The following is a 42,141-nucleotide window of genomic DNA, read 5'->3' as shown; positions in this document are numbered from 1 at the left end:
GCGCCTTCAGGATCTTCGCGACGGCCAGCGGCTCGACGCCGTCGGTCGACTCGACCAGGATCGCGCGGTCCGCGCCGATCGCCAGCGCCGTGCGCAGCGTTTCCTGCGCCTGCGTCACGCCCACCGAAACCGCGACCACTTCGGTCGCCACGCCCGCTTCCTTCAGGCGCACCGCCTCTTCAACGGCGATTTCGTCGAACGGGTTCATCGACATCTTCACGTTCGCGATGTCGACGCCCGTGTTGTCCGACTTCACGCGGACCTTCACGTTGTAATCGACCACTCTTTTCACTGGCACCAGGATTTTCATGCACACGCTCCAAAGTTACGAATACGACCAGAGGCCATTCTATAGCGAGGCCCCGTGATTGCGCGGCCAAGCGGGCCCATCATGGCCGCCGAGGATAGCGCTCCTCGACGGCGCGCCGGTAATAGCGAACGATCGTTCTATTTTAAAAGAGAAAAAACCCGGGCGCAAAGCCCGGGATTTGGATCATCGACTCTAATCGGCACCGGGCGCGCCCTGCATCTCGCGCTGACTGCTTACCAGGCGGCGATCACCGCGCCGCCGAACTTCTGTTCGATGAATTGCTTCACTTCCGGGCTCCGATAGGCCGCGACGAGCTTCGCCACCCACGGTCGCGCGCGGTCGGCTTCGCGAATCGCGAGGACGTTCGCGTACGGACCGTTCGGGCCCTCGATCGCGATCGCGTCCTGCTTCGGCTTCAACCCGGCTTCCATCGCGTAGTTGGTGTTGATCGCGGCCGCGTCGACGTCGCCGAGCGAGCGCGGGATCTGCGCCGCATCGAGCTCGACGATCTTCAGCTTGCGCGGATTGTCGACGATGTCGAGCGGCGTCGCCTTCAGCCCCGCATCCGCGCGCAGCTTCAGCAGCCCCTGCTTCTGCAGCAGCAGCAGCGCGCGGCCGCCGTTGGTCGGATCGTTCGGTACCGCGACGCGCGCACCGGGCGCCAGCTCGGCCAGCGACTTCACGCGCTTCGAGTAGATGCCCATCGGGAACGTGACGGTATCCGCGACCTTGATCAGCTTGTAGCCACGGTCCTTCACCTGCGCCTGCAGATACGGGTCGTGCTGATAGCTGTTCGCGTCGAGGTCGCCCGCGGCGAGCGCCGCGTTCGGCTGCACGTAGTCGGAGAATTCGACGATGCGGATGTCGAGGCCGCTTCGCGCCGCGACCTTCTTCACGTATTCCATGATCTGCGCGTGCGGGCCGCCCGTCACGCCGACCTTGATCGTTTCGGCCTGCGCATGCGCGCTCGCGAACAGTGCAGCCGCGCTAATGGCGGCCGCGAACTTGAGCATGAAGCGTCGTTGCATCGTCTCCCCCGAAGGATGAAGGTCTTTTTACTTGTGGCTCAGCCGGCGTACGAGCCAGTCGCCGAACGATTGCACGATCTGCACGAACACGATGAGGATCGCGACCACCGTCCACATCACTTCCGGCAGGTAGCGCTGGTAGCCGTAGCGGATCCCGAGATCGCCGAGCCCGCCGCCGCCGATCGCGCCGGCCATCGCCGAATAGCCGACCAGCGACACGAACGTGATCGTCAGACCCGCGACGATGCCCGGCAGCGACTCGGGCAGCAGCACCTTGAAGACGATCTGCGACGTCGTCGCGCCCATCGACTGCGCGGCCTCGATCAGCCCGCGATCGACTTCGCGCAACGCCGTCTCGACGAGCCGCGCAATGAACGGCGCCGCCGCGAGCGTCAGCGGGACGACGGCCGCGGCCGTGCCGATCGACGAGCCGGTGACGAGCCGCGTAAATGGAATGACCGCGACCAGCAGAATGATGAACGGCGTCGAGCGCACCGCGTTGACGAGGCCGCCGAGCACGCGATTCACGCCGAGGTTCTGCAGCACGCCCTGGCGGTCGGTCAGATAGAGCAGCACGCCGAGCGGCAGCCCGACGAGCGCACCGACCGCCCCGGAGATGCCGACCATGATCAGCGTCTCCCAGAACGACTGCACGAACATATCGAACATCTCACTCAACATACGAAAGCTCCTCTACCACGACACCTTGCTCGCGCAGGAACGCGAGCGCCTGCCCGACCTTGCCCGGCTCGCCGCCGGCGAGCACCGCGAGCGACCCGAACGCCTGACCCTGGATCTCGTCGATCTGGCCGTGCAGGATGTTGAAATCGAGCTCGTAGCGGCGGATCGTTTCCGACAGGATCGGCTGGTCGACGCCCGTGCCGGTGAACGCGAGCCGCAACAGATGCCCGCTGCCGGTCTTCATCCGCTCGGCCACGCGCGCCTTCAGCGCCGGCGGCAGCTCCTGCGCGATCACGTCGCCGATCAGCGCGCGCGTCACTTCGTGATGCGGTTGCAGGAACACGTCGATCACGCGCCCCTGCTCGACCACGCGGCCCGCGTCGAGCACCGCGACGCGATCGCATACCTGCTTGATCACTTCCATCTGGTGCGTGATCAGCACGATCGTGAGGCCCAGCTCGCGGTTGATGCGCTTGAGCAGATCGAGGATCGAACGCGTGGTTTCGGGATCGAGCGCCGACGTCGCTTCGTCCGACAGCAGCACCTTCGGCTTGCTCGCGAGCGCGCGCGCGATGCCGACACGCTGCTTCTGGCCGCCGCTGATCTGGGCCGGATAGCGGTCTTTCTGCGCGGACAGCCCGACGAGTTCGAGCAGCGGCAGCACGGCGGCTTCGATCTCGGCACGGCTCGCGCCGGCCAGTTCGAGCGGCAGCGCGACGTTGTCGAACACCGTGCGCGACGACAGCAGGTTGAAGTGCTGGAAGATCATGCCTATTTCGCGGCGCGCCTCGCGCAGTGCGCCGGCCGGCAGCACCGTGAGATCGCGCCCGCCGACGACGACGTTGCCTTCGGTGGGCCGCGTGAGCAGGTTGATGGTGCGCACGAGCGTGCTCTTGCCGGCGCCGCTGCGGCCGATGATGCCGAACACCTCGCCCTGCGGAATCGACAGGTTGACGTTGTGCAATGCGTCCACCCAGCCGGACGGCCCGGGAAAACGCTGCGACAGATTGCGTAATTCGATCATGTAAACAAAACGGCGGCCGGCAGGCGAGGGTCGCCGGTCAGCCGCCAGATGCATCTGGAATAGCCGGCGATTTTACCGCAAACACCTCATTCCCCTTAATAATCAATTTCGCTCTTTTCATAACCCAGTGAAATTAGAGGCGCGCCGCGGCTCCCGCGCGCGAAGGCCGCGACTATGATCCGGAACACCAATATCAATCGACAAGGAGACCGCCAGATGAGCGCCATCACGCCGCCCGACGCTGCAGCCGCCGCAGCCGCCATCGCAGCCGGGGATCCGGCCGCGTGTCCCCCGGCGCGAATGGGCCGGCTGCGCACCGCGGACGGGCTCGAACTGGCGTCGTACCGCTGGCCGGCCGCGGACGGCAGCGCGCCGCCGCGCGCGACGGTCGCGCTCGTACACGGCCTCGCCGAACATGCGGGGCGCTACGAGCGGCTGGCAGCACGGCTGAACGCGGCGGGCATCTCGGTGCTGGCGATCGACCTGCGCGGGCACGGCCGGTCGCCGGGCAAGCGCGCGTGGGTCGAGCGCTTCGACGATTACCTGAACGACGCGGATGCGCTGGTTGCCGAAGCCGCGCGCGGCAATACGCCGCTCTTCCTGATGGGGCACAGCATGGGCGGCGCCATTGCGGCGCTGTATGCGATCGAACGCCTGCCGGCCAGTGGCCACACGCTCGCTGGCCTCGTGCTGTCGAGCCCGGCGCTCGCGCCAGGGCGCGACGTGCCGCGCTGGATGCTGGCGATGAGCCGCTTCATCAGCCGCGTGTGGCCGAGCTTCCCCGCGATCAGGATCGATGCGGCGCTGCTGTCGCGCGATCCGGCGATCGTCGCGGCCAATCGGGCCGACCCGCTCGTGCACCACGACGCGGTGCCCGCGCGCACCGGCGCCGAACTCCTCGACGCGATGGCGCGCATCGAACGCGGCCGCGGCTCGCTGCGCGTGCCGGTGCTCGTCTATCACGGCACCAGTGACAAGCTGACGGAACCCGACGGCAGCCGCGCGTTCGGCGCGCACGTCGGCTCGCCCGATCGCACGCTGACGCTCTACGAAGGCGGATTCCACGAAACGATGAATGATCTCGAGCGCGAGCGCGTGATCGATGCGCTGATCGCGTGGATTCACGCGCACGCGCCGGCCGGCTGAGGTCGCGCGGGCTGCGTGGACGCGCTGCGCCCGCCGGTAGCCGAGCAGGTCGCGCGGCGCGGTCGCGGCCGGCAAGCTGCGCAGCCGCGACCGCTTGCCGATGCGCGGCAGCTCGCCGCGCGCGTCAGACGCCGGCGAGCGCGCGCAGATGCGCGACGACGCTGCGCGCGAGCGCCGACAGGTTGTAGCCGCCCTCGAGGCAGCTGACGATGCGGCCCTGCGCGTGCCGGCGCGCGACCTCGACGATCTGCGCGGTCAGCCATTCGAAATCGGCCTCGACGAGCCCGAGATTGCCGATGTCGTCCTCGCGATGCGCGTCGAAGCCGGCCGACACGAACACCATCTGCGGCTTGAACGCATCGAGCCGCGGCAACCAGAACATGTCGACCGCTTCGCGCACCGCCATCCCGTTGCTGCGCGCGGGCATCGGCAGGTTGACCATGTTCGGCGCCTGATGGTCGGCGCCCGAGAACGGGTACAACGGATGCTGGAAGAAGCTGCACATCAGCACGCGCTCGTCGTTCGCGAACGCCGCTTCGGTGCCGTTGCCATGATGCACGTCGAAATCGATGATCGCGACGCGTTCGAGGCCGTGGACGTCGAGCGCGTGCCGCGCGGCGATCGCCACGTTGTTGAAGAAGCAAAAGCCCATCGCGCGCGCAGGCTCCGCGTGATGACCGGGCGGCCGCACGCTGCAGAACGCATTCGCGTAGCGGCCCTCGATCACCGCATCGGTCGCCGCGATCGCGGCGCCGGCCGCACGCAACGCGGCGCGCCAGGTGTCGCGATTCATCAGCGTGTCGGGATCGATTTCGACGTAGCCGTCGACCGGCGTCATGCTGCGGATGTAGTCGATATGAGCCTGCGTATGCACGCGACCCAACGCGACCTCGCTCGCGAACGGCGCGGATTCGTGCACGATCAGGTCGTCGATGCGGCTCGCGATCAGCTGATCCTGGATCGCCGACAATCGGGCCGGGCATTCCGGATGCCACTCTCCCATCTCGTGCAGCATGCAGTCGGGGTGCGTATAGAAGGCGGTTGCCATAAGCTGTCATCCGCGGCGTCGGGTGCGCCGCAGGTCTCCATCAATGATGTCCATCGTCTTGCCGCGAATTCGCCGCTAACTTACCACAACGCTGCGCCGCCACGTCCCGGCGCGCGGGATGCGTCGGGTATACTGCACCGTACCCCACCGCCCTGTCCGCCCGCTTCGACATGAATTCCAGCAAGCCCGCCGCCCTTCTCTCCACGCTGTTGCACGTTCGCGCTCCACTCGTCGCCGCTGCGCTCGCCGCCACGGCCGCGGTCTCGCCCGCGCACGCGCAGACGCAGCCGACGAAGCCCGCCGGCATGCTCGTCGCGCAGGCCCAACCGCAGCAGCCGGCGCCGCAAGGCCAGACCTTCGAAGAAGAAATCGTTCCGCAGCGCTACGCGAACAACGCGAAGGTCGATGCATTCATCGACGAGATGGTGAGCCGCAACGGCTTCGACGCCGCGAGCCTGCATGCGCTGTTCTCGCGCGTCAGCTATTCGGCGACCGCCGTGAAGCTCGTGAAGCCCGCGCCCACGCCGTCGGTGAAGAATTGGCGCGTTTATCGTTCGCGCTTCATCGAGCCGATCCGCATCAATGCCGGCGTGAAATTCTGGAAGGCGAACCGTGCGACGCTGCAGCGCGCGTCGCAAGAGTTCGGCGTGCCGCCCGAAGTGATCGTCGGCATCATCGGCGTCGAAACGATCTACGGGCGCTACATGGGCAACTTCCGCGTGCTCGATGCGCTGACGACGCTCACGTTCGATTATCCCGACACGCCGAATCGCGACAGCCGCCAGGCGACGTTCCGCAAGAACCTCGAGGACTTCCTCGTCTGGACGCGCGACAGCCAGCTCGACCCGACCACCGTGCTCGGCTCGTACACGGGCGCGATCGGCATTCCGCAGTTCCTGCCGAGCAGCATCCGCGAATACGCGGTCGACTACGACGGCGGCGGCCACGTCGATCTGCGCAGTAGTCCTGCCGACGCGATCGGCAGCGTCGCGAACTACCTGAAGCAGCACGGCTGGGAAACCGATCGCCCGGTGGTCTGGCGGATCACGCCGGACACCGGCAGCCTCGGCATCGCGCAAGCCGCCGCCGACGGTCAGCCCGAACCGCACTGGGCGCTGTCGCAGTTGCTGCGGGCCGGCATGACGCTCAACGAGCCGACCGTCAACATCACGACCGAAGCCGGTACGCCGGTCACCGTGGTCGACCTGCCGTCGCCGGGACACGCGACCGAGTACATGCTCGGGCTGAAGAACTTCTATGTGCTGACGCGCTACAACCGCAGCTTCTTCTACGCGCTCAGCGTGTATCAGCTCGGCGAAGCGGTGAAGGCGCAAATGGAAGCGAGCGGCGCACTGCCGCTGCCGCCCGCCGACACGGACCCGTCTGCGCAATAAGCAGCGTTCGCACAAACGAAAAGCGCCGCTCGATGCGGCGCTTTTTTCATTGGCTCGACGGCGTGCGGCCGCGGGCCGCGATCACGCAGGAAACACGCCGGTCGACAGGTAACGGTCGCCGCGGTCGCAGACGATGAACACGATCGTCGCGTTCTCGACCTGCCGCGCGATGCGCATCGCGACTTCGCAGGCGCCGCCCGACGAGATCCCGGCAAAAATGCCTTCGACGGCCGCGAGCCGGCGCGCCATCGTTTCGGACGCGGCCTGGCTCACGTTCTCGACGCGATCGACGCGGCTGCGATCGAAGATCGTCGGCATGTAGGCTTCCGGCCACTTGCGAATGCCCGGAATGCGCGAGCCGTCTTCCGGTTGCGCGCCGATGATCTCGATCGCCGGATTCTGCTCCTTCAGATAGCGCGACGTGCCCATGATCGTGCCCGTCGTGCCCATCGCGGACACGAAGTGCGTGACGCGTCCTTCGGTGTCGCGCCAGATCTCCGGACCGGTCGACTCGTAATGCGCGACGGGGTTGTCCGGGTTGCCGAACTGGTCGAGGATCACGCCCTTGCCTTCACGCTGCATCTGCTCGGCGAGGTCGCGCGCCAGTTCCATGCCGCCCTTCACCGGCGTCAGGATGATTTCCGCGCCGTACGCGGCCATGCTCTGGCGGCGCTCGACCGACAGATCCTCCGGCATGACCAGCACCATCTTGTAGCCGCGGATCGCAGCGGCCATCGCGAGCGCGATGCCCGTGTTGCCGCTCGTCGCCTCGATCAGCGTGTCGCCCGGCTTGATACGGCCGCGCGCTTCCGCCTTGCTGATCATCGACAGCGCCGGACGATCCTTCACGGAGCCGGCCGGGTTGTTGCCTTCGAGCTTCGCGAGCACGACGTTGTTGCGCGCGCGAATCTCGTCGTCCGGCAGGCGGACCAGTTGCACGAGCGGGGTGTTGCCGATCGTGTCTTCAATCGTTTTGTAAGCCATGGGATACCGTGAGTGCGAGGCCGATCAATCGATCGATTGTAAACCAGCACCGACGCTCGCGCGGGCAACCCCTTCGCGGCGATGGAATACCGGTGCGATGCGATGCGCGATCGCGCACGCGCGACGGGCCACGCAAAAAACCCGCGGCATGCCGCGGGAAGCCGTCCAACGACGGCGCCTGAAGAATCTTGTGGTGGCGCGTGCGCTACTTCTGTGGGGTGCGGGCGGCCGCGGCGGCCGGCTTCGGTGCTGCCGGCTTGCCGGCAGCAGCCGTGCCCGCACCGGCCGCGCCTGCCGCGCCGATGGTCAAGCCCTCCTGTTGAAGACGCTCGACCGTATGGCCGCCCATTCCCTTCACGCGCGATGCGAGGTCGTCCGCGCTCTTGAACGGGCCACGTGCGCTGCGTTCGTCCAGAATCGCCTTGGCCCGCGCCGGGCCGATTCCCCTGATGCCGACGAGCGCGTTTTCGTTCGCGGTGTTGACGTCGACGGCCGCCCAGGCCGACGCGATCACGCCGGACAGCGCCGCGGCGGCCAACCATTTCCTGATCATGTGCTGGATCTCCGATGAAAGCGGCCGGCGGCTGCCGACCGTGAGACCCAGTCTAGCGATGCGACGCGCGCGCTTAAACCTGGCCGGACAGCCAACGCACGTAGCGATCGACACCTTCCTGCACCGTCAGGAACGGCGCGTCGTAGCCGGCCGCGCGCAGCTTCGTCTGGTCGGCCTGCGTGAAGCACTGGTACTTGCCGCGCAGCGCATCGGGGAACGCCACGTATTCGATCAAGCCCTGCTCGACCTGCTGCGCGAGCGTGAGCGGCGGCAGGTTGTCGAGCGCACGCAGCGTATTGACGACCGTCGACGCGATGTCGTTGAACGGCTGCGCGCGGCCCGTGCCGAGATTGAAGATGCCCGACTTCTCCGGATGATCGAAGAAGAACAGGTTGACCTTCGCGACGTCTTCCACCGACACGAAGTCGCGCGTCTGCTCGCCCGGCGCGTAACCGTTGTACTCGCCGAACAGCTTGACCTTGCCTTCCGCGCGGAACTGGTTGAAGTTGTGGAACGCCACCGACGCCATGCGCCCCTTGTGCGTCTCGCGCGGGCCGTACACGTTGAAGTAGCGGAACCCGGCGATCTGGCTCCTGGCGCTCGGCAGCACGCGGCGGATCACCTGGTCGAACAGGAACTTCGAGTAGCCGTACACGTTCAGCGGCGCCTCGACCTCGCGCTCCTCGACGAAGCGCGTCGAGCCGCCGTAGATCGCCGCCGACGACGCGTACAGGAACTGCGCGCCCTGCGCGAGGCACGCATCGAGCACCGCGTGGCTGTAGCGGAAGTTGTTGTCCATCATGTAGCGGCCGTCGGTTTCCATCGTGTCCGAACAGGCGCCTTCGTGGAACACCGCGCGCACCTTGCCGAAATCGCCGCGCGCGAAGCGTTCGACGAATTCGGTCTTGTCGAGATAGTCGTCGATCTCGCAATCGACGAGGTTACGGAACTTGTCCGCGCGCGTCAGATTGTCGACCGCGATGATGCGCGACTCGCCGCGCTCGTTGAGCGCCTTGACGATGTTCGCGCCGATGAAACCGGCTGCACCGGTGACGATGAGGGTCATGGTCATCCTGCCTGAAAAATGACGAGACGATCGCGCGGCGCTCGGTCGGGCCGCGGCGATCGCTCAATGAAACAGTTCGTCGTAGTCGACGGTGGCCGTGCCGAGCTTGCCGACCACGATCCCCGCCGCGCGGTTCGCGAGCACCACGGCGTCGACGAGCGGCACGCCGGCGCCGAGCATCGTCGCGACCGTCGCGATCACGGTGTCGCCCGCACCCGATACGTCGTACACCTCGCGCGCGAGCGCCGGCGCATGCAGCTCGCCCGCCGCCGAGAAGAGCGTCATCCCCTCCTCGGAACGCGTGAGCAGCAGCGCGTCGATGTCGAGCTCCGCGCGCAGCTTCGCGACCCGCTCGCGCAGATCGTCCTCCGACTTCCAATGCCCGATCACTTCGCGCAGCTCCGCGCGATTCGGCGTGATCAGCGATGCGCCGCGATAGCGCGCCCAGTCGTCGCCCTTCGGATCGACGAGCACCGGTTTGCCGCCCGCGCGCGCGCGCTCGATCATCGTCGTCACGTGAGTCAGACCGCCCTTCGCGTAGTCCGACATCAGCACGACGTTGTGCTGCGGCAGCAACGTGTCGAAATGGGCGAGGCCCGCGAGCAGCACTTCGTGCGTCGGCGTCGCCTCGAAGTCGACGCGCAGCAGCTGCTGCTGGCGTGCCAGCACGCGCAGCTTGATGGTCGTCGGCAGCGCCGCGTCGCGTTCGAGATGCGGCGTGACGCCGCTGCTGGCCAGCAGTTCGACGATCCGCTCGCCCGGTTCGTCGCAGCCGACCACGCACAGCAGCCCCGCCTGCGCGCCGAGCGTCACGACGTTGCGCGCGACGTTGGCCGCGCCGCCGAGCCGCTCTTCCTGACGCTGCACGTGCACGACGGGCACCGGCGCTTCCGGCGAAATGCGGTCGACGTTGCCGAACCAGTAGCGGTCGAGCATCACGTCGCCGACGACGAGCACGCGCGACTTCGCCAGCTGCGCGCGCGGGACCGGCACCACTTCGCGAAGAGAACTCATCGTGCGCTCACCCACGGGAAACGGTTTGGGGGTCGACATACGGGCGTCCGATCGCGTAGTAGTCGATGCCGATCTCGGCCATCGCATCCGGCTCGTACAGATTGCGCCCGTCGAAGATCACCGGCGCCTTCAGCTCCGCTTTCAGGCGCGTGAAATCCGGACTGCGGAATTCCTTCCACTCGGTGATGATCACGAGCGCATCCGCGCCGGCGACCGCCGCATCCTGCGTATCGACGAAGTGCAGACGCGCGAGCGCGTCGGCGCCTGCTTCGAAATCGAGCGCGAACACGCGGCGCGCCTCGTCGATCGCGACCGGGTCATACGCGCGCACGGTCGCGCCGCGCGCGAGCAGCGCGGCGATGAGCCGGCGGCTCGGCGCCTCGCGCATGTCGTCGGTATTCGGCTTGAACGCGAGGCCCCACACCGCGAACGTGCGGCCGCTCAGATCCGCGCCGAAGCGCTGTTCGATCTTGCCGATCAGCACGTCCTTCTGCGCCGAGTTGGCCGCCTCGACGGCCTCCAGGATGCGCAGCGGCTGGCCGTTCTCGCCGGCCGTGCGGATCAGCGCCTGCACGTCCTTCGGGAAGCACGAGCCGCCATAGCCGACGCCTGCATACAGGAAGTGATAGCCGATCCGCGGATCGGAGCCGATCCCGCGCCGCACCGCTTCGATGTCGGCGCCGACCTTGTCGGCCAGATTCGACATCTCGTTCATGAACGAGATGCGCGTCGCGAGCATCGCGTTCGCCGCGTACTTCGCGAATTCGGCCGAGCGCACGTCCATGTAGATCGTGCGCTCGTGATTGCGGTTGAACGGCGCGTAGAGCTTCTTCATCTTCTCGCGCGCCACGCTGCCCGTCTCGTCGTGGTCGACGCCGATGATGATCCGGTCCGGCCGCATGAAATCTTCGACGGCCGCGCCTTCCTTCAGGAATTCCGGATTGGAGACGACCGAGAAGCGATGCGCGACGCTGCCGCCGAGCCCGCGAGCCGCGAGCGCGTCGTCGACCACCGCGCGCACGCGCTGCGCGGTGCCGACCGGCACCGTCGACTTGTCGACGATCACCTTGAAGCCCGTCATGTGGCGGCCGATGTTGCGCGCGGCCTCGAGCACGTATTGCAGGTCGGCCGAGCCGTCCTCGTCGGGCGGCGTGCCGACCGCGATGAACTGGATCTCGCCGTGGGCGACACTCGCCTCGATGTCGGTCGAGAAACGCAGCCGCCCTGCCGCGCGATTGCGCGCGATGATGTCGAGCAGGCCCGGTTCGTGAATCGGCATCCCGCCGTTGTTCAGGATCTCGATCTTGCGCGGATCGACATCGAGACAGAAGACGTCGTGGCCGATCTCCGCGAGACAGGAACCCGTGACAAGACCGACATAGCCGGTGCCGATGATGGTGATTTTCATAGATGTTCCGGTACGTCCCGGTAATTGACTAACTTGGCCGCCCGGCCGAAGCCGGCGGCAACCGCCACGCGTCGCGCCGCTCGCCGGGATCAGCCCGGCATCGCAGGTTCGACGCGCCGCGGCGCATAGGTTTCCCAGCCGCTGCAACCGGGGCACTGCCAGTAGAAGAGCCGTGCCCGGAAGCCGCAATTCTGGCACGTATAGCGCGGCAGATTCTTGGTGCGCTGCCGGATCAGCGCGCGCATCATTTCAAGCTCCTTACGGCGCGGCTCGTCGGCCGCGGCGATCTGCGCATCCAGCAGGTGCAGCATGCCCGACAGGTTCGGCGACTTCTCCATCTGCGCGCGCGCGAGTGCGTGCGCAGCGTCCTGGCCGCGCATGCCCGCGATGTGCTGATACGCGATGTCGAGCAGATCGTTCGACGGATAGCGATCGACATAGCCCATCAGCAGCTCCGCGCCGTCGACCGGCTTGCCGAGCGCGATGTACGCCTTCATCAGCTTGTCGGCGACGAGCGGCAGGTAGGCGGGGTTCTGCGTATCGACGCGCTTCCAGTGACCGATCGCGGCGGCGGGATCGCCGGCCGCTTCGGCCGCGTCGCCCGACAGGATCGTCGCGCGCACGTTTTGCGGGTTCGCCGCCAGCGCGAGCTTCAACTGCTCGGCGGCCGCCGCGGTGTTCTTGCGCTGCAGCGCATCCTGCGCGAGTTCGCAGTGGAACTGCGCGATTTCGGTGCCGAGCGGCTTGTCGCTCATCGACTCGATGCGTCGCGCGGTGTCGATCGACTTGTTCCAGTCCTTTTCGATCTCGTAGATCGTCAGCAACGCCCGCTGCGCACCGAGCGCGTAGTCGCCGTCGGCGAGGCGGTGGAACGCCTCCTCCGCCCGGTCGAGCAGGCCGGCCTTCAGGAAGTCCTGGCCGAGCTCGTACAGCGCGTGGTCGCGCTCGTTCACCGGCAGGTCCGTGCGGCTCAGCAGGTTCTGGTGGACGCGGATCGCGCGGTCCGTCTCGCCGCGGCGGCGAAACAGGTTGCCGAGCGCGAAGTGCAGCTCGACCGTCTCGGGGTCGAGCTTGGCGACCTCGATGAACGCGTCGATCGCCTTGTCCGGTTGTTCGTTCAACAGAAAATTCAGGCCGCGAAAATACGAGCGCGGCAGGTTGGCGCTCTCCGACAGGAGATTCTTCAGGTCATAGCGTGACGCCGCCCATCCAAGCGCGAACGCGACGGGAATCGCGAGCAACCACCAGAAATCCAGATCCATGCGAGATATCGAAGCAGAGACGAAAACCGCGCGAAATTCGCGCGGCGTCGGTGTTAAATGACGGGCGGCATCGGCGGCTGGTCGACGACCGCCGGGGTTTCACGCGCGGCGCGCAGATCCCGCTTGAGACGTCCGTTCTCCAGACGCAGCCGGAAGATCGACGGCAGCGCAGACAGCAGACCGGCCAGCAGACCGACGACGAAGAACGCGAGACCGATCAGGATCAGCGGCGCCTGCCACGCGTAGCCGGCAACGAAATTCAGCGTCGCGGTTTGCGTATTGGCCAGCGCGAGCACCAGCAGCAGCACGAACACCAATACCCGGATCAGCCAGACGATAAACTTCATGTAGCCCTCTCTTTGTTGAGGTTTGCCGCGGCGCGCGACTCCCCTTCGCGTCGCCGAATCGACCCGTATTGTAAAGGATGAGTTTCGGCGTCAGCGCAGATCGTTCGGAGTGCGTCGTCCTGCCGCCGCCGGAAATGAAAAAAGCGCCCGCTAGGGGCGCTTTCTTTTCAGCCTTCGCCGGACAGGTTCCGGGCAAACCGCACGACGCTCAACGCTCGTCGTCCGGGTCGTCAGCCTTCAGCGGCTCACCGGCGCGACCGTCGACGCGTTCACGCAATTCCTTGCCGGGCTTGAAGTGCGGCACGAACTTCTCGGGCACCTGCACTTTCTCCCCCGACTTCGGGTTGCGTCCGACGCGCGCCGGGCGACGGTTGAGGCCGAAGCTGCCGAAACCGCGAATTTCGATGCGATGCCCTTTCGACAGAGCGTCGGACATCGCATCGAGCATCGTTTTCACCGCGAAATCCGCATCCTTGAGGACAAGTTGCGGAAATCGCAGTGCCAGCTGTGCGACCAACTCGGATTTGGTCATACTTCAGCAGACCTCGCGAGGCTTACTGGTTCTGGCCGTCGAGCTTCGCCTTCAGCAGCGCGCCGAGGTTGGTCGTACCGGTCGCAGCAGCGCTCGAGTCCGACTGCAGGCCGCGGATCGCTTCCTGTTGTTCAGCCGAGTCCTTCGCCTTGATCGACAGGTTGATGCCGCGCGACTTGCGATCGATGTTGATCACCATCGCGTTGACCTTGTCGCCTTCCTTCAGCACGTTGCGTGCGTCTTCGACGCGATCCTGCGAGATTTCCGAAGCGCGCAGGTAGCCTTCGATGTCGCCCGTCAGCGTGATCACGGCGCCCTTCGCATCGACCGACTTCACCACGCCGTCGACGATCGAACCCTTGTCGTTCATTGCAACGTAGTTGCTGAACGGGTCGCCTTCGAGCTGCTTGATGCCGAGCGAAATACGCTCCTTCTCGACGTCGATACCGAGCACGATCGCTTCGACTTCGTCGCCCTTCTTGTACTTGCGAACGGCTTCTTCGCCGGCTTCGCTCCACGACAGGTCCGACAGGTGGACCAGGCCGTCGATGCCGCCCGGCAGACCGATGAACACGCCGAAGTCGGTGATCGACTTGATTGCGCCCGTGATCTTGTCGCCCTTCTTGAAGTTGCGGCTGAAGTCATCCCACGGATTCGGCTTGCACTGCTTCATGCCGAGGCTGATACGACGACGGTCTTCGTCGATCTCGAGGACCATGACTTCGACTTCGTCACCCAGCTGGACAACCTTCGACGGTGCGACGTTCTTGTTGGTCCAGTCCATTTCCGACACGTGGACCAGGCCTTCGATGCCCGATTCCACTTCGACGAATGCGCCGTAGTCGGTGATGTTCGTGACCTTGCCGAACAGGCGCGTGCCCGACGGGTAACGGCGCGAGATGCCTTCCCACGGATCGTCGCCCAGTTGCTTGATGCCCAGCGAGACGCGGTTCTTCTCTTGGTCGAACTTGAGGATCTTCGCGGTGACTTCCTGGCCAACCGACAGGACTTCGCTCGGGTGACGCACGCGACGCCATGCGATGTCGGTGATGTGCAGCAGGCCGTCGATGCCGCCGAGGTCGACGAACGCGCCGTAGTCGGTGATGTTCTTGACCACGCCGTTGACGATCGCGCCTTCCTTCAGCGTCTCGAGCAGCTTCGCGCGCTCTTCGCCTTGCGTTGCCTCGATCACGGCACGACGCGACAGCACGACGTTGTTACGCTTGCGATCGAGCTTGATCACGCGGAACTCGAGCGTCTTGCCTTCGTACGGGGTCGTGTCCTTGACCGGACGCGTGTCGACCAGCGAACCCGGCAGGAACGCGCGGATGCCGTTGACCATCACGGTCATGCCGCCCTTCACCTTGCCGGTGATGGTGCCGGTGACGAGTTCGTTGTTGTCGAGGGCCTTTTCCAGCGACAGCCACGATGCAAGGCGCTTCGCCTTGTCGCGCGACAGGATCGTGTCGCCGTAGCCGTTTTCGAGTGCGTCGATCGCGACGGACACGAAATCGCCCGACTGCACCTCAACCTCGCCCTGATCGTTCAGGAATTCCTCGATCGGAATGTAAGCCTCGGACTTCAGGCCTGCATTGACGACCACGAAGTTGTGGTCGACGCGCACGACTTCGGCGGAAATCACTTCGCCGGCGCGCATGTCTTGGCGGGTCAGCGACTCTTCGAACAGAGCCGCAAAGGATTCGGTATTCGGGGTGGAGGTTTGCAGGTCGGACATAAAAATCGGATTGTGCATGGATCGCTGTGCCACGCCGGCCGGAATGGCAGGCTGAAAGAGCCAGATCGAAACCATACGGGGTTAAGGGTTTGAAACACGCTGAGCGCTCGCGCGCCCAGCACCTACTGCTGCCCGCCTTTTCAGGCCGGCTGGCCGAGCGCCCGGTACCACTGCAGCACCTGATCGACCGCTTGATCGACCGAAAGCGCCGACGTATCGAGCAGCTTGGCATCTGCCGCGGGCTTCAGCGGCGCGGCCGCGCGATTGCTGTCACGCGCGTCACGCTCACGCAAATCCCGGAGCAAGTCCTCTATATTAGCAGAAAATCCTTTTTGCATCAATTGCTTATGCCGCCTCGCCGCGCGAGCCTCGGCGCTGGCCGTCAGAAACACCTTGAGCACGGCGTCCGGGAAGATCACGGTGCCCATGTCGCGGCCGTCCGCGACGAGGCCCGGCGTCTTGCGGAAGGCCCGCTGGCGCGCCACCAGCGCCACGCGCACCGGGCCGTGCACGGCGATCGCCGACGCGCGGTTGCCGACCGCCTCCGCGCGGATGTCGTTCGACACGTCGACGCCGTCGAGCTGCGCGCAGCCCTCGCGAAACGTGATGTGGAGGTCGTCGATCAGCTTCACGAGCGCGTCGATGTCCTGCGCGTCGATCCCGTAGCGCACGCTCGCGAGCGCAGCGAGCCGGTACAGCGCGCCGCTGTCGAGCAGGTGAAAGCCGAGGTGCGCGGCGACGAGCGCCGCGACGGTGCCCTTGCCGGAAGCGGTCGGGCCGTCGATCGTGATGACGGGGGTCGGGTGAAAGGGTCGGGTCGATTTCATCGGGTACGGTCGGTCAGGCCTTGGCGAGCGCGGCGAAGCGGTCGAAATAGTCGGGGAACGTCTTGCCGACGCACTTCGGGTCGTTGATCCGCACGGGCACGCCGCCCAGGCTGACGAGCGAGAAGCACATCGCCATCCGGTGATCGTCGTAGGTGTCGATCGTCGCGTTCGGCGTGAGCCGCTGCGGCGGCGTGACGACCAGATAGTCGGGCCCCTCCTCGACCACCGCGCCGAGCTTGCGCAATTCGGTCGCCATCGCCGCGATGCGGTCGGTTTCCTTCACGCGCCAGCTCGCGATGTTGCGCAGCGTGCTCGTGCCGCTCGCAAAGAGCGCCGCGACCGCGATCGTCATCGCGGCGTCCGGAATCAGGTTGAAATCCATGTCGATCGGATCGAGCTTGCCGTGATCGTGGCCGATGCCGCGCACCTCGATCCAGTCGTCGCCCATCGACACGTTCGCGCCCATCTGCATCAGCGCGTTCGCGAAGCCGACGTCGCCCTGGATGCTCGCCCGGCCGACGCCCTCGACGCGCAGCGGGCCGCCGCCGAGCGCGCCGGCCGCGAGGAAATACGACGCCGACGACGCGTCGCCCTCGACCATGATGCGCCCCGGCGAGCGGTAACGGACCCCGGCCGGCACGACGAAGCGCTGCCAGCCGTCGCGCTCGACGGTCACGCCGAAGCGTTCCATCAGTCGAATGGTGATGTCGATGTACGGCTTCGAGATCAGTTCGCCGTCGACTTCGACGACGATCTTGCCGTCCTTCGCCTTCACGAGCGGCAAGGTCATCAGTAGCGCGGTCAGGAACTGGCTCGACACGTCGCCGCGCACGCGGATCGGCGCGTCGACCGTGATCGCCGCCGGCTTGATCCGCAGCGGCGGAAAGCCTTCGTTCTGTTCGTAATCGATCTGCGCGCCGATTTGCCGCAGGCCGTCGACGAGATCGCCGATCGGCCGCTCGTGCATGCGCGGCACGCCGTGCACGCGGTAGTCGCCGCCGTTGACCGCAAGCGCCGCCGTCAGCGGGCGCACCGCGGTGCCGGCGTTGCCGAGGAACAGATCGGCCGTCCTCGCGGTGAACGCGCCGCGCGTGCCGGCGACGACGCAGGTGTCGGCATCGCGCGTGAGACGCACGCCCAGCTTGCCGAGCGCGTCGAGCATCACGCGCGTGTCGTCGGAATCGAGCAGGTTCGTGATCGTCGTTTCGCCTTCGGCGAGCGCCGCGAGCAACAGCACGCGGTTCGAAATGCTCTTGGAGCCGGGAAGTCGCACGGTGCCGGAGGCACTGGAGTACGGGCCGAGATCGAGATAGTCCATGTGAATCGTCCTGTTATTTCTTGACCGGTTCTGCAGCGGGCTGCGCGCCGCGCTCCTGCCACGCCTTGCGCGCGGCGCGCGAGCGCGTGAATACGGCCTCGAGCGCGGCGCCGTCGCCGGCGTCGATCGCCGCGCGCAGCCGTGCGAGCACGCGCGTGTAGCCGTCGAGTTCGTCGAGCAGCGCCGCGCGGTTGGCGACGCACACGTCGCGCCACATTTCGGGGCTCGACGCCGCGATCCGCGTGAAGTCGCGGAAGCCGCCGGCCGCATATGAGAATTTCAGCTCCGCATCGGCCTCGCCGAGGATCTGCTCGACGAGCGCGAACGACAGCACGTGCGGCAAATGGCTGATCGAGGCGAATACGCGATCGTGCTGGGCCGCGCTCATCGTGCGCACGTCGGCGCCGGTCGCCTGCCACATCGCGTCGATCCGCGCGACGGTCTCGGGCGCGTTCTCCGCGAGCGGGCACAGCACGACGTTGCGGCCGACGTACAGGTCCGGCAACGCGGCTTCGACACCACTCGACTCGCGGCCGGCAATCGGATGGCCCGGCACGAACCGGGCGATCCGCTCACCGAGCGCCGCGCGCGCGGCCGCGACGACGTCGGACTTGGTGCTGCCCGCATCGGTGACGATCGTCGCGGCGTCCAGCCACGGCGCGATGCGCGCGAGCAACGGCTCCGTCTGCGCGACCGGCGCGGCGAGCAGCACCAGATCGGCGCCGGCCAGCGCGTCGCGCAGTTGCGCGTCATCGTCGAGCGCCGCCGCGCGGTCGATCACGCCGAGCGCCAGCGCGCGCTCGACCGACGCACGCGACCGGCCCACGCCGACGATCTCGCCCGCCCCGCCCGAGGCGCGCTCGCGCAACGCGCGCGCCAGCGATCCGCCGATCAGGCCGACGCCGAAAATGACCAGTTTGTTGAATGCAAAGCCTGACACGACATGAGCCAAGTGACGCGCGCGGAACGATGCCCGCGCACGGAAGTCCAGATCCCGGGCACCGGGCGCACACCCGGCGCGACCTGCGCCGGATACCGCCCGAACCCGCCGTCGGCAGCGCGGCCCGGCCGGCGCTGCCCCTTCGCCGCCTCGCCGCGTCGCCCGCGCGAGGCAGGCGACGGGCCGCCGCGCATCAGCGCGCGCGCGGATACGAACCGAGTATCTTCAGGAACGCGGCTTTCTGGCCGAGCTCCGCGAGCGCGGCGGCCACCGCCGCGTCGTCCCGGTGCCCTTCGATGTCGATGTAGAAGTAGTACTCCCACGTGCCGACCCGCGCCGGCCGCGATTCGAAGCGCGTCATCGACACGCCGTGCCGCGCGAGCGGCTCGAGCAGCTTGAACACCGCGCCCGGCTCGTTCTTCACCGAGACGATCAGCGATGTCTGGTCGTGACCGCTCTGGCCGGCCGGCTGCTTGCCGACGATCACGAAGCGCGTGCGGTTGTGCGGATCGTCCTGGATCAACGAGAACGCGACCTGCAGCCCGTAGTGCGCGGCCGCACGATCGCCGGCGATCGCCGCGACGCTCGGGTCGGCCGCCGCGAGACGGGCTGCCTCGGCATTGCTCGACACCGCTTGCCGCTCGAGCTGCGGCGCGTTCGCCGCGAGCCACTGCTGGCATTGGGCGAGCGCCTGAGCGTGCGCGCAGACGCGCGTCACGCCGGCGAGCGTGCCGCTTTGCGTGAGCAGGTTGTGATGGATCGGCAGCGCGAGTTCGCCGCTGATCAGCAACTGTGTCTGCAGCAGCAGGTCGAGCGTGCGCGACACCGCGCCCTCGGTCGAATTCTCGACCGGCGCGATCCCGAAGGCAGCCGCGCCCGCCTCGACCGAGCGGAATACTTCGTCGATCGACGGGCACGGCAGTCCTTCGATCGACTGGCCGAAATACTCGAACATCGCCTGTTCGCTGTACGTGCCCACCGGCCCGAGGAATGCGACGTGGATCGTCTGCTCGAGCGCGCGGCTCGCGGCCATGATCTCGCGCCAGATCGCGCTGATGTGCTCGCCCGCGAGCGGCCCGGCGCTCATGTCCTGCAGGCGCGCGATGACCTGCAGCTCGCGCTCCGGCCGGAACACCGGTGCGTTGAAGTGCTTCTTGACCTCGCCCACCTCGAGCGCCACCGCGGCGCGCTGGTTGAGGAGCGCGATCAGCTGCGCGTCGATCGCATCGATGCGGTCGCGCAGCGGTTTCAGGCGGGAATTCAGTTCGTCGTCCATGCGTTTTGCCGTGCTGTTTGAACAGCGCGCCGTCAGGCGTCGCGCCGTTCGAAGTCCTTCATGTACTCGACGAGCGCCTTCACGCCCTCGAGCGGCACCGCGTTGTAGATCGACGCCCGCATGCCGCCGACGGACTTGTGGCCCTTCAGCTGCAGCAGCCCGCGCGCCTTTGCGCCGGCGAGGAAGTCTTCATTGCGCGTTTCGTCGGCCAGGAAAAACGGCACGTTCATCCGCGAACGCACCGCCGGCTCGACCTTGTTCAGATAGAAGCCGCTCGCGTCGATCGTGTCGTAGAGCAGCTTCGCCTTCTCGATGTTGCGGGCCTCGATCGCCGCGAGACCGCCCTGCCGCTTCAGCCACTGGAACACGAGGCCCGCGATGTAGATCGCGTAGGTGGGCGGCGTGTTGTACAGCGAGTTGTTCTCGGCGACGGTCTTCCATTCGAATGCCGACGGGCAGATCGACAGCGCGCGATCGAGCAGGTCCTCGCGAACGATCACGACGGTCACGCCGGCCATCCCGATGTTCTTCTGCGCGCCGCCGAACAGCACGCCGTACTTCGCGACGTCCATCGGGCGCGACAGGATGTGCGACGACACGTCGGCCACGAGCGGCACGTCGCCGAGGTCGGGAATCTCGAACGTCTCGACGCCGTCGATCGTCTCGTTGGTGCACAGATGCACGTAGGCCGGATCGTCCGACAGCTGCCATTCGGCGCGCGCGGGCGCGCGCGTGAAACCGTCGGCCGTCTTGCCCGAGGCCGCCAGATGCGGCGTGCAGTACTTCTTCGCTTCGTTGAACGACTTCTGCGACCACGAACCGGTGACGACGAAGTCGGCGCTCTTGCGCGAACCGAGCAGGTTCATCGGCACGATCGCGTTCTCGGCGATGCCGCCGCCCTGCAGGAACAGGATCCGGTGGCTGGCCGGCACGTCGAGCAGCTCGCGCAGGTCGGCCAGCGCGGTTTCGTGGATCGACATGAATTCCTTGCCGCGATGGCTCATCTCCATCACGCTCATGCCGCTGCCGTGCCAGTCGAGCATTTCGTCGGCGGCTTGCCGCAGCACTTCCTCGGGGAGCGCCGCTGGGCCGGCGGAGAAATTAAAGACGCGCATCGTGAATAACCTCGGGACGGACGCGGACCGGCTTGCGGCCGGCTCGCTGCCGGCAGAAAGACCGCGCCACAAAAAGGAATGGCCGCTTGCGCTCGCGCGCAAACGGCCATTATCGCACTGTCATCAGGCTCCCGCCAAACCCGACCGGACGGCCGGGCGGCGCGCCCGGACCGCTTACTTGCCCGGCTTGACCGCGGCGACTTCCTTGTCAGCCTGCGTGCGCGTTGCCTGGATCGCTTGCGGCATGTACTTCTGCATCAGGCCGTTGACGACGTCGCGGCCAACCTGATCCTGAACCTGGATGAACTTGCGGCCCGTCGGGCTCTTGTAGAACGTCGTCAGATCCTTGATCTCCGACGTGCTGTAGTACTTCGCGTACGCGTCGTACTGAGCCGACATCGCATCGTTCTGGAACTGCTGCGTGCCGAACACCTTGCCCGCGCCGTCGACCAGCTTCGGCACCGCGTTCTTTTGCAGCGTCGGCACGGCGGCCTGCTTCTGCTTGTCGTTCAGCGTCTTGTTTTCCGACAGCGCGTCCGACAGGATCGCCGGAACGAGTTGCTTCGCTTGCATCTCGGCGCTGTTGCCGATTGCCGACACGAGCTTCGGCGCGTCGATCGCGTCGAGCAGATCCTTGATCGCCGCCTTCTTGTCGGCGTCGATCGGCGCAGCTGCCGCGGTCGCAGCCGGTGCGGAATTCGACAGCGCTTGCGCCATCGCGAACGTCGGCACCAGTGCAGCCAGCAGAACCAGTTGCTTGAATTGCTTTTGCATCATCACTCCCTTGTGGAAATATGAATGGTTGCTCGCCAACCGCGGCGCTTCACGCCCGCGGCGGCTCGAGTCTCATCCCGTTGTTCAGGCTTCGCCGTCCGACGCCTCGTCGGCTTCGCCCTCACCCTCTTCGGCTTCAGCGATCTGCTGCAGGCCGGAGAGCTTCGTGCCCTCATCAAGACTGATGAGTGTAACACCTTGCGTAGCCCGTCCCATCTCGCGGATCTCGGACACACGGGTGCGGATCAATACGCCGGCAGTCGTGATCAGCATGATCTGATCTTCGGCGTCGACGAGCGTCGCGGCGACCACCTTGCCGTTGCGCTCGGACGTCTGGATCGCGATCATCCCCTTCGTGCCGCGGCCGTGACGCGTGTACTCGGTGATCGGGGTGCGCTTGCCGTAGCCGTTCTCGGTCGCGGTGAGCACCGTCTGCTCCTCGCTGCCCGCGACCAGCATCGCGATGACCTGCTGGCCGTCCTCGAGCTGCATGCCGCGCACGCCGCGCGCTTCGCGGCCCATCGGACGCACGTCGTTCTCGTCGAAGCGCACGGCCTTGCCGGCATCGGAGAACAGCATCACGTCGTGGGCGCCGTCGGTGATCGACGCGCCGATCAGGAAATCGCCGTCATCGAGACCGACCGCGATGATGCCCTTCTTCATCGGGCGGCTGAATGCTTCCAGCGGCGTCTTCTTCACGGTGCCGAGCGACGTCGCCATGAACACGAACTTGTCGGCCGAGAATTCCTTGACCGGCAGCACCACGTTGATCTTCTCGCCTTCCTGCAGCGGGAACATGTTGACGATCGGGCGGCCGCGCGAGTTGCGCGAGCCCTGCGGCACTTCATACACCTTGACCCAGTACACGCGGCCGCGGTTCGAGAAGCACAGGATGTAATCGTGCGTGTTCGCGATGAACAGCGTCTCGATCCAGTCGTCTTCCTTCATCTGCGTCGCCTGCTTGCCGCGGCCGCCGCGCTTCTGCGCGCGGTACTCGGACAGCGGCTGCGACTTCACGTAGCCCGCATGCGACATCGTGACGACCATGTCCTGCGGCGTGATCAGGTCTTCGGTGTTCAGCTCGGTGGCGTTCAGCTCGATCTTCGAGCGGCGCGCGTCGCCGAACTCGGCCTTCACCGACGTCAGCTCCTCGCCGATCATCGTCGTGATCCGCTCCGGGCGCGCGAGGATGTCCAGCAGGTCGGCGATCTGCGCCATCACTTCGCGGTACTCGCCGATGATCTTGTCCTGCTCGAGACCGGTCAGGCGTTGCAGGCGCATCTGCAGGATTTCCTGCGCCTGCGTGTCGGACAGGCGGTACAGCCCGTCGCCCTGCATCCCGAACGCCGGGTTCAGCCCTTCCGGACGATACGCGGCGCGACCGCCGGCCGCGGCGTTCTCCGTCTCGGCGCGCGCGAGCATCTCGCGCACGAGCGACGAATCCCACGACCGCTCCATCAGCCCCTGCTTCGCGATCGGCGGCGTCGGCGCGGCCTTGATGATCTCGATGAATTCGTCGATGTTGGCGAGCGCGACTGCGAGACCTTCGAGCACGTGGCCGCGTTCGCGAGCCTTGCGCAGTTCGTAGATCGTGCGGCGCGTCAGCACTTCGCGTCGGTGCGACAGGAAGCACTGCAGGATTTCCTTCAGGTTCAGCAGCTTCGGCTGGCCGTCGACGAGCGCGACCATGTTCATGCCGAACGTGTCCTGCAGCTGCGTCGCCTTGTACAGGTTGTTCAGCACGACCTCGGGCACTTCGCCGCGCTTCAGTTCGATCACGACACGCATGCCGCTCTTGTCGGACTCGTCGCGGATGTCCGAGATGCCTTCGAGCTTCTTCTCGTTGACGAGCTCGGCGATACGCTCGAGCAGCGAGCGCTTGTTCACCTGGTACGGGAGCTCGTCGACGATGATCGCCATCCGCTGGCCACGGTCGATCTCCTCGAAGTGCGTGGCCGCGCGCATCACGACGCGGCCGCGCCCGGTGCGATAGCCGTCGCGTACGCCGGCCACGCCGTAGATGATGCCGGCCGTCGGGAAGTCCGGCGCCGGGATGATCTCGATCAGCTCGTCGATCGTCGCCCCCGGGTTGTTCAGCAGATGCTGGCACGCGTCAACGACTTCGTTCAGGTTGTGCGGCGGAATGTTGGTCGCCATGCCGACCGCGATGCCCGACGAGCCGTTGATCAGCAGGTTCGGAATGCGCGACGGCAGGACCGACGGCTGCGTTTCGTTGCCGTCGTAGTTCGGCTCGAAGTCGACCGTTTCCTTGTCGATGTCGGCCAGCAGCTCATGCCCGATCTTCGCCATGCGAATTTCGGTGTAACGCATCGCCGCGGCGTTGTCGCCGTCGATCGAGCCGAAGTTGCCCTGCCCGTCGATCAGCATGTAGCGCAGCGAGAAGTCCTGCGCCATCCGCACGATCGTGTCGTACACCGCCGTATCGCCGTGCGGGTGGTACTTACCGATCACGTCACCGACGATACGCGCCGACTTCTTGTATGCGCGGTTCCAGTCGTTGTTCAGTTCGTGCATCGCGAACAGTACGCGCCGGTGCACGGGCTTCAGGCCATCGCGGACATCCGGGAGGGCACGTCCGACGATCACGCTCATCGCGTAATCGAGATACGAACGGCGCATTTCCTCCTCTAGGGAGGTGGGCAGGGTCTCTTTGGCGAATTGATCCATGTATCCGTATCGTTTCGGAGCGAAGACGGCGAACGCCTTTCGCGTGGGCGCTGCATGCGCAACGCAACGCGAGATTCTAACATGCGCCCATCCGCAGCCAATTCGCGACCCCCAACTATATGTAAACAGCAAAAATCGGAGCTGCGGTGCGATGCCCGCCCCGGCCGCAATCGCGCCCTCCTTTGGTGCGCGGGCGAGTCCTGCGACGTGGCGTCGCGGCAGCGGGTAAACATAGGCGTCGTTTCCCGCAATTTCCCCGCTCCACTCTTGACAATTTCTTAAAGTTGCGGCAGGCGAGTGTTGCGCATGCACCACAAAGTGGGGGTGATCTTGGGGTGGGGAGGATTTTTTTTCGTAGGAAGGGAACGATATGGCAAAATGCCAACGCACTGAAAGTTAGACGCTGCTCGAAGTCTACACAGAGCGGTGCCGCGTTTTTTGTGCCGCACCAATGTTATACTTCGAGCAATGTATGACTTGTCACCGTCAACAGGCTCGCAGTAAACCTGCGGTAATCTCAATTTCGAGAGGAGAAATATGAATAAACTTTCAAAGCTCGCGTTCATTGCAGCTACCGCAGTTATGGCTGCATCCGCTTCGGCACAGTCGGTGCCGGCGTCGCGTCAAGCCGTCAACGACAACTGGGTGAACGGTACGGGCGAATGGGTGTGGATGAACGGCACGAACGAGCTCTGCTGGCGTGACGCGTTCTGGACGCCGGCCACCGCCAACGCAAAGTGCGATGGCGCACTGGTCGCCCAGGCACCGCAACCGCCGGTCGCTCCGGCTGCTGCACCGGCAATTTCGAGCCAGAAGATCACGTACCAAGCCGACGCGCTGTTCGACTTCGACAAGGCAACGCTCAAGCCGCTGGGCAAGCAGAAGCTGGACGAACTGGCATCGAAGATCGAGGGCATGAACACGGAAGTGGTCGTCGCCACCGGCTACACGGACCGCATCGGTTCGGACAAGTACAACGACCGTCTGTCGCTGCGCCGTGCGCAAGCAGTCAAGTCGTACCTGGTCAGCAAGGGCATCCCGGCCAACAAGATCTACACGGAAGGCAAGGGCAAGCGCAATCCGGTTACGACGGGCTGCAACCAGAAGAACCGCAAGCAACTGATCGCCTGCCTCGCACCGGACCGCCGCGTGGAAGTCGAAGTGGTCGGTACGCAGCAAGTGCAGAAGACGACCGTTCCGGCGCAGTAAGCCACGGTTTCGACTGCTCCAAAGCCCCGCTCCGGCGGGGCTTTTTCATTGATGCCCGTCCAGGCGCTTGCTGGCCTCGTTGTCCGCCCGCTTATATACTTGCGGCTGACGTACCGACGCACCGCCCTCCTTCCGTACCCGTTTGCCGACATGACCAACGCCGATCCGCACGAACTCCAGAAATTCAGCGACCTCGCCCATCGGTGGTGGGATCCGAACGCCGAATTCAAGCCCTTGCACGACCTGAACCCGGTCCGGCTCGGCTGGATCGACTCGCATGCGCATCTGGCCGGCAAGCGCGCGCTCGATATCGGTTGCGGCGGCGGCATCCTGTCCGAATCGATGGCCGGGCTCGGCGCGCAGGTCAAAGGCATCGACCTGTCGAACGAAGCGCTCGGCGTCGCCGATCTGCACAGCCTCGAAAGCGGCATCACCGTCGATTACGAGGCGATCGCCGCCGAAGCGATCGCCGAGCGCGAGCCCGGCAGCTACGACGTCGTCACCTGCATGGAAATGCTCGAGCACGTGCCGTCGCCGGCCGGCGTCGTCTCTGCCTGCGCGAAGCTCGTGAAGCCCGGCGGCTGGGTGTTCTTCTCGACGCTGAACCGCAACCTCAAGTCGTACCTGTTCGCGGTGATCGGCGCCGAGTACATCGCGCAGATGCTGCCGAAGGGCACGCACGACTACGCGCGCTTCATCCGCCCGTCGGAACTGGCCGGTTTCGTGCGCGCGACCGATCTGCACATCGTCGAGCTCAAGGGCATCACCTATCACCCGATCGGCAAGCGCTTTGCGCTGTCGAACGACACCGACATCAACTATCTCGTCGCGTGCCGCCGCGGCGCGTAATCCTCGACCCGGCATGACGACCTCCCTTTCGACCGAGCGCACGACGCTCGACGCACCGCGGCTGACGCAGTGCGACGCCGTGCTGTTCGATCTCGACGGCACGCTCGCCGATACGGCGCCCGATCTCGCCGCCGCCGTCCACAAGATGCAGCGCGTGCGCGGCCTGCCCGAGACGCCGCTCGACGTGCTGCGGCCGCTCGCGTCGGCCGGCGCCCGCGGCCTGCTCGGCGGCGCGTTCGGCATCGATCCGCAGACACCCGGCTACGACGCGATGCGCGACGAGTTCCTCGCCAACTATGCGACGGACATCTGCGTGCACACCGCGCTGTTTCCGGGGATCGGCGACGTGCTGGACGAACTGGACGCGCGCCGCGTGCGCTGGGGCATCGTCACCAACAAGGTGATGCGCCTCACCGCACCGCTCGCCGACCTGCTCGGCCTCGCGGCACGCGCGGCCTGCATCGTCGGAGGCGACACGACGCCGCACTCGAAGCCCCATCCGGCCCCGCTGCTGCACGCAGCCGCACAACTGACGCTCGCGCCCGAGCGGATCGTCTATGTCGGCGACGACCTGCGCGACATCCAGGCCGGCACCGCGGCCGGCATGGCGACGGTCGCAGCCGCGTATGGCTACTGCGGCGACGGCGCTGCGCCGGCCGACTGGCAGGCGCAGCATCTCGTCGACACGACGCTGCAACTGCGCGAACTGCTGCGCGATGTTGGGCTATAATGGTCGATCTTATCCGCGGGGGCGACCTGGTTTCGACAGGGGTTGTGAAGCGGCTAGGGCATGTCGAGGACCCGTCACCTCGTTAATCAATGGGAAAAACGTAACTGCAAACGACGATACGTTCGCACTGGCAGCCTAACGGCCGCCGTCCTCTGCCTAGTTCACTGACGGGCTAGTGTCGCAAGACCGGTAGCAATACCGACAGAGGTCATATACGTCAGTTAAGCCTTGGCGGCGTCGCGACGTCCGGGTCGAAAACTTAGCGAATCGCCGTAGTGCAGCGTGTTCGTCCGCGTCGCTGCGGTTAAATCAAATGACTGAACTAAACATGTAGAACTAGTCGTGGAGCGCTTCTGGACGCGGGTTCGATTCCCGCCGCCTCCACCAAATACACGGCAACGCAGTTCGGCGCGTTGCCAGGAAAAACCCGCGACAGCGTCACGCTTCGCGGGTTTTTTATTGCCGTTCGGCTGGTCCGAGCGCCCACAATCACACGTGCGGAGCGAAATTTCGCCGCGCGGCGATTTCCGTGTCGTGCCCCTGTCCTGCCGGATGTGTCTCGAACTCTTCCAATGCGGGAAGGCGCTCTGCCCGATCGCGGCCCGCGTTGAAACACAGCTGCCCTAGTACAGCCAGCCCGCAGCGCCCCGCAAACTTCCCGTCCAGACGAACAAAACCCCGCACGACACGCGTCTGCGGGGTTGCTTGTTGCCAACGAACGATACGTCACGCGCCATTTGAAAAAGCGCCCAGCCCCGGACGGGCTGGGCAGAATACCGCCGGTACGCCGGCGGCAGGAGGTGACGGACGTCCGCAGCCGCTCGCGCGGCGATCGACCGCGCCGAACGGCGTCTGCCCGACGGCGCGGGCCGGGAGCACGACACCTCGTCGCTCCCGGCCCGCGCTTTCGTCGGGCAGTGCGCAGCTTAGCTGCCGCGATACAGCGACTTCATTTCTTCAACGCTGGCCGGACGCACGCCGATCGCGCGCGAACCCGATGCCGACGCACCCTGCACTTGCGCACCGTAGCCGCTCGCATCGGCGCCTTGCGCCTGCGCGACTGCGCGCTGCTGCTCGGCGACGCGGGCGGTCGCAGCCTGGATCGCTTCCGGATAATGCGGATCTTCGCCGCGGGCGGTGTTGTAACCGGCCTGCTGCAGTTGCACCAGTTCCGCACGAACCTGGGCGCGGGTGAGTGCCGAGCCGGACTGAGCGAACGACACGACCGGGGCGACGAGAGCGGCAGCAACGACAACAGCTTGAACGAGCGACTTCATGATGACCTACCTCCGTATTTGTCTGATCTTGCGATGAACACCCGTTCATCGCCGACAAATGGAAGTGTATGTAGGCAACTGCTTAAGAATAAGGCAGGTTTCTGGAAGACATTCTTTCAGGATTACGGGTTAACCCTATAGTCCACCGGTGCACTGGCACCGTCCGAGTGCGCCGGATAAACGCGAGCCCCGCGAAGCGGCAGGCTTCGCGGGGCTCGGCAGACCGGCGCGCTGCGCGGCGATTGTGCTTACGCGCGCTGCGATCGGGAAGCGGTGGTTACTGCGTATCCATCGGGCACTTCAGGTTGCAGCCGTTCGGATCGCCGATGTCGCCCTTGCGACGCAATGCAGACTTCTTGCCGCTCTGATATTTCTGCGACGGCGCCGACGCCGCGAACGGCATCTGCGGATGCTCGTTCAGGCGGAACTGATCGCTCAGAATCCCGCCGGGCACGCCCGGGGAGTTCTGCGCGAACGCAAACGGCGTGGCGGCGATCAGAAGCCCCGCGGTCAACGCTGCCGCGGAGAGAGGAACGGAAAGTTTCATGGCGGGATGATGCCTGAACGGCGTGCTTGTTGGAACGTTGATCAAGCGGCAAGCGTAGCGCAAATCCCCTGCTGCTGCAGCGCGCGCCGCACGCGCGTGCATTACCTTCCGTTGCCGCCCGGCACGGTGGCAGCGTCCCCGTCGAGCCCCGCCGCAACGCCGATCAGCGTGCCGCATGCGGCCGGGTCGTAGCCGTCGAGATGCGCGACGCGCTCGACGAACGCCGGATCGCGCAGCAACGCGAGCACGTCGGCGAGCGGCCGCGACGCCAGCCGCGCGCGCTCGCATGCGAAGTAGTAATCCTCGTCGACGACCGGAATGAAATCGAGCCCGAAGTGATGGGCGGCCGGCTCGACGCCGAAGCCGAGATCCGCCATGCCGCTCGCGACGAACGCCGCGATCGCCGAGTGCGTAAGCTCGGCCGACGCATAGCCGTCGATACGCTCCGGATCGACGCCGATCGAGCGCAGCGCGAGATCGAGCAGCATTCGCGTGCCGGACCCCGGCTGCCGATTGACGAAGCGGATATCGTTGCGCGCCAGATCGGCCAGCCCGCGCACCTGCTTCGGGTTGCCGCGCGGCACGAACAATCCTTGCTGACGGCGCGTCAGATGAATCAGCACATGGCGCGTGTCGTCGAGCCACGGCCGGTAGATCTGCGCGCATTGTTCGCGAAACGCGCCACGCGGCAGATGAAAGCCGGCCAGCTCGCATTCGCCGCGTGCAAGCGCGCGGACGGCCTCGACGCTCTCGCGGTACTTGATGTCGACGGCCGCGTGCGCATCGACCAGCGCGGCCACCAGCGCCGCGACCGCATAGCCGTGCGACGCGTGGATGCGCACCGCACCGTCGCGCTGCGCGAGCCGGCGGTTCAGGTCGCTCGCCACCTCGGCGGCGAGCGACCGCAGATTCCCGTCGAGGCGCGTGTGCGCGAGGCGCTGCGCGTCGACGACGGCCCGCCCCAGTTCCGACAACGTCGAGCCCTTGCCGCGCGCCGTCTCGATCAGCTCGCCGCCGATGCACGCCTCGAGCGCGCGCAGCATGCCCCACGCGTGCCGGTAGGACAGCCCTTTCGCCTGCGCCGCCTGCGCGATGCTGCCCGTCTCGGCCACCAGCTCGAGCAATGGCGCGACGTCCGACAGGCTCGCCGAACGGCCCGCCGTGTCGCGCACGGTCAAATACGCGTCGCATTCGATTCGAATCATTTATGTACTCCGATTTCCTATTGCGGCCACGAAATCTTCCGCTTATCGTTGTTGTAAATCAATCAGAACGAAGTCGCGGTGTGCGTTATATGAATTACCGGCACATATGAGACTTTGGAGGAGCACAAGCGATGTCCCCGAATTCCCCTGCGCCCGACGCGCTGGTCGAGCGTCACGCGCGCGCCGGCCGCTCGCTCGTCGCGATCCTGCATGCGATCCAGGACGATGCGGGCTACGTGCCGGCCGGCTGCGTCGCGCCGCTGGCGAAGGCGCTCAACCTGTCGCGTGCCGAAGTGCATGGCGTGCTCACCTACTATCACCACTTCCGCACCGCGCCGCCCGCCCGCGTGACGATCCAGATGTGCCGCGCCGAAGCGTGCCGCAGCATGGGTTGCGAAGCGCTGGCCGAGCATGCGCAGGCGCGCACCGGTTGCCGGTTCGACGCGGCGCACGGCGATGCTGCCGACGCACACGCGCCGCCCGACGTCGCCCTCGAATCGGTGTACTGCCTCGGGCTGTGCGCGCAATCGCCGTCGATGACGATCAACGGCGTGCTGCACGCGAAGGTCACGCCGGAGAAATTCGACGCGCTGCTCGCGCAGGCCGCCGCCCACACGCCGGAGGCCGCATGACGACCCGCATCTACGTGCCGCGCGATTCGTCCGCGCTCGCACTCGGCGCCGACGCACTCGCCGCCGCGATCGTCGCGCACGCGCAGCAGCGCGGCATCGACATCGAGCTGATTCGCAACGGCTCGCGCGGCTTGCTGTGGCTCGAGCCGCTGGTCGAAGTCGGCACGCCTGCCGGACGCGTCGGCTACGCGAACCTGTCGGCGACCGACGTGCCCGCGCTGTTCGATGCGAACTGGCTCGACGGCGGCGCGCATCCGAGCGGCGTCGGCCTCGTCGACGCACTGCCGTATCTCGCGCGCCAGCAGCGCCTCACGTTCGCCCGCATCGGCCTGACCGATCCGCTGTCGATCGACGACTACCTCGCGCACGACGGCCTCGCCGGCTTGAAGAACGCGCTCGCGATGGACGGCGATGCCGCGTGCGACACGCTGATCGAATCGGGGCTGCGCGGCCGCGGCGGCGCGGCCTTTCCGGCCGGCATCAAGTGGCGCACCGTCCGGCAGGCGGCCGCGACGCAAAAGTACATCGTCTGCAACGCGGACGAAGGCGACTCGGGCACGTTCTCCGATCGTCTGATCATGGAAAGCGACCCGTATTGCCTGATCGAAGGGATGATCATCGCCGGCATCGCGACGGGCGCGACGCTCGGCTACATCTACGTGCGCAGCGAGTACCCGCACGCGATCGCGACGCTCGAAACCGCGCTCGAGCGCGCCCGCGAAGCCGGCTGGCTCGGCGCGCACGTGCTCGGCTCCGCGCATGCGTTCGACCTGCACGTCGCGAAAGGCGCCGGCTCGTACGTGTGCGGCGAGGAAACGGCGCTGCTCGAATCGCTCGAAGGCAAGCGCGGCGTGGTGCGCGCGAAGCCGCCGCTGCCCGCGCTCGCCGGTCTGTACGGCAAGCCGACCGTGATCAACAACGTCATCACGCTCGCCACCGCGCCGGTGATCTTCGCGCGCGGCGCGGCGTTCTATCGCGACTACGGAATGGGCCGCTCGCGCGGCACGCTGCCGTTCCAGCTCGCGGGCAACATCCGTCACGGCGGCCTCGTCGAGCTGGCGTTCGGCGTCACGCTGCGCGAGCTGCTGTTCGATTACGGCGGCGGCACGGCGAGCGGCCGGCCCGCGCGCGCCGCGCAGGTCGGCGGCCCGCTCGGCACCTACCTGCCCGAGCATCAGTGGGACGTGCCGCTCGACTACGAGGCGTACGCGGCGATCGGCGCGGTCGTCGGTCACGGCGGCATCGTGGTGCACGACGACACGTCGAATCTCGCGGAACTCGCCGAGTACGCGATGAAGTTCTGCGCGATCGAATCGTGCGGCAAGTGCACGCCGTGCCGGATCGGCTCGACGCGCGGCGTGGAGACGATCGCGCGGATCCGCAACGGCGATACGTCCGAACGGCAGATCACGCTGCTGCGCGACCTCTGCGACACGATGCTCGCAGGCTCGCTGTGCGCGATGGGCGGGATGACGCCGTATCCGGTGCTGTCCGCGCTCGACCATTTCCCCGAAGATTTTGGGCTCGCCGCCGGCCAGCCGGCCGCGTCGGGTCCGGTCAAGGCTGCGGCCTGACCCAGAAGGAGCCCTGCATGTCCCTCGACACTCAGAACGTCCGCCAAGGCGGCTGCGGCTCGGGCCAATGCGCGTGCAAGAGCGCCGCAGCGGCGCGCGCGCGCGATCCGTTCGACGAAACCGACTATGGCACGCCGCAACGCCATGCCGACACCGACGTCACGCTCGAAATCGACGGTCAGGCGGTCACGGTGCCGGCCGGCACGTCGGTGATGCGCGCCGCGATCGAAGCCGGCGTCAACGTACCGAAGCTGTGCGCGACCGATTCGCTCGAGCCGTTCGGCTCGTGCCGGCTGTGCCTGGTGGAAATCGAAGGCCGACGCGGCTATCCGGCGTCGTGCACGACGCCCGCCGAGGCCGGGATGAAGGTACGCACGCAATCGGACCGGCTGCAGAAGCTGCGCCGCAACGTGATGGAGCTGTACATCTCCGACCATCCGCTCGACTGCCTCACCTGCCCCGCCAACGGCGACTGCGAACTGCAGGACATGGCGGGCGTCGTCGGGCTGCGCGAAGTGCGTTACGGCTTCGACGGCGCGAATCACCTGCGCGACCGGAAGGACGAGTCGAATCCGTACTTCACGTACGACCCGTCGAAGTGCATCGTCTGCAACCGCTGTGTGCGCGCATGCGAGGAGACGCAGGGCACGTTCGCGCTGACGATCGCCGCACGCGGCTTCGAGTCGCGCGTCGCCGCCGGCGCAAGCGAATCGTTCATGGCGTCGGAATGCGTGTCGTGCGGCGCGTGCGTCGCAGCGTGCCCGACCGCTACGCTGCAGGAGAAAAGCGTCGTGCAGCTCGGCCAGGCCGAACACTCGGTGGTCACCACCTGCGCATACTGCGGCGTCGGCTGCTCGTTCAAGGCGGAGATGAAGGGCACGCAGGTCGTGCGGATGACGCCGCACAAGAACGGCCTCGCGAACGAAGGCCATGCATGCGTGAAGGGCCGCTTCGCGTGGGGCTATGCGACGCACAAGGACCGCATCACGAAGCCGATGATCCGCGAGAAGATCACCGACCCGTGGCGCGAAGTCAGCTGGGAAGAGGCGCTCACCTACGCGGCGACGCAATTCCGCAAGCTGCAGCAGAAGTACGGCCGCGATTCGATCGGCGGCATCACGTCGTCGCGCTGCACGAACGAGGAAACCTACCTCGTGCAGAAGCTGGTGCGCGCGGCGTTCGGCAACAACAACGTCGACACCTGCGCGCGCGTGTGCCATTCGCCGACCGGCTATGGCCTGAAGACGACGCTCGGCGAATCGGCCGGCACGCAGACCTTCGCATCGATCGGCCAAGCCGACGTGATCGTCGTGATGGGCGCCAACCCGACCGACGGCCATCCGGTGTTCGGCTCGCGGCTGAAGCGGCGCGTGCGCGAAGGCGCAAAGCTGATCGTGATCGACCCGCGCCGCATCGACGTGGTCGACGGCCCGCACGTGAAGGCGACGCACCACCTGCAGCTGCGCCCCGGCACGAACGTCGCGATGATCAATGCGCTCGCGCACGTGATCGTCACCGAAGGGCTGGTCGCGGACGCGTTCGTCGCCGAGCGCTGCGACACGCGCGCGTTCGAGCAATGGCGCGACTTCGTGTCGCGCGCGGAGAACTCGCCGGAGGCGACCGCCGAAGTGACCGGCGTGCCGGCCGAACAGGTGCGCGAAGCCGCGCGCCTTTATGCCGCCGGCGGCAACGCGGCGATCTACTACGGTCTCGGCGTGACCGAACATGCGCAAGGCTCGACGACGGTGATGGGCATCGCGAACCTCGCGATGGCGACCGGCAACATCGGCCGCGAAGGCGTGGGCGTCAATCCGCTGCGCGGCCAGAACAACGTGCAGGGCTCGTGCGACATGGGCTCGTTTCCGCACGAGCTGCCCGGTTACCGCCACATCGGCGACGCGAGCGTGCGCAGCCAGTTCGAACACGCATGGTCGGCCACGCTGCAGCCGGAACCGGGGCTGCGCATTCCGAACATGTTCGACGCGGCGCTCGACGGCAGCTTCAAGGGGCTCTATTGCCAGGGTGAGGACATCGTCCAGTCGGACCCGAACACGCAGCACGTCGCGGCCGCGCTGTCGGCGATGGAATGCATCGTCGTGCAGGACATCTTCCTGAACGAGACGGCCAAATACGCGCACGTGCTGCTGCCGGGCTCGACGTTCCTCGAGAAGGACGGCACGTTCACGAACGCGGAGCGGCGCATCTCGCGCGTGCGCAAGGTGATGCCGCCGCTCGCCGGCTACGCGGACTGGGAAGTGACGCTGATGCTGTCGCAGGCGCTCGGCTACGACATGCACTACACGCACCCGTCGGAAATCATGGACGAGATCGCGCGGCTCACGCCGACTTTCTCCGGCGTGTCGTACGAGAAGCTCGACGCGCTCGGCAGCATCCAGTGGCCTTGCAACGACGAGGCGCCAGAAGGCACGCCGACGATGCACATCGACGCCTTCGTGCGCGGCAAGGGCCGCTTCGTGATCACGCAGTTCATCCCGACGCCGGAGAAGGTCACGCAGCGCTATCCGCTGATCCTGACTACCGGGCGCATCCTGTCGCAATACAACGTCGGCGCGCAGACGCGCCGGACCGAGAACGTGCAGTGGCACGAAGAGGACCGCCTCGAGATCCATCCGCACGACGCGGAGGACCGCGGGATCCACAGCGGCGACTGGGTCGGCATCGAGTCGCGCGCGGGCCAGACGGTGCTGCGTGCGCTCGTGTCCGATCGCATGCAGCCGGGTGTGGTCTACACGACGTTCCACTTCCCCGAATCGGGCGCGAACGTGATCACGACCGACAGCTCCGACTGGGCGACGAACTGCCCGGAATACAAGGTCACGGCCGTGCAGGTGATGCCGGTTGCGCAGCCGTCCGACTGGCAACGCTCGTACGCACGCTTCAACTCGGAGCAGCTCGAGCTGCTCGAGCGCCGCGCCAGCGCGCCGGGCGTTGCGACGACGGGCAAGTGAGAACGCCATGGACCACGCACACCTGATCGAGATGGCGAACCAGATCGGCGCGTTTTTCGAGTCGATGCCCGATCGCGACGAAGCGCTGACCGGGATCGCCGACCATATCCGGCGCTTCTGGGAACCGCGGATGCGCCGCGCGCTACTCGCCGCGCTCGACGATCCGTCGAGCGAAGCCGGACGCCGCGCCGCGCCGATCGTGCGCGACGCGATCGCCGCGCATCGCGCGTCGCTCGTGCCGGCAGACGTTCACGCGTGACGGACGTGCTACGCGCCCGTTACGCAACCATGACGCGCGTTTGACGCAGGTCTGACGCGCGTCGCTACGCGGGCTGCGGCATGCCCGCGAACCAGCTTTCGCAATGGCGCAGCAGCGCGTTCGCGTCGGTGGCGGTGCGCCCGCGCGCCGCGATGTAGCCGTCGGGGCGCAACAGATAGAACGACGGCCGCGAGCGACCGTACGCTTGCGCGAGCGCGTCCGCGCCGTCGGCTTCGGCATCGGCGATGCGCCACGCACGCACGGCGCCCGGCATGATCCGCTCCAATCCCTGCGCGAGCGCCTGTGCATCCGCCGACGGCGGCCGCACTGCGCCGGCGTCGACGTCGACATCTGCCATGTCCATACCGGGCGGCTCCTCGAGCAACAGCAGCGTGAAGCTAGCCGGATCGTGCAGGTCGTAGAGCCGCGCGGTCCCCGGCGCGCGGCCGAGCGGCCCGTCGATCACATGCACGAGCGCATCGGGCGCACGCTCGCCCGCCCGCGGCCCGCCGTCGAGCACGCGCTCGAGCGTGAGCGGGCTTTTCCGGTACTGGACGCCCAGCTCGCTGAACGAGCGGCGCACCGCGTCGCGCACCGGCCCGAACGACGCGAGCAGCGGCACGACGTGATCGCGCAGCAGCTTGACCGCGCCGTGGTCGGCTTCGACCATCTGCGTGATGAAACCGGTCTGCCGCAACACGTCGCGCTCGATCGGATGGCGCTCCGCGTGATAGGTGTCGAGCAGCCGCTCGGGCGTGCCGGCGGCGAGCACGCGCGCGAGCTTCCAGCCGAGATTGAACGCTTCCTGCATCCCCGTATTCATCCCCTGCGCACCGGCCGGGCTGTGAATGTGCGCGGCATCGCCCGCGAAAAACACGCGGCCGTGGCGTAGCCGCTCGACCATCCTGCTGTGCAGATGAAAGTACGACGACCACGTGAGGTCGCTCGGCGCGATCGATATACCCATCCGCGCGCGCACGATCGCGTCGCACTCGTCGAGCGACGGTGCCGGTGCGTCGGGCGACGGGTCGCCGCCGGGCGGGCGATCGGCCACGAGCCGGTAGCGGCCGCCGCCCATCGGGAACAGGCCGGCAATGCCGTCGGGCGTCGTAAACAGGTGGATCTCTTCGTCGGACCAGTCGGGAATCGCGGCGAAATCGGCGAGCAGGAACGTCTGCTCGAACGCACGCCCCGCGAAGCCCACGCGCAGCAGACGCCGCACCGTGCTGTGGGCGCCGTCGGCGGCGATCAGGTAGGACGGCGCGCAGCGCGCTTCGCGGCCGTCGGCGCCGCGCAGCGTCACGTCGAGCGACGTGCCGTCCGCCTCGCACGCGACGAGCGTGACGCCGCGCTCGACCGTCACGCCGAAGCCGGCGAGATGCTCGGTGAGCAAGCGCTCGGTGACGCTCTGGTCGAGCAGCAGCAGGTACGGATAGCTCGTGTGCAGCGGATCGAAATCGAGCCGTGCGATCACGCGGCCATCGGCATGCAGCGCGGCCGCATGCACGCGGTGGCCGAGCGCGAGGAATGGTTCGACCGCGCGATGCTGCTCGAGCAGCTCGAGCGTGCGCGCCTGGATGCCGATCGCGCGGGAATGCGCGGCGGGCACCGCGAGGCGGTCGATGATGCGCACCGGCACGCGGGCACGCGCGAGGCTCATCGCCGCGGCGAGGCCGGTGGGACCCGCGCCGACGATCAGCACGGGTGGAATATCGAGCAGTGTGTCAGCCATGAGACCCTCGATGACACGCGACCCTGCCAGTCTACGCCGCTCCGCGTGACGGGGCCATATGCCGATCGGCCGATCTGGGGCCGCCATGCGCAGTGTGGGAAAATACGCGCTTTCCGTCAGTTCTAGCGTCATGGATTCCGCATTCGACCGAGCGTATGCCGCGCACCGCGCGGGCCGCCTCGCCGAGGCCGAGCACGGCTATCGCGCCGCGCTCGCCACCAATCCCGCCGATGCCGACGCGCTCCATCTGTTTGGCGTGCTGCGGCATCAGCAGGGGCAGCATGCCGAAGCGGCCGACCTCGTCGGCCGCGCCGTCGAGTTGCGCCCGGGCGACGCCGCGCTGCAGCTCAACCTCGGCAACGCGCTGAAGGCGCTCGGCCGGCTCGACGAGGCGATCGACCGCTTTCGCAACGCGCTGACGCTCGCGCCCGAATTTCCGCTCGCGCACTACAACCTCGGCAATGCGTATGCGGCGCTGCAGCGCCACGAGGATGCGGTCGACGCGTTCGGCCGCGCGCTGCGGCTCACGCCCGACGACGCCTCGATCCACAACAATCTCGGCAACGCGCTGAATGCGCTCGGCCGGCACGACGACGCGCTCGCCGCATTCCATCGCGCACTCGAGCTGCGCCCCGGACACGCCGGCGCGCACAACAATCTCGCGATGGCGCTGAACGCGATGGGGCGCGCAAACGACGCGATCGCGCACTTCCAGGCCGCGCTCGCCGCCGAGCCGCGCTTCGTGGCCGCGCATTTCAACCTCGGCAACACGTTCGAAGCGCTCGGCCGCCATGCCGAGGCCGCCGCCGCATTCGAAGCGGCCCTCGCGCTGCACCCGCCGTTTCCGCTCGCCCTCTTCGGGCTCGCGAACGCACTGAGCGCGCAGGGCCGCCACCGCGACGCGCTGCCCTGTTACGAGCGCGCGGTCGGCCTGGATCCGTCGTTCAGCCTCGCGTGGCTGAACCTCGGCAACGCGCATCACGCGCTCGGCGCGCACGAGATGGCGCTGCGCGCGTTCGACCAGGCGCTGCGCGTCGCGCCTGACCTCACGCTCGCACGGCTGCACCGCGCCGTCACGCTGCTTACGCTCGGCGACTTCACGCGCGGGCTGCCCGCCTACGAAGCGCGTCACGACACGCCCGGCGCAACGCCGCTCGGCACGCTGCCGCGCTGGCAAGGCGAGCCGATCGCGTCGCGTACGCTGCTGATTCGCGCCGAGCAGGGTTTCGGCGACACGCTGCAGTTCGTCCGCTTCGTACCGCTCGCCCGCGCGCGCTGCGCGCGCGTCGTGCTCGAAGTGCAGCGCGAGCTCGTCGCGCTGCTCGCCCCTGCCGCCGCGCGCTGGCGCGTCACGCTGGTCGCGCAGGACACCACGAAAACGCCCGCTGCGGACCTCGGATGCACGCTGATGAGCTTGCCGTTCCTGCTCGGCCTGCAACCGGGCGACATCGCCGCGGGCGCGCGCTATCTCGACGCGCCGGACAGCGCGCGCCGGCGCTTTCGCGGCTCGCTCGGCGGGCAGTCGAGGCGCAAGTTCGGGCTCGCATGGTCCGGGCGCCGACAGGCGCAGGAAAACCGCTCGATGCCGTTCGATGCGCTCGCGCCGCTGCTCGCGCTGCCCGACATCGACTGGATCGTGCTGCAGCCCGCCCTGGACGCCGACGAGCGCGCGCGCGTCGACGCGCATCCGCGCGTGCATCACCTCGACGGCCGGCTGAACGACTTCGGCGATACGGCCGCGTTGATCGAGCGGCTCGACGGCGTCGTCACGATCGACACGGCCGTCGCCCATCTCGCGGGCGCGCTCGGCAAGCCGCTGTGGGTGATGCTGCCGTTCGCGGCCGACTGGCGCTGGTTCACCGGCGACGACTGTCCGTGGTACGCGCATGCACGGCTCGTCCGCCAGCCTGCGCCGGGGCAATGGCTCGACGTCGCGGCGAAAGTCGCCGACGCGCTACGCGCGGCCTGACGGCCGAGGCTCACAGAAAAAACGGAGCGGCGAGGCGCTCCGTTGTTCGTTCGGCGTGTCACACGCGAGGCATCAGGCCGCCTTGTACTGGTTGCGCGCCTCCGGCGTGCGGTACAGCACGAGCGTCGCGATCAGCCCGCAAATCGCGGCGACGCTCAACCACAGGCCCGGCGCGGCCTTGTTGCCGGTCTCGTGGATCAGCAGCGTCGAGATCGCCGGCGTGAAGCCGCCGATCGTCGTCGCGAGGCTGTATGCGAGCGAGAAGCCGGCGGTACGCACGTCGGCCGGCATCACTTCGGTGAGCGCGACGACCATCGCGCCGTTGTACGAGCCGTACAGGAACGACAGCCACAGCTCGACCGCGAGCAGCCGCAGGAACGACGGTTCCCCCACGAGCCACTGCACGGCCGGATAGGCCGACAGCAGCGTGAGCACCGTGAACGCGATCAGCACCGGGCGGCGGCCGATGCGGTCCGACAGCGCGCCCGACAACGGCAGCCACACGAGATTGGACAGGCCGACGCACACGGTCACGACGAGCGCATCGAGCGACGACAGGTGCAGCACTTCCTTGCCGAAGGTCGGCGTGTACGCGGTGATCATGTAGAACGACACCGTCGTCATGATCACCATCCCCATCCCGGCGATCACGACGCCCCAGTTCTCGAGCATCGAGCGCATGATCTCCCCCATCGTCGGACGATGATGCTTGGCGAGGAATTCGTCGGTTTCCTTCAGCGAGCGCCGGATCAGGAACAGGAACGGCACGATCAGGCAGCCGATCAGAAACGGAATACGCCAGCCCCATGCCGTCATCTGGTCGGCGGGCAGCATACGGTTCAGCAGCACGCCGACGAACGCGGCGAACACGACCGCCACCTGCTGGCTACCCGATTGCCACGACGTATAGAAGCCCTTGTGCCCCTTCGTCGCGATCTCCGACAGATAGACCGACACGCCGCCGAGCTCGACGCCCGCCGAAAAACCCTGCAGCAACCGGCCGAGCAGCACGAGCGCCGGCGCGAGCACGCCGATCGTCGCGTAGCCGGGGACCGCGGCCACCGTCAGCGTGCCGAGCGCCATCAGCCCCAGCGTCAGGATCAGCCCCTTGCGGCGGCCGTGATGGTCGATGTATGCGCCGAGCACGATCGCGCCGACGGGCCGCATCAGAAAGCCCGCGCCGAACACCGACAGCGACAGCATCAGCGATGCGAACGCGTTGCCGCTCGGGAAGTACGTTTTGGCGATGGCCGACGCGTAATAGCCGTAGACCATGAAGTCGTACATTTCGAGGAAGTTGCCGCTGACGACGCGGAATACGGTGCGGACCTTCGATTCCGTCGCGACGGCAGGCGTGGTGGTGGACATGTTTTTCTCTCGACTCGAATGGGGCGGCGTTCGCGCCGTGGCGATGCAGCGATGTGGCAAGGCCGCGATGGGCGACGCACCGGCCCGGCGCGCACGGACGTCGCCGGCGTGGTCTGAAAATAATGCCATGCGAAGCCGACAATTGCCTTGTGCCCGCAGTGCCCGCGGTGCCGGCCGTGCGGCGTGCGTCGCTGCGTACGGGTCGTACCAGACGGGGCGGTCGGCACGCCAAAATCAGATCGGTCTGATCGACCGATCGCGATCGGCTCACCACAATGTCAGGATTTGCGCGGCGATCCGCGCCCGGTCCGGCGCGGTGGTCGCTTCGCACTGCGTATCCGTCCATGATCCAGCCGCCCGCCGTTCCCGTCGAAGGCAAACTCGCCCTCCCCCGCGTCGCGCCGCTCGGCGGTGTGCCGTCGTTCGGCCGTGAATGGACGTTCCGTCCCGCGTCCGGCGCCGGACGCCGCATGCGCTGCGTCGCCACGCTGACGACCTCATGCGTCGACATCGACGCGCCGCATCGCGCGTGCCGCTGGCTACCGCTGACCGTTGAGCCGCCGTCTGTCGCTCCCACCGCCGATCGGTCCATCGTTCGTACTGCCGGACGCCCGCGCGATCGGCGGGCGTTACACGCCGCGTGCTGGAGCATCGGCGCGCTCGGCATCATCGGCGCGTTGATCGCCACGCATGAACCGTTCCCGCGTTTCGCGCCGGCGCCCGCACGTGAGCACGCCGCCGTCATGCAGCCCCACGCCGCGCCAGCGGCGGCTGCCGTGCGCGTCGCGACGACCGAGCCGATCGCGCCGAATGCCTCGGTCGTCGTCCCGGCTCATCCGCGCGCCGCAGCGCAGCCCGTGCCGACATCATCGGAAGCAGCGCGCCGCGCGCGCGCCGCGGCCACCGCGCCCGCACCATCGCCGCTCGCGTCGGTCGCGGCAGCGGACACGCCGCCGCATCGATCGAACATCGTGCGCACGCTATCTGCGCCACGCTACGCGTCGGCCACTACGCGACCTGCGGCCACATGGCCGATCACAGGCCACACGTCGCAGACGGCATCGCTCGACCACCCGCACCGCTTGCCCCATCCCGACGCATCGCACGATGCAGCCGACGATCTGCTCACGCTGATCGCGCTGGCCGATGCGTTGCAGGCGGAACTCCCCGCGCGTCGGGCCACGATGCCCGCCACCGGTTTCGACTGGACCGCCCGGTTGTCGCACCGCCGCCTGACCGACGCGCCCGACCTGTTCACCCGCTGACTGGCGCGCAAACAAAAAACCCGGCGAAGCATGCTTCGCCGGGTTTCGTTGATACGTCGATCCACGGACCGCCACGTCGTCACTTG

At 67.0% G+C, this 42,141-nt stretch carries 36 protein-coding genes, 1 other RNA gene and 2 pseudogenes (1 of these 39 cut by a window edge); 12 read left to right on the top strand and 27 right to left on the bottom strand.

Annotated features, from left to right (window positions below; genetic code table 11):
• From C3Y15_RS11750 to C3Y15_RS11735, 4 genes and pseudogenes are all read right to left on the bottom strand, one after another.
• Positions 1–310: pseudogene (locus C3Y15_RS11750) on the bottom strand (electron transfer flavoprotein subunit beta/FixA family protein); the annotation flags it as partial.
• Between the two features lie 233 nt (positions 311–543).
• Positions 544–1,338 carry a MetQ/NlpA family ABC transporter substrate-binding protein gene (locus C3Y15_RS11745; RefSeq protein ID WP_011883845.1) on the bottom strand — a complete coding sequence of 265 codons (795 nt, stop codon included), beginning with the start codon at positions 1,336–1,338 and terminating at the stop codon, positions 544–546.
• A gap of 27 nt (positions 1,339–1,365) precedes the next feature.
• Positions 1,366–2,019, bottom strand: coding sequence for a methionine ABC transporter permease (locus tag C3Y15_RS11740; RefSeq protein WP_011883843.1), 654 nt, complete (start codon positions 2,017–2,019; stop codon positions 1,366–1,368).
• Positions 2,009–3,043 (bottom strand): methionine ABC transporter ATP-binding protein, encoded by a 1,035-nt coding sequence (locus C3Y15_RS11735; RefSeq protein ID WP_034194145.1) that lies wholly within the window; start codon positions 3,041–3,043, stop codon positions 2,009–2,011. The genes C3Y15_RS11740 and C3Y15_RS11735 overlap by 11 nt, the downstream gene beginning before the upstream one ends.
• 174 nt (positions 3,044–3,217) lie before the next feature.
• Here C3Y15_RS11735 and C3Y15_RS11730 point away from each other — a divergent pair, with 174 nt between their 5' ends.
• Positions 3,218–4,189: an alpha/beta hydrolase gene (locus tag C3Y15_RS11730; RefSeq protein WP_014722686.1), complete on the top strand. Its 972-nt coding sequence runs from the start codon at positions 3,218–3,220 to the stop codon at positions 4,187–4,189.
• 124 nt (positions 4,190–4,313) lie between these two features.
• Here the strand turns inward: C3Y15_RS11730 and C3Y15_RS11725 are convergent, their stop codons facing one another.
• Positions 4,314–5,237 carry a histone deacetylase family protein gene (locus C3Y15_RS11725; RefSeq protein ID WP_069246170.1) on the bottom strand — a complete coding sequence of 308 codons (924 nt, stop codon included), beginning with the start codon at positions 5,235–5,237 and terminating at the stop codon, positions 4,314–4,316.
• A 170-nt stretch (positions 5,238–5,407) separates the two neighbouring features.
• On the opposite strand from C3Y15_RS11725, the gene mltB reads away from it, so the two are divergent.
• Entirely contained in the window at positions 5,408–6,631 is a 1,224-nt protein-coding gene (gene mltB / locus C3Y15_RS11720) for a lytic murein transglycosylase B (RefSeq protein WP_011883839.1), read from the top strand.
• A gap of 81 nt (positions 6,632–6,712) precedes the next feature.
• On the opposite strand, the gene cysM is transcribed toward mltB, so the two are convergent.
• From cysM to gyrA, 16 genes are all read right to left on the bottom strand, one after another.
• Positions 6,713–7,615, bottom strand: coding sequence for a cysteine synthase CysM (gene cysM / locus C3Y15_RS11715; RefSeq protein WP_011883837.1), 903 nt, complete (start codon positions 7,613–7,615; stop codon positions 6,713–6,715).
• Positions 7,616–7,820: 205 nt separating this feature from the next.
• Positions 7,821–8,168, bottom strand: coding sequence for a helix-hairpin-helix domain-containing protein (locus tag C3Y15_RS11710; protein WP_034194143.1), 348 nt, complete (start codon positions 8,166–8,168; stop codon positions 7,821–7,823).
• 73 nt (positions 8,169–8,241) lie between these two features.
• The gene (rfaD, locus tag C3Y15_RS11705; RefSeq protein ID WP_069246370.1) at positions 8,242–9,234 is read right to left on the bottom strand and encodes an ADP-glyceromanno-heptose 6-epimerase; all 993 of its coding nucleotides are present in this window, start codon (positions 9,232–9,234) and stop codon (positions 8,242–8,244) included.
• Between the two features lie 63 nt (positions 9,235–9,297).
• Entirely contained in the window at positions 9,298–10,248 is a 951-nt protein-coding gene (gene rfaE1, locus C3Y15_RS11700) for a D-glycero-beta-D-manno-heptose-7-phosphate kinase (RefSeq protein ID WP_011883831.1), read from the bottom strand.
• A 7-nt stretch (positions 10,249–10,255) separates the two neighbouring features.
• A complete protein-coding gene (locus tag C3Y15_RS11695) occupies positions 10,256–11,656 on the bottom strand; it encodes a UDP-glucose/GDP-mannose dehydrogenase family protein (protein ID WP_069246169.1) in 1,401 nt (466 codons plus the stop codon).
• Positions 11,657–11,745: 89 nt separating this feature from the next.
• A complete protein-coding gene (lapB, locus tag C3Y15_RS11690) occupies positions 11,746–12,918 on the bottom strand; it encodes a lipopolysaccharide assembly protein LapB (RefSeq protein ID WP_069246168.1) in 1,173 nt (390 codons plus the stop codon).
• Positions 12,919–12,971: 53 nt separating this feature from the next.
• The gene (locus tag C3Y15_RS11685; protein ID WP_011883826.1) at positions 12,972–13,265 is read right to left on the bottom strand and encodes a LapA family protein; all 294 of its coding nucleotides are present in this window, start codon (positions 13,263–13,265) and stop codon (positions 12,972–12,974) included.
• Positions 13,266–13,473: 208 nt separating this feature from the next.
• Complete coding sequence (locus tag C3Y15_RS11680) at positions 13,474–13,797, bottom strand: integration host factor subunit beta (protein WP_006750752.1); 324 nt, start codon at positions 13,795–13,797, stop codon at positions 13,474–13,476.
• A 22-nt stretch (positions 13,798–13,819) separates the two neighbouring features.
• Positions 13,820–15,550, bottom strand: coding sequence for a 30S ribosomal protein S1 (gene rpsA / locus C3Y15_RS11675; protein ID WP_011883822.1), 1,731 nt, complete (start codon positions 15,548–15,550; stop codon positions 13,820–13,822).
• A gap of 122 nt (positions 15,551–15,672) precedes the next feature.
• Positions 15,673–16,359, bottom strand: a complete 687-nt coding sequence (cmk, locus tag C3Y15_RS11670) for a (d)CMP kinase (protein ID WP_060122632.1) — start codon at positions 16,357–16,359, stop codon at positions 15,673–15,675.
• Between the two features lie 13 nt (positions 16,360–16,372).
• Positions 16,373–17,677 (bottom strand): 3-phosphoshikimate 1-carboxyvinyltransferase, encoded by a 1,305-nt coding sequence (gene aroA, locus C3Y15_RS11665; protein ID WP_011883818.1) that lies wholly within the window; start codon positions 17,675–17,677, stop codon positions 16,373–16,375.
• Positions 17,678–17,690: 13 nt separating this feature from the next.
• A complete protein-coding gene (locus tag C3Y15_RS11660) occupies positions 17,691–18,617 on the bottom strand; it encodes a prephenate dehydrogenase/arogenate dehydrogenase family protein (RefSeq protein WP_034194139.1) in 927 nt (308 codons plus the stop codon).
• 193 nt (positions 18,618–18,810) lie between these two features.
• Positions 18,811–19,893 (bottom strand): prephenate dehydratase, encoded by a 1,083-nt coding sequence (pheA, locus tag C3Y15_RS11655; RefSeq protein WP_011883815.1) that lies wholly within the window; start codon positions 19,891–19,893, stop codon positions 18,811–18,813.
• A 32-nt stretch (positions 19,894–19,925) separates the two neighbouring features.
• Positions 19,926–21,008 (bottom strand): 3-phosphoserine/phosphohydroxythreonine transaminase, encoded by a 1,083-nt coding sequence (gene serC / locus C3Y15_RS11650; protein WP_034194138.1) that lies wholly within the window; start codon positions 21,006–21,008, stop codon positions 19,926–19,928.
• 174 nt (positions 21,009–21,182) lie between these two features.
• Complete coding sequence (locus C3Y15_RS11645; RefSeq protein ID WP_011883810.1) at positions 21,183–21,782, bottom strand: DUF2059 domain-containing protein; 600 nt, start codon at positions 21,780–21,782, stop codon at positions 21,183–21,185.
• Between the two features lie 84 nt (positions 21,783–21,866).
• Entirely contained in the window at positions 21,867–24,470 is a 2,604-nt protein-coding gene (gyrA, locus tag C3Y15_RS11640; protein WP_045579347.1) for a DNA gyrase subunit A, read from the bottom strand.
• Between the two features lie 537 nt (positions 24,471–25,007).
• Here gyrA and ompA point away from each other — a divergent pair.
• From ompA to ssrA, 4 genes are all read left to right on the top strand, one after another.
• The gene (gene ompA, locus C3Y15_RS11635) at positions 25,008–25,679 is read left to right on the top strand and encodes an outer membrane protein OmpA (RefSeq protein WP_011883806.1); all 672 of its coding nucleotides are present in this window, start codon (positions 25,008–25,010) and stop codon (positions 25,677–25,679) included.
• A gap of 150 nt (positions 25,680–25,829) precedes the next feature.
• Entirely contained in the window at positions 25,830–26,528 is a 699-nt protein-coding gene (gene ubiG / locus C3Y15_RS11630; protein ID WP_011883804.1) for a bifunctional 2-polyprenyl-6-hydroxyphenol methylase/3-demethylubiquinol 3-O-methyltransferase UbiG, read from the top strand.
• Between the two features lie 13 nt (positions 26,529–26,541).
• Positions 26,542–27,258, top strand: a complete 717-nt coding sequence (locus tag C3Y15_RS11625) for an HAD-IA family hydrolase (RefSeq protein ID WP_034194137.1) — start codon at positions 26,542–26,544, stop codon at positions 27,256–27,258.
• Positions 27,259–27,275: 17 nt separating this feature from the next.
• Positions 27,276–27,645, top strand: a transfer-messenger RNA (tmRNA) gene (gene ssrA, locus C3Y15_RS11620).
• Between the two features lie 539 nt (positions 27,646–28,184).
• Here ssrA and C3Y15_RS11615 read toward each other — a convergent pair.
• From C3Y15_RS11615 to C3Y15_RS11605, 3 genes are all read right to left on the bottom strand, one after another.
• Positions 28,185–28,535, bottom strand: coding sequence for a DUF4148 domain-containing protein (locus C3Y15_RS11615; protein ID WP_011883800.1), 351 nt, complete (start codon positions 28,533–28,535; stop codon positions 28,185–28,187).
• Between the two features lie 277 nt (positions 28,536–28,812).
• The gene (locus tag C3Y15_RS11610; RefSeq protein ID WP_011883798.1) at positions 28,813–29,082 is read right to left on the bottom strand and encodes a hypothetical protein; all 270 of its coding nucleotides are present in this window, start codon (positions 29,080–29,082) and stop codon (positions 28,813–28,815) included.
• A 101-nt stretch (positions 29,083–29,183) separates the two neighbouring features.
• On the bottom strand, positions 29,184–30,287 hold the full coding sequence (locus C3Y15_RS11605; protein ID WP_014722673.1) for a substrate-binding domain-containing protein: 1,104 nt from the start codon (positions 30,285–30,287) through the stop codon (positions 29,184–29,186).
• Between the two features lie 131 nt (positions 30,288–30,418).
• On the opposite strand from C3Y15_RS11605, the gene C3Y15_RS11600 reads away from it, so the two are divergent.
• Genes C3Y15_RS11600 through C3Y15_RS11585 form a run of 4 tightly spaced genes read left to right on the top strand, consistent with a single transcriptional unit; the run spans position 30,419 to position 35,721 of the window.
• Positions 30,419–30,919 (top strand): NAD(P)H-dependent oxidoreductase subunit E, encoded by a 501-nt coding sequence (locus C3Y15_RS11600; RefSeq protein ID WP_014722672.1) that lies wholly within the window; start codon positions 30,419–30,421, stop codon positions 30,917–30,919.
• Positions 30,916–32,493 carry a formate dehydrogenase beta subunit gene (locus C3Y15_RS11595; protein WP_059566985.1) on the top strand — a complete coding sequence of 526 codons (1,578 nt, stop codon included), beginning with the start codon at positions 30,916–30,918 and terminating at the stop codon, positions 32,491–32,493. Before C3Y15_RS11600 ends, C3Y15_RS11595 begins: the two co-directional genes overlap by 4 nt.
• A gap of 17 nt (positions 32,494–32,510) precedes the next feature.
• Complete coding sequence (gene fdhF / locus C3Y15_RS11590; RefSeq protein WP_069246167.1) at positions 32,511–35,462, top strand: formate dehydrogenase subunit alpha; 2,952 nt, start codon at positions 32,511–32,513, stop codon at positions 35,460–35,462.
• A 7-nt stretch (positions 35,463–35,469) separates the two neighbouring features.
• A complete protein-coding gene (locus C3Y15_RS11585) occupies positions 35,470–35,721 on the top strand; it encodes a formate dehydrogenase subunit delta (protein WP_011883789.1) in 252 nt (83 codons plus the stop codon).
• Between the two features lie 64 nt (positions 35,722–35,785).
• Here the strand turns inward: C3Y15_RS11585 and C3Y15_RS11580 are convergent, their stop codons facing one another.
• Positions 35,786–37,453, bottom strand: a complete 1,668-nt coding sequence (locus tag C3Y15_RS11580) for an FAD-dependent monooxygenase (RefSeq protein WP_011883788.1) — start codon at positions 37,451–37,453, stop codon at positions 35,786–35,788.
• Between the two features lie 58 nt (positions 37,454–37,511).
• Between C3Y15_RS11580 and C3Y15_RS11575 the strand changes: the two genes are divergently transcribed.
• Complete coding sequence (locus C3Y15_RS11575) at positions 37,512–39,422, top strand: tetratricopeptide repeat protein (protein WP_041493790.1); 1,911 nt, start codon at positions 37,512–37,514, stop codon at positions 39,420–39,422.
• Positions 39,423–39,494: 72 nt separating this feature from the next.
• On the opposite strand, the gene C3Y15_RS11570 is transcribed toward C3Y15_RS11575, so the two are convergent.
• The gene (locus tag C3Y15_RS11570) at positions 39,495–40,790 is read right to left on the bottom strand and encodes an MFS transporter (RefSeq protein WP_011883785.1); all 1,296 of its coding nucleotides are present in this window, start codon (positions 40,788–40,790) and stop codon (positions 39,495–39,497) included.
• A gap of 344 nt (positions 40,791–41,134) precedes the next feature.
• Between C3Y15_RS11570 and C3Y15_RS11565 the strand changes: the two genes are divergently transcribed.
• Complete coding sequence (locus C3Y15_RS11565; protein ID WP_124260078.1) at positions 41,135–42,055, top strand: hypothetical protein; 921 nt, start codon at positions 41,135–41,137, stop codon at positions 42,053–42,055.
• Between the two features lie 79 nt (positions 42,056–42,134).
• On the opposite strand, the pseudogene C3Y15_RS11560 reads toward C3Y15_RS11565, so the two are convergent.
• A pseudogene (locus tag C3Y15_RS11560) lies at positions 42,135–42,141 on the bottom strand (DUF2968 domain-containing protein) (it continues 687 nt past the right edge of the window).

This window comes from Burkholderia sp. B10 (genome assembly GCF_004368385.1).
GTDB classification, from domain to species: domain Bacteria; phylum Pseudomonadota; class Gammaproteobacteria; order Burkholderiales; family Burkholderiaceae; genus Burkholderia; species Burkholderia vietnamiensis.
Note: the sequence above shows the minus strand (reverse complement) of the source record. Positions and strands in the feature narration are given on the sequence as shown.

Bases quoted from the DNA above. Each gene is read 5' to 3' on its own strand.
- C3Y15_RS11645 (WP_011883810.1), bottom strand. From the start codon at position 21,782: ATGCAAAAGCAATTCAAGCAACTGGTTCTGCTGGCTGCACTGGTGCCG.
- serC (WP_034194138.1), bottom strand. From the start codon at position 21,008: ATGCGCGTCTTTAATTTCTCCGCCGGCCCAGCGGCGCTCCCCGAGGAA.
- rfaE1 (WP_011883831.1), bottom strand. From the start codon at position 10,248: ATGAGTTCTCTTCGCGAAGTGGTGCCGGTCCCGCGCGCGCAGCTGGCG.
- C3Y15_RS11565 (WP_124260078.1), top strand. From the start codon at position 41,135: ATGATCCAGCCGCCCGCCGTTCCCGTCGAAGGCAAACTCGCCCTCCCC.
- C3Y15_RS11730 (WP_014722686.1), top strand. From the start codon at position 3,218: ATGATCCGGAACACCAATATCAATCGACAAGGAGACCGCCAGATGAGC.
- C3Y15_RS11745 (WP_011883845.1), bottom strand. From the start codon at position 1,338: ATGCAACGACGCTTCATGCTCAAGTTCGCGGCCGCCATTAGCGCGGCT.
- C3Y15_RS11735 (WP_034194145.1), bottom strand. From the start codon at position 3,043: ATGATCGAATTACGCAATCTGTCGCAGCGTTTTCCCGGGCCGTCCGGC.
- C3Y15_RS11585 (WP_011883789.1), top strand. From the start codon at position 35,470: ATGGACCACGCACACCTGATCGAGATGGCGAACCAGATCGGCGCGTTT.
- C3Y15_RS11600 (WP_014722672.1), top strand. From the start codon at position 30,419: ATGTCCCCGAATTCCCCTGCGCCCGACGCGCTGGTCGAGCGTCACGCG.
- C3Y15_RS11605 (WP_014722673.1), bottom strand. From the start codon at position 30,287: ATGATTCGAATCGAATGCGACGCGTATTTGACCGTGCGCGACACGGCG.
- ubiG (WP_011883804.1), top strand. From the start codon at position 25,830: ATGACCAACGCCGATCCGCACGAACTCCAGAAATTCAGCGACCTCGCC.
- rfaD (WP_069246370.1), bottom strand. From the start codon at position 9,234: ATGACCCTCATCGTCACCGGTGCAGCCGGTTTCATCGGCGCGAACATC.
- aroA (WP_011883818.1), bottom strand. From the start codon at position 17,677: ATGGACTATCTCGATCTCGGCCCGTACTCCAGTGCCTCCGGCACCGTG.
- gyrA (WP_045579347.1), bottom strand. From the start codon at position 24,470: ATGGATCAATTCGCCAAAGAGACCCTGCCCACCTCCCTAGAGGAGGAA.
- mltB (WP_011883839.1), top strand. From the start codon at position 5,408: ATGAATTCCAGCAAGCCCGCCGCCCTTCTCTCCACGCTGTTGCACGTT.
- C3Y15_RS11680 (WP_006750752.1), bottom strand. From the start codon at position 13,797: ATGACCAAATCCGAGTTGGTCGCACAGCTGGCACTGCGATTTCCGCAA.
- C3Y15_RS11725 (WP_069246170.1), bottom strand. From the start codon at position 5,237: ATGGCAACCGCCTTCTATACGCACCCCGACTGCATGCTGCACGAGATG.
- C3Y15_RS11740 (WP_011883843.1), bottom strand. From the start codon at position 2,019: ATGTTGAGTGAGATGTTCGATATGTTCGTGCAGTCGTTCTGGGAGACG.
- C3Y15_RS11595 (WP_059566985.1), top strand. From the start codon at position 30,916: ATGACGACCCGCATCTACGTGCCGCGCGATTCGTCCGCGCTCGCACTC.
- C3Y15_RS11570 (WP_011883785.1), bottom strand. From the start codon at position 40,790: ATGTCCACCACCACGCCTGCCGTCGCGACGGAATCGAAGGTCCGCACC.
- lapB (WP_069246168.1), bottom strand. From the start codon at position 12,918: ATGGATCTGGATTTCTGGTGGTTGCTCGCGATTCCCGTCGCGTTCGCG.
- C3Y15_RS11685 (WP_011883826.1), bottom strand. From the start codon at position 13,265: ATGAAGTTTATCGTCTGGCTGATCCGGGTATTGGTGTTCGTGCTGCTG.
- cysM (WP_011883837.1), bottom strand. From the start codon at position 7,615: ATGGCTTACAAAACGATTGAAGACACGATCGGCAACACCCCGCTCGTG.
- ompA (WP_011883806.1), top strand. From the start codon at position 25,008: ATGAATAAACTTTCAAAGCTCGCGTTCATTGCAGCTACCGCAGTTATG.
- C3Y15_RS11615 (WP_011883800.1), bottom strand. From the start codon at position 28,535: ATGAAGTCGCTCGTTCAAGCTGTTGTCGTTGCTGCCGCTCTCGTCGCC.
- C3Y15_RS11575 (WP_041493790.1), top strand. From the start codon at position 37,512: ATGCCGATCGGCCGATCTGGGGCCGCCATGCGCAGTGTGGGAAAATAC.
- C3Y15_RS11580 (WP_011883788.1), bottom strand. From the start codon at position 37,453: ATGGCTGACACACTGCTCGATATTCCACCCGTGCTGATCGTCGGCGCG.
- pheA (WP_011883815.1), bottom strand. From the start codon at position 19,893: ATGGACGACGAACTGAATTCCCGCCTGAAACCGCTGCGCGACCGCATC.
- cmk (WP_060122632.1), bottom strand. From the start codon at position 16,359: ATGAAATCGACCCGACCCTTTCACCCGACCCCCGTCATCACGATCGAC.
- C3Y15_RS11625 (WP_034194137.1), top strand. From the start codon at position 26,542: ATGACGACCTCCCTTTCGACCGAGCGCACGACGCTCGACGCACCGCGG.
- rpsA (WP_011883822.1), bottom strand. From the start codon at position 15,550: ATGCACAATCCGATTTTTATGTCCGACCTGCAAACCTCCACCCCGAAT.
- C3Y15_RS11695 (WP_069246169.1), bottom strand. From the start codon at position 11,656: ATGAAAATCACCATCATCGGCACCGGCTATGTCGGTCTTGTCACGGGT.
- C3Y15_RS11710 (WP_034194143.1), bottom strand. From the start codon at position 8,168: ATGATCAGGAAATGGTTGGCCGCCGCGGCGCTGTCCGGCGTGATCGCG.
- fdhF (WP_069246167.1), top strand. From the start codon at position 32,511: ATGTCCCTCGACACTCAGAACGTCCGCCAAGGCGGCTGCGGCTCGGGC.
- C3Y15_RS11610 (WP_011883798.1), bottom strand. From the start codon at position 29,082: ATGAAACTTTCCGTTCCTCTCTCCGCGGCAGCGTTGACCGCGGGGCTT.